21 protein-coding genes and 3 pseudogenes are annotated in these 43,575 nt (G+C 63.9%); 7 read left to right on the top strand and 17 right to left on the bottom strand.

Going from position 1 to position 43,575, the window contains the following annotated elements; all coding sequences use genetic code 11:
• A pseudogene (locus tag Q362_RS24560) lies at positions 1 to 233 on the top strand (hypothetical protein); the annotation flags it as partial.
• Positions 234 to 322: 89 nt separating this feature from the next.
• On the opposite strand, the pseudogene Q362_RS25010 reads toward Q362_RS24560, so the two are convergent.
• The 13 genes and pseudogenes from Q362_RS25010 to Q362_RS23710 form a co-directional block, all read right to left on the bottom strand.
• Positions 323 to 742, bottom strand: a pseudogene (locus tag Q362_RS25010) (methyltransferase family protein); the annotation flags it as partial.
• 109 nt (positions 743 to 851) lie between these two features.
• Entirely contained in the window at positions 852 to 3,245 is a 2,394-nt protein-coding gene (locus Q362_RS20805; protein ID WP_169737434.1) for a type I polyketide synthase, read from the bottom strand.
• A gap of 47 nt (positions 3,246 to 3,292) precedes the next feature.
• A complete protein-coding gene (locus tag Q362_RS0114045; protein ID WP_211248502.1) occupies positions 3,293 to 4,030 on the bottom strand; it encodes a class I SAM-dependent methyltransferase in 738 nt (245 codons plus the stop codon).
• Positions 4,031 to 4,055: 25 nt separating this feature from the next.
• Positions 4,056 to 19,601, bottom strand: coding sequence for a non-ribosomal peptide synthetase (locus Q362_RS20800; protein ID WP_035216844.1), 15,546 nt, complete (start codon positions 19,599 to 19,601; stop codon positions 4,056 to 4,058).
• A 113-nt stretch (positions 19,602 to 19,714) separates the two neighbouring features.
• Positions 19,715 to 20,344 carry an NAD(P)-dependent oxidoreductase gene (locus tag Q362_RS0114035; RefSeq protein WP_028319206.1) on the bottom strand — a complete coding sequence of 210 codons (630 nt, stop codon included), beginning with the start codon at positions 20,342 to 20,344 and terminating at the stop codon, positions 19,715 to 19,717.
• A gap of 53 nt (positions 20,345 to 20,397) precedes the next feature.
• Entirely contained in the window at positions 20,398 to 21,783 is a 1,386-nt protein-coding gene (locus Q362_RS23720) for a salicylate synthase (protein ID WP_169737433.1), read from the bottom strand.
• Positions 21,784 to 21,827: 44 nt separating this feature from the next.
• Positions 21,828 to 23,435, bottom strand: coding sequence for a (2,3-dihydroxybenzoyl)adenylate synthase (locus Q362_RS23715; RefSeq protein ID WP_157470157.1), 1,608 nt, complete (start codon positions 23,433 to 23,435; stop codon positions 21,828 to 21,830).
• A gap of 152 nt (positions 23,436 to 23,587) precedes the next feature.
• Complete coding sequence (locus Q362_RS22935; RefSeq protein ID WP_169737432.1) at positions 23,588 to 24,208, bottom strand: energy transducer TonB; 621 nt, start codon at positions 24,206 to 24,208, stop codon at positions 23,588 to 23,590.
• 100 nt (positions 24,209 to 24,308) lie between these two features.
• Positions 24,309 to 24,827, bottom strand: coding sequence for a protein TolR (gene tolR, locus Q362_RS20785; protein ID WP_245590235.1), 519 nt, complete (start codon positions 24,825 to 24,827; stop codon positions 24,309 to 24,311).
• Positions 24,824 to 25,519, bottom strand: coding sequence for a MotA/TolQ/ExbB proton channel family protein (locus tag Q362_RS0114015; protein WP_028319205.1), 696 nt, complete (start codon positions 25,517 to 25,519; stop codon positions 24,824 to 24,826). The genes tolR and Q362_RS0114015 overlap by 4 nt, the downstream gene beginning before the upstream one ends.
• A gap of 44 nt (positions 25,520 to 25,563) precedes the next feature.
• The gene (locus tag Q362_RS0114010; RefSeq protein WP_028319204.1) at positions 25,564 to 27,624 is read right to left on the bottom strand and encodes a TonB-dependent receptor; all 2,061 of its coding nucleotides are present in this window, start codon (positions 27,622 to 27,624) and stop codon (positions 25,564 to 25,566) included.
• 171 nt (positions 27,625 to 27,795) lie between these two features.
• Positions 27,796 to 29,535, bottom strand: coding sequence for an ABC transporter ATP-binding protein (locus Q362_RS0114005; protein WP_028319203.1), 1,740 nt, complete (start codon positions 29,533 to 29,535; stop codon positions 27,796 to 27,798).
• A complete protein-coding gene (locus Q362_RS23710) occupies positions 29,532 to 31,361 on the bottom strand; it encodes an ABC transporter ATP-binding protein (protein ID WP_028319202.1) in 1,830 nt (609 codons plus the stop codon). Before Q362_RS23710 ends, Q362_RS0114005 begins: the two co-directional genes overlap by 4 nt.
• Positions 31,362 to 31,780: 419 nt before the next feature.
• On the opposite strand from Q362_RS23710, the gene Q362_RS20780 reads away from it, so the two are divergent.
• The 5 genes and pseudogenes from Q362_RS20780 to Q362_RS23700 all read left to right on the top strand — a co-directional run bounded on the left by Q362_RS20780 (position 31,781) and on the right by Q362_RS23700 (position 36,818).
• Positions 31,781 to 32,764, top strand: coding sequence for an HlyD family secretion protein (locus Q362_RS20780; RefSeq protein WP_211248501.1), 984 nt, complete (start codon positions 31,781 to 31,783; stop codon positions 32,762 to 32,764).
• Positions 32,761 to 33,285: pseudogene (locus Q362_RS24870) on the top strand (ABC transporter ATP-binding protein); the annotation flags it as partial. The gene Q362_RS20780 and the pseudogene Q362_RS24870, both read left to right, overlap by 4 nt.
• 507 nt (positions 33,286 to 33,792) lie before the next feature.
• Positions 33,793 to 34,893 (top strand): ABC transporter permease, encoded by a 1,101-nt coding sequence (locus Q362_RS24865; RefSeq protein ID WP_051554346.1) that lies wholly within the window; start codon positions 33,793 to 33,795, stop codon positions 34,891 to 34,893.
• Positions 34,869 to 36,434, top strand: a complete 1,566-nt coding sequence (locus Q362_RS20770; RefSeq protein ID WP_084312744.1) for an efflux transporter outer membrane subunit — start codon at positions 34,869 to 34,871, stop codon at positions 36,432 to 36,434. Before Q362_RS24865 ends, Q362_RS20770 begins: the two co-directional genes overlap by 25 nt.
• Before the next feature lie 219 nt (positions 36,435 to 36,653).
• Positions 36,654 to 36,818 (top strand): hypothetical protein, encoded by a 165-nt coding sequence (locus tag Q362_RS23700; RefSeq protein ID WP_157470151.1) that lies wholly within the window; start codon positions 36,654 to 36,656, stop codon positions 36,816 to 36,818.
• A 95-nt stretch (positions 36,819 to 36,913) separates the two neighbouring features.
• Here Q362_RS23700 and Q362_RS0113975 read toward each other — a convergent pair whose 3' ends face one another.
• The 4 genes from Q362_RS0113975 to Q362_RS0113960 all read right to left on the bottom strand — a co-directional run bounded on the left by Q362_RS0113975 (position 36,914) and on the right by Q362_RS0113960 (position 42,922).
• Positions 36,914 to 38,206, bottom strand: coding sequence for a GMC family oxidoreductase N-terminal domain-containing protein (locus Q362_RS0113975; protein WP_028319200.1), 1,293 nt, complete (start codon positions 38,204 to 38,206; stop codon positions 36,914 to 36,916).
• Positions 38,207 to 38,493: 287 nt separating this feature from the next.
• Complete coding sequence (locus Q362_RS20765) at positions 38,494 to 39,393, bottom strand: class I SAM-dependent methyltransferase (RefSeq protein ID WP_084312742.1); 900 nt, start codon at positions 39,391 to 39,393, stop codon at positions 38,494 to 38,496.
• Positions 39,394 to 39,425: 32 nt separating this feature from the next.
• Positions 39,426 to 41,210: an ABC transporter ATP-binding protein gene (locus Q362_RS0113965; protein ID WP_028319199.1), complete on the bottom strand. Its 1,785-nt coding sequence runs from the start codon at positions 41,208 to 41,210 to the stop codon at positions 39,426 to 39,428.
• Entirely contained in the window at positions 41,207 to 42,922 is a 1,716-nt protein-coding gene (locus Q362_RS0113960) for an ABC transporter ATP-binding protein (RefSeq protein WP_211248500.1), read from the bottom strand. Before Q362_RS0113960 ends, Q362_RS0113965 begins: the two co-directional genes overlap by 4 nt.
• A 416-nt stretch (positions 42,923 to 43,338) precedes the next feature.
• On the opposite strand from Q362_RS0113960, the gene Q362_RS0113955 reads away from it, so the two are divergent.
• The coding region (locus tag Q362_RS0113955) for a transposase family protein (RefSeq protein WP_035216751.1) at positions 43,339 to 43,575 on the top strand (237 nt) is incomplete at its 3' end.

Genomic DNA, 43,575 nt, shown 5'->3' with positions numbered 1-43,575 from the left:
CACTTCGCGGTATGGACAATGTTGCCAAACGCTACCTGATGCATGCCGCTGGCTACAATCTTGGTCTGGTGATGCGTCATCTGTACCGGCACGGCACTCCCAGAGAGATGGCCGGCCTGGTTGTTCGTCTGTTTTGGCCTGTAGGGAGCCTTGTATTGCTCCTCGTAACCGGATTTCGCGCTACGGATAAAATTCCTCCAGGGCATGTTTTGACCGGTGCCGGTTTGTCTTGATCGGCTTGGCGTGCCGTACCGAGTGCATGCTCCCGGAAACATGGCTTTTTCAACGGGCTGTTATATCGTGTGTATTCTTCCTTAAATATTTTCTCCAGCTCACTTTCCTCAAAATACGAAGTACAAATCCATAATAGCACAGTGCATACCGAAATTATTAAAGTGATGAGCACGCCGAATAAAAAAGAAATGCCCATATTCAACATAATCATACTGAGATAAATTGGATGCCTTATCTTTGCATATATTCCCTCTGTCACGATCATTTTTATATATTCTGTTTTGTCGTGAGATTGCTTATGATATTTTTCTGCATACCAATGAAAGGCAATTGCAGAACATATCAATATTCCGCCAAATATATTAGAATATGGGAAAATAGAATAATTGTACCATGAAAATTTCAATCCAATTATTCCAGTCGCTCCCAGGATAATCCATTCAACAAGCCCTCTTTTCCTGGGGTTGCCCAAAAAAAATCGTGATAGCGCGTGCTTATTTTTCAACATTGTCATTTTGCCCTCTTTCCTGTTGCCCCTTTCCCATGGCATTTTCATGAAATATCCGTTACCCGTGCCAGCGGGGACAACCAGTTGGTCCAATCCGAACGATTCTGCATCAACATGCCGTGCCAACAGGAACCGTCCGGTCCTCTACACCGAACCAGCAGATTTTCTTGGCAAAGGGATAGGTCGGCAGGGAGATGCGGTGGCCGCCGCTGCCGGCGGCATACGCGGCCCAGTCGATATGAGCGCCGGCCTCGTAGACTCTGGCCAGGGCCCGGACGAGCCGGTCGTGCGGTTCCTCGCCCGGTTCGGGCGCGGTCAGCCACAGTCCCGGCCGCGCCCAGGTCGACGTTCTCCAGGCGGCAAAACACGGGGAGGCCGCGCCGATCTCCACGAAGCAGTCGCCCGGTCCGCTCGCGCCCGGGGGAGGTGCGGTGACAGGCTGTGCCGCGTTCAATTCCCGGTACCGAAGCGCCTGCTCCGGCCGGGGGGCTTCGGCACGGCCGTTGTCCGGCCGCACAAACACGATGCCGGTCTCCTGGACATTGACAGGCTCCTGGGCAACCGGCTCCCGTGCCAGCAGGGCCAGCCCCTGGTCGACAGCGATCCCGGCGGCGATGCAGGCGGCCGTGTATCCGCCGATGCCGCATCCGGAAACGCCGACCGGTCGCACGCCCCAGGACAGCCACAGGGCGGCCAGGCCGCGGTGCACCACATAGGCGAGGCACTGTTGCGCGTGCTCGCCCTGCACCTCGGTCTCGCCGAACAGGGCGGCGTTGAGGGAGCAGCCGGTCATGCGGGCGAACGTGGCCGCACAGGCATCGATGACCGCACCAAACCCCGGATGCCGTTCGTGGAGGAGGCGATATGTGCCGGGGAGGACGTAATCGGTAAAAAGAAAGAATATGTTGCGGTTCGGCCGTGACGACGGTGCGTTCTCTGGCAGGGGCAACGGGCCGGCGGCGGCGAGGGCCGCATCCAGGCTCTTTCTGTCCGCCGCTGCCAACGCCAGGCGGTGGGGGTAATGTGGCCTGCCCACATTGCTGGTCCGGCAGATATCCGCGAGCCGCGCTTCCGGACGGGCGGCCAGAAAGGCGCGGTATTTGCCGATCAGGGCCCGGAGGGCCGTGGCGTTCTTCGCCGACAGTGTCAGCAGATGGCAACCGGCGGCGGCCGTTTGCTCCGGCTGTCCGTCAAGCGACGGCGATTCTTCCAGAACGACGTGGGCATTGGTGCCGCCGATGGCGAAGGCGTTCACTCCGGCCCGACGCGGATGTTCCGCGCACTCCGGCCAGTCCTGCAATCTGCCCACCACGTACAGGGGACTGCCCTTGAGTTGCGGATTGGGGGTTTCGTAATGGAGGCTGGGCGGCAGTTCCCTGTGTTTGAGGGCGAGAACGGTCTTGATCAGCCCGGCGATGCCGGCGGCCTGGGTCAGGTGGCCGATATTGGTCTTGACCGAGCCGAGGCCGCAGAAAGGCGTCTCGCTTTTGCCGCCGAAGGCCCTGGTCAGGGATTCGATTTCGATGGAGTCGCCGATGAAGGTGCCCGTGCCGTTGGCCTCCACATAGGAGACGGTCCGGGCCTCGACCCCGGCCATGGCCAGCGCCTCGCGGATCACCGCGGCCTGTCCCTCGAGGCTCGGCGAACGGTAGTCGATCCGGGCCGCGCCGCTGTTGTTCACGGCGGTTCCCCGGATCAGCGCATGGATCTGATCCCGGTTCGTCAGTGCGTCGCCCAGGCGCTTCAGCACCACCACGCCGGCACCGCTGCCCGGCACCACCCCGCCGGCCCTGAGATCGAAGGCCCGGCAACGGCCGTCCGGCGAGAGCAGCGCTCCCTCCTCGTACAGATAGCCGTGATTCTGCGGCACGAACAGGGCGGCGGCGCCGGCCAGGGCCATGTCGCATTCACCGCTCTGCAGACTCTCGCAGGCGAGGTGCACGGCCACCAGCGACGACGAGCAGGCGCTCTGCACGTTGATGCAGGGACCGGTCAGGTCGAGGCAATGGGCGATGCGCATGCTGCCCTGGTCGACCGCGTTGCCCAGGATCGCCTGCAAACTTTTCACCGTCCCCTGGGGAAAAAGGACAGGGGCCAGCACGCCGGTGTAGGTGCTGGTGCGCAGGCTCGTGAACACGCCGGTGGTCAGGCCCGCGGCCGTCGCCATCGTCTGGCCGGCATCCTCCATGGCCTCGTAGGCACAGGCCAGCAGCAGGCGCTGCTGCGGATCGATGAACACCGCCTCCTCGTCGCTGTAGCCGAAAAATTCCGCGTCAAAGGTGTCGTAATCGGCGATCGTGCCCCGTTTGCAGACATAATTGGGGTGCCGGTAAAGCTGTTCCGGGATACCGGTGGCCCGCAACTGGTCCTCCGTGAACACGGTCAGTGTTTCGACACCGTCGCGCAACTGTGTCCAGAAGGCTGCGGGCGTGTCCGCCTCGGGAAAGCGACAGCCCATGCCGATGATTGCTATGGGCTCGCGGTCACTACACAATTCCATCATATTATGCATTTGAAAAAGAGTGGCGCCTCAGACCATTCGGAACGGTTTCAGGAAAACAGGATGCCGGATTCCGGCGTCAGGCGTTTGAGTTGCAGGCCCGTTTCCTGCGCCAGGTCCTCCAGGCTGAAGGCGTGCCAGAAATTGGTGTTCTCGATCACGCACGGCGGGGCGCCGCCGCCGCTTATCTGCCATCGGGCCTTGATGCGCAGAAGATCCCCCTTCTCGGCCTTGCCGGAAAACACGGCCTCGTAGCTGCGCCGGCCGATCTGCTCGCCCTGCACCAGTTTTTGCTCGAAATCCACGGGTTTGCCGATGGGAAGCAGTTCAACGAACACAGGGGCGCCCGCCGCCAGTTTCGGCATCAGTTGCCGCCAGAGATGCTGCCGTTCCGGCCGGTCGAAATGGCCGAGCACGCCGTACGCCACGATTGCGCCCAGTTTTTCCGGCAACGGCACGGCCTGGATCGGGTCGCTGAAGATGGTGACCCGTCTGCGCAGATCCTCGTCCTGCATGACCCGATGCATCAGCACCGCCCGCATGGTTGTGGAGGGTTCGACCGCGATGATTTCGACCTCGGGCAGCGATTCGGCGATGGCCAGGACCGTTCTTCCGGTCCCGGAACCGATGTCGAGAACAGGATGGGTGATCGCGGAGAACCGGCTGAGTTCCTGCCGGAACATCTGTTCGCTCTGCGTGAATCCCCGGACGCTCAGGGGATAGAATTCCGCCACCTTTGTGTAGTTTTTGTACGAGTCCTTTTTGGTCGGCATTTCCGCTGGTGCCATGCGCGTATCTCCTATCGGTAAAGAATTATTGATGGGCCGCATCGCGTTCGCCCATTCCGGCCGACTTTCTCCGCACGGCCGTACCGCGTCGTTTCATCCGGCCCGCAACCTGGGCCGCCGGCATCGCTCCCCCGCCCGTGGCCGGTTCCGTCAGCGCCAGCGCCAGCCGCTCGACCGAGGGATGGGTGAAGAAATCCACCACGCTCACCTCGCGCCCGAGCAGGCGGCTCAGTTTGTTCTGCATGCGCACGATATCGAGCGAGTTGGCGCCCAGGGCAAAGAACTGCACGGCGGGATCGACCTCGCCGATACCGAGCACCTCGGCCACCACGCCGGCTATCCGCTGCTCCGTTTCGGTCAACGGCCGCGCCGACCTGTCGCTGCCAGAGGCCTCCGCCGCCATGGCACCGGGCCGCGGCAGGGCCCGGCGATCCACCTTGCCGTTGTCGCTGAGCGGCAGAGCGGCAAGGAACAGCATCTCGGCGGGGATCATGTAGTCGGGCAGGAGGGTCCGCAGAAAGGAGGCGAGTTCCCTGGGTGCGGGCGACTGGCCATTCTCCGTTCCCACCAGGTAGGCGACCAGGTGTTTTTCATCGTTCCGGCCGGTATCGAACGCCAGCACAAGGGCTTCCTCCACCTGGGGATGGCGTTTCAACGCCGCCTCGATTTCGCCCGGTTCGATCCGGTAGCCGTTGATCTTGAGCTGGAAGTCCTTTCTGCCCAGAAACTCGATGGCGCCGTCGGGCAGATACCGGCCCAGATCGCCGGTGCGGTACAGGCGCCGGCCGCTTTCCGGGTGCACGATGAAACTGGCCGCCGTCTTGTCGGAATCCCGCCAGTACCCCTGCGCCAAGCCGATGCCGCCGATGTGGAGTTCGCCGGCGACCCAGTCCGGGCAGGCCCGCAGTTCTTCATCCAGGACATGAAACTCCTGATTCGCCATGGGAAAACCGTAGGGGATGCTCTGCCAGCCCGTGGTGTCGTGATCCACGGCACAGCAGATCGACCAGATCGAAGCCTCGGTGGCCCCGCCCAGGCTGACGATCCGGGCCTGGGGTGCCAGGGTGCGGATATCGGTGGGCAGATCCGTGGGCAGCCAGTCGCCGCTGAGCAGGGCCAGGCGCAGATCCGGCAGCACGACCCCTTCCCTGCCCTGGACAAAAGCGACCAGCATGCGCATCAGGGCCGGCACGGAATTCCAGATCGTCACCTTTTCGTTGCGCATGAGATCGAGCCAGTGGGCGGGGTCCTTGCCATGGGCGGGATGGGGCAGAACCAAGGTGGCGCCGGCTGCCAGGGTGCCGAAGATATCGTAGACCGACAGGTCGAAATTCAGGTGGGACAGCCCCAGAACCCGGTCACGGCCACCGATCGCCCACCGCCTGTTGACATCGACCACGGTGTTGACCGCGCCCCGGTGATCGATCATGACCCCCTTGGGTCGCCCGGTGGACCCGGAGGTGTAGATGACATAGGCCAGATCGTCCTGGCTCTGTCCCGACCGGGGCAGAGCGGTCAGGCCGGCATCGGCGAGATCCTGCTCCTGCACGGCCAGAGGCGTGACCGCGGCCGGCCACGGCAGAGCGGCCAGCAGCCGGGGCTGGGTCAGCGCATACCTGACCTGACCGTCTTCTAACAGCAGGGCCAGGCGTTCCGGCGGAACATCGGCGGCGATGGGCAGGTACGCGGCCCCGGCGATCAGCGTGCCGAGCACGGCGGCCACCTGTTCCCAGCCCTTTTCCATAACCACGGCCACCAGTTCGTTGCGCCGCACCCCTTTCCGGACAAGGGTGGCGGCCAACTGTCCGGCGCAGGCCGCCAGTTCGCCGTAGCCGAGGGTACGGCGGTGGTCGATGACCGCCGTTGCGGCCGGATGGCGATGCGCCTGCCGGAGGAACAGCTCGTGGAGCAACTCCGGCGGCGCTGCTGTTGCAGTGGCGTTGACCCTGATGCGCCGCTCCTGCTGCTCTGTCGGCAGCCCGGTCGGCAAGGGGCTGTTCCAGGCGTTCTCCTCCTCGGCCAGATGCTCCAGGAGACGGCCGTAGGCGGCGAACATGTCCTCGATCAGGCCATCCGGAAACAGCTCGGCGACGAAATCCCAATGCACGGCCAGCTCGCCCTCGAAGATGCCGACCTGGTTGTCGAGCACGACCTGGGGCGTCTGGCTGACATTGTGGATCATCCGGCCCAACAGACCGATAGCCTGCTGGTCGTCCCCGTCGCTCTGCTCCATGCCGAGGAAGCTGGTGAACACCACCGGCATGATGGCCGCCTGCGGCGTGCCGCGCTGCCGGGCCAGTTCGCGCAGGACGCGCACCCCGCTGAACGAGCGGTGGTCGAGGCCCTGCCAGAGTTCCTGCTGGACCGCGCCGGCCTGCCGGGAGAAATCCTCGCCCGCCGACCTGCGGACCGGCAGCAGTTGCACCGAGGTGAAATCGCCCACAATATCCATGACCTGCGGATGCAGGGGCAAGCGGTTGAAGAAGGACACGTTGACGGTGAAGGCGCTGCTGCCGCTCCAGGTGGCCAGGATGTGCGCATAGGCGGTGACCAGCACGCCGGCCATGGTCAGGTTGCGCTGGGCGGCCCTGGCCTGCAGGCAATCCTTGAGGGCCTTGGGAAACCGGCGGCTCAGGCGCCGGAAGCGCGGCCGGTCGATACGGGCCGGGGACATCGCCAGGGGCAGGACCGGTGCAGGCGGCAGCTCGGCAAGCCGCGCCGTCTGGTACGCCTGGTCGCGTTTGTACTGCTGCGTTTTTCTGAAGGCGATTTCCGCCAGCACGTACTCCCGGTAGGAAAAGGCCAGCGGCGGCAGGACCGCGTCGGGTTCCCGGTAAAAATGGCTCCAGTCGCGGAAGATAATCCCCATGCTCCAGCCGTCCAGGATCAGGGCGTCGAAACTGAGGTGCAGGCGATTGGTCGCCTCGTCGATCCGGCTGACCCGGATTTCGAAAAGCGGCCAGGTGTCGACCGGGTGCATCAGATGCTCCATGTCCCGGCGCACCGCCAGCAGGGCCTCCTGGCGAACATCATCGGCAAGCGCCCTGAAATCCTCGGTCCGGAACGCATAGTCCGGCACGACGGCGAGGATGCGCTGGCGGCCGTCCGGCAGCAGGACGGCCCGCAGCATTTCGTGGCGGGCCACCACCTTGTGCCAGGCGCGTTCGAGCCGCCCGAGATCCATGTCCTTGCTTTCGATCTCAAAATAGGTGTGCGTGGCCACATTGCCCAATTCATAGACGGCGCTACGTCCCAGCCAGTAGGCCTGCTGGACATCGGTGAGCGGGAACGGCTCGTGCCGCTCGTCCGGGGCGGGACGCACCTGGGGCAAGGCTTCCGGCTCCCGTTCCCGGTCGCCGTCCCCGGCGGCCGTGGCCGCGGCCAGGGCCTTGGCCATGCCGGCGACGGTCGGCACCTGGAACAGTTCGGTCAGCGACAGCTCCACCTGGAAGGCTTTGAAAAAGGCGTTGGTCAGTTCGACCGCGTTGAGGGAATCGCCGCCCGCTTCGAAGAAATTGGCATGCAGATCGGTCTGCGGCCGCTTGAGCACCTGCCGCCAGATCGCCGCCACCGCCTCTTCCTGCCCGGTCGCCGCTTCCTCCCCCGCCTTTTCCGGCGTCGGCGCGGCCTGTTCCGGCACGGTCAGGGCCTTGCGGTCGACCTTGCCGTTCGCGGTCAGCGGCAGTTGCGGCAGGAACACGAACACCGACGGGATCATGTACGCGGGCAGGATGGCGCGCAAGGCCGTGTCGAGCGCCGCGGTGTCCGGAACGCCGCCATCGTCGTCGGCACGGACCAGCCAGGCGGCGAGCACCGGGTTTTCCTGTGCGTCGACGATGCGTTGCACCACCGCGTCCCGGAGATCCGGCAGGGATTTCAGTACCGCCTCGATCTCGCCCAGTTCGATCCGGTGGCCCCGGATCTTGACCTGGCTATCGTCGCGGCCCAGAAATTCGATGGTGCCGTCCGGCAGGTATCGTCCCCGGTCGCCCGTGGCATACAGCCATTCCCCGGTGCGCGGATGGATGAAGAACGAGGCCCTGGTCTTCCCGGCATCGGTCCAGTAGCCCCGCGCCAGGCCCGCACCGCCGATATAGAGCGCGCCGCGGACCCAGTCCGGGCACTCCTTCAGCGCATGGTCGAGCACGTAAAACCGCTGGTTCGCCATGGGCCGGCCATAGGGAACGGGCATGTTCCGGGGGTGTGTCGCTGGCACGGGCTGGCAGATGGACCAGATGGACGCCTCGGTGGCGCCGCCTAGGCCGACCACCTCGGCCCGCGGATAGAGCGCCCTGATCGCAGCGGGCAGTTCCGGCGCGATCCAGTCGCCGCTCAGGAGCGCGAGCCGCAATGAGGAATCGACCTCGGCGGGCCGCAACTCGGCGTACTGCACCAGCATCTGCATGAGGGCCGGCACGGAATTCCAGACGGTGACCCCATGGTCCCGCAGGCAGCGCAGCCAGTGCGCCGGGTCCTTCAAACCGGCCGGGTCCGGCAGAACCAGCGTGGCCCCGGCGGCCAGCGCGCCGAACAGATCGTAGACCGAGAGGTCGAAATGCAGGGACGAGATGCCGAAGATGCGGTCGTCCGGCCCCACGTCGAAGCGCTCGTTCACGTCCTTGACGGTGTTGACCGCGCCGCGGTGATCGATCATCACTCCCTTGGGCCGGCCGGTGGACCCGGAGGTGTAGATGACATAGGCCAGATCCGTGGGCTGCTGCACGGAAACCGGCGGGGGCGCCGTCGGGTCCGTCCCGGCCGGTTCGCCGACGACAACCAGTTCGATGCCGTCGGGCCAGGGATGCGCCTGGCAAAGATGCTCCTGGATGCAGACCAGCCGCACCTGCCCGTCGGCGAGCACGTGTTTGAGCCGTTCGGGAGGGATGTCCGAGGCAATGGGAAGATAGGCGGCACCGGCCATGAGGATGCCCAGGGCGGCGGCGACCTGTTCCCAGCCCTTGTCCATGACAATGGCGACCAGGGTGTTGGGTTCGGCGCCGGCGGCGCGGAGCTGGTGGCCGATGGCGCCGGCATGGGCCGCCAGTTGCCCATAGCCGATGCTCGTCTGCCCGGCGAGGATGGCGGTCCGGTCCGGCCGCAGGGCCGCCTGTTCGAGGAAGAGTTCATGGAGCAGTTGCGGGCCGGAAAACACCTTGGCGGTGGCATTCATGGCGCGGTGCCGGGCCTGCTGTTCCGCCGGCAGACGCAGAACTTCGTCCTGCTGCCAGAGGTCCGCCTCCGTTGCCAGGCCGGTCAGCAGGTGCAGGTAGGCCGCGAACATGTCCTCGATCAGACCGTCCGGAAAAAAGTCCCTGGCCGTATCCCAGACCAGCAGGAGCCGGCCCGATAGCTCGAAGGCCTGATGATCGAGCAGGACCTGCGGTGTCTGCGAGATGCCGTAGACAAAATCCCCCAGGCTGCTGCCGGCAATGGCGTCCTCGTCGCTGCGGCTCAGGCCGAGCGCGCTGGTGAAGACGATGGGCATGCCATTGCCCGTGCCGCCCTGGGCGAGTCCCATCTCCCGCAACAGTTCGACACCGCTGTAGCAGGGATGGTCCAGATCCTCCCAGAGCTGGCGCTGCACGTTCCTGGCGCGCTCGGCAAACGAACGTCCCTGGGCGTTGTCCACGGCCAGCAGGGTGAGCGAGGTGAAATCGCCGACGATCTCCTCGATCTGCGCATGCAGCGGCAGGCGATTGAACATGGTCAGGTTGATGGTGAACCGCGCCTGGCCGGACCAGGCCGCCAGCACCTCGGCATAGGCCGCCAGCAGGAGGCCGGACGGACTGATGCCCATGGCCTGGGCCCGCTCCTTCAGGTTCGCCCAGTTGGCGGGCGACAGCTCCTGCTGCAACCGGTGGAACCGGTATCGGTCGCCGGCCAGGGGCTGGCGCAGGAGCGGCAGTTGCGGCGCCGGCGGCAACCGGTCCATCCGGTCGAGCCAATAACTCCTGTCGCGCTGATAGGCGGCGCTCTCCCTGATCCTGGCCTCGTTGAGCACATAGTCGCGGAAGGACAGCTGCGGCGCGGTCAGGACGGTATCGGGCTCCGCGTAGAGCCGGGACCAGCCGTTCAGGACATGGAACATGCTCCAGCCGTCCAGGATCAGGTTGTCCAGGCTGATATGGATGCGGGCGTGGTTCTGGTCGTACAGGGACACCCGCAGATCGAACAGGGGCCACCGGTCAATGGGCAGCACCTGGTGCGACATCTCCTCCCGCACGTCCGAAAGGGCCGCTGCTGCCGCCTCGGGCGACAATGCCTTGAAATTGTGGCATGTCAGGCGGTACGCCGGCACATCGGCCAGAATCTGCTGGCTGGTGCCGTTGTCAAGAAAAACGGCGCGCAGCATGCCGTGGTGGGCGATCAGCCGCTGCCAGGCCGCCTCGGCCCTGGCCAGGTCCAGATCGATGGTGTCGTACTCGAAGTAGCAATGCGCCGCAACCCGGCCCAGGGGATAGAGGCCGCTGCGGCCGACCACGTAGGCATGCTGCACGGCGGAGAGCGGAAAGGGCTGGTTTTCCCCGGCCGGATCAGCGACGATCTCGGGCAGGTCCGTTCGCGGCGCCCGGTGCCGCTCCGCTTCGTCGGCCACGGTTTGCAGGCAGGCGGCCAGTTCGCGGACGGTCGGGTGGGCAAACAGGGTGCGCAGGGGCAGGTCCGTACCGAACCGCTCCCGCACCCTGGCCGCGATCCGGGTGGCCAGGAGCGAATCCCCGCCCAGTTCGAAGAAGTTGGCCAGCACGCTGACCTGCTCCAGTTGCAGGATCTCCGCCCATATCGCGGCCAGCCCTTGTTCCGCGGCCGTATCGGCGGCGGCAAAATCGCGCCTGTCGCCGCGTTCCGCCCTGTGGGGCGCGGCCAGGGCCTTCCGGTCGATCTTGCCGTTGTCGGTCAGGGGGATGGCGGCCAGTTCCACATAGTCGGCCGGCCGCATGTAGTCCGGAAGTGTGCGGGAAACGAAATCGTGGAGCAACTCGGGGGCAAAGGCCCGGACCGTGGCCGGGGCCTGCGCCAGGAGCAGGGTCTGGCCCAGTGTCGCCGACAGCTCGCCGAGCGGCACGGCAACACGGGAAAATCCGGCCTGCCGCAACGCGGTCGCCCACCCATCATAGGTCAGGAAGGGATGCCTGGTTGCTGCCCGCTCATCGGTGAAGCGGAGAAAACCCTCCTCGAGAAAGGCGGCGCTGAGGTGCTGCAAATGGCTGCTGCCGGTCCCTTCCCGCATCAGCAGCATGCCGCCGGGGGCGAGCAAGGTGCGGATGCGGGCGAGCGCCGCGTGGATATTGCCGGCGCGGTGCACGGCATGGTCCGCGACGATCAGATCGAAGGCATGCGGCTGCCACCCCTGCAGGGCCGGTTCCCGGTCGATGTCGAGCCGGCGGCTGTCGACAAAGGGCATCCCGGCGAACGCCGTCTGCAACTGCTCGACGAAAAACAGCGACTGCTCGCTGAAGGTGCAGCGGACAGGGGTTGCGGCCATCCGCTCCAGCCAGGCGCGCGCAGCCTCGGGGCTGCGCGCGCCGAGAAAGAGGATACTGGGCGGCTCTTCCCCGGATGCTTGCCGGCAGAGGGCATCGACAACGGCATGATGCAACTCGTCGGTCGGAGCGGAGCCCGGCAGCAGACCGGCCAGCGATTCCGGCGTCAGGTGGTTGTCCTCGGCGAAAAAGACCTCCAGGGCCTGGCATTCGCCCCGGAACAGCGGCAGGCAATGCCGTGCCACGCGCTGCAACCAGGCATGAATGGCTCTGACCGCCTGGTCAGCGCCCGGCTCCGCGTCCGCCTCGGGCCAGACAGCGGGCACGGCGGCAAAGGCGCCGTCCGCCTCCCGCACCGCGCCCTCGTGCACCAGCACGGCCAACCACTGCCGGAACACCTCCTGGTAGCGGGCCGCGATCTTCGCCTGCCGCAGCAAATCCTCGAAGCGGCACGGGGCGTCAGCCGACGCGAACAGGCCCAGATCGTTCAGGGTGCGGCACATGGTGCGGACGGCCATCCGTTCGACCGCACCGTGCAGAGCCGCGAGGGCTGCCGGATCGGTCTGCGCAGCGATCCGCAGCATCTGCCGGTTCGCGCTGGCGGCCGCGATGCGCCAACGCTCTTCCGCTGCCCGCGCATCGCTCTTCCGGTCGGCATACAGCCCCTCCTCCTGCGAAGCCAGCGTGAGGTACGCGGTCAGCCGGTTGTCCGCCGCCAGACTGACCACCGCTTCGCCGACCGCGGGATGGCTCTTGATGGTGGCCTCGATCTCGCCGAGTTCCACCCGGTAGCCGTTGATCTTGACCTGGTGATCCTCCCTGCCGAGAAACTCGATGTCGCCCGAGGGCAGATAGCGGCCGAGGTCGCCGGTTTTGTACAGCCGTTCCCCGGAAAGCGGGTGCCGCAGAAACGCGGCTTCGGTTTTGCCGGCATCCCGCCAGTAGCCCCGGGCCAGGCCGATGCCGCCGATGTAGAGTTGCCCGCTCGTCCAATCGGGCCTGGTCTGCATGGCGGCATCGAGCACATGGAGCCGCTGGTTGGTCAGCGGCCGGCCATAGGGGATGCTGTTCCAGTCCGCGGGGACAGGCCCGTCGACCACATGGCAGTTCGACCAGATCGACGCCTCGGTGGCGCCGCCCAGGGCGATCACCCTGCCCCCTCCGGTCAAGGTCCGGACCCTGGCGGGCAGGTCCACGGGAATCCAGTCGCCGCTCAACAGAATCAGCCGCAGGGACGGATACGGCGCGCCGGCGGCCTGCGTATGCTCCACCAGCATACCCATCATGGCGGGCACGGAGTTCCACACGCTGACCCCATGCCGCCGGATGAGTTCCGCCCAATGCGCCGGCTCCTTGATGGCGCCGCTCTCCGGCAGGACGATGGTGGCGCCGGCGGCCAGGGCGCCGAACAGGTCGTAGACGGAAAGATCAAAGCCCAGGTTGGCCAGGGCCAGGACCCGGTCGTCCGGCCCGACGCCGAAACGGCGGTTGATATCGACAACGGTGTTGACCGCGCCCCGGTGGTCGATCATCACTCCCTTGGGCAGGCCCGTGGAACCGGAGGTGTAGATGACATAGGCCAGGTCGTCCGGTTTCTGGACCGTTGGCAGGGGCGGGATAACCTGGTCGCCCGCGTCGACCCGGTCGACGGCGATCAGGTCCATCCCGTCGGGCCAGTCCAGGGCCGGCAGCAGCCATGACTGGGTGAGCACCGTGCGGACGGCGCCCTCGGCGAGCAGGCGGCGCAACCGTTCGCCCGGTTGGGCCGGATCGATGGGCAGATAGGCCCCGCCGGCAATCAGGACGGCCAGTGCCGCCACCACCTGCTCCCAGCCCTTTTCCATGACCACGGCGGTCAGGCTGTTCGCCTCGATGCCCCGGTCGCGGAGCAGCAGGGCCAGCCGCCGGGATTGTTGGGCCAGTTGCCCGTAACTCAGGCTGCATCCGGGGGCGATGACCGCAGGATGCTCGGGCCGCTGTTTGGCCTGGATATCGAAAAGCGTGTGCAGCAACTCGGGGCACACGGGCGCCTGCGTCTGGTTGAGTTCGTCCCGGCGCTGTTGTTGGGCCTGCGGCAGCAGGTCGAACCGCCGCCGCTGCCAGACGCCTTCCCCGGCGGCCAACTGCCGCAGGATGCGGCCATAGGCGGCAAACATGTCCTCCAGCATCCCGGCCGGAAACAGGCCGGCCACGGCATCCCAGATGAGCACGAGTTCGCCGCCCTGCTCGAAGACTTGGTGGTCCAGCCACACCTGGGGCGTCTGGCTGATATTGTAGACCAGCCGGCCCAGCCAGTTGTTCTCGGCGGTGTTGTCCTTGAGCTGATCGACGCCCAGGGCGCTGGTAAAGACGATGGGCATGGCGCCGCCGCCGTATTCCCTGCGTTGCCGGGCCAGTTCGCGCTGGATCTGCACGCCGCCCACCAGGGGATGATCCAGATCCCGCCACAACTGCCGTTGCAGGGCGCGCGCCCGGTCGATGAAACGTTCGCCGGCGGCGTTGTCCACCGCCAGCAGGGTGAGCGAGGTGAAATCGCCGACCAGCTCCTGCACTTGGGCATGGAGCGGCAACCTGTCGAACTGGGTCAGGTTGAGGGTGAAACGCGGGTTCTTGCTCCAGAAGGCGAGCACCTCGGCATAGGCGGCCAGCAAGGCCCCGGAAGGCGTGATGCCGGCGGTCCTGGCCTTGTCCTGCAGCGTGCCCCAGGTGGCCGCGTCCAGGCGGTCCGCCAGGCGGGTGAAGCGGTGTTCCGTCAATTCGCCGGGGTTGCGGGCCAGCGGCAGGTCCGGCGCCGGCGGCAGGTCCGGAATCCGGGCGAGCCAGTATTCCCGGTCCCTGCGGTCGTGCTCCGAATCGCGTAGCGCCTCGCGGGCCAGAACATAATCCCTGAAGGAAAGCGCCAGTTCCGGCAGCACGGCCCGGGGCTCGTGGTAGAGCCGCCGCCATTCGCTGAGCAGGTGAAACATGCTCCAGCCGTCGAAGATGAGATTGTCGAAGCCGATGTGCAGCCGCACTCCGCCGCCGGGCAGCAGGCTGGCGCGGACGTCGAACAGCGGCCATCGGTCGCTGGGCAGCACCTGATGCGACATGGCCTCTCGCAACCGCGCCAGTTCGCCTTCGGCATGCGCCGCGTCGCTGTCGCGCAGATCGAGCACCCGCAGGCGGTACGGTTCCACCTGCGCCAAAATGCGCTGCCGTCCGTCCGCCAGCATCACGGCCCGCATCATCCCGTGCTGTTCGATCAGCCGCTGCCAGGCGCTATTGACCCGGTCCAGGTCGAGTTCGTCGGCATCCAGTTCGAAGTAGCAATGCGAGGCGACCCGCCCCAGGACATAGTCGCCGCTGCGGCCGATCAGGTAGGCCTGCTGGATCTCGGTGAGCGGAAAGGGTTCGTGCCGGTTCAGGGGGTCCGGGATGAGCGGCGGCACGACCGGGGCTGGGGCGGCCTCCGACGCGGGCCGGTTCTCCTCGCGCTCCAGGGCTGCGGCGAGTTCGGCCAGGGTCGGGTTGCCGAAAAAATGCTCCAGGGACAGCGTCAGTCCCAGCTCCTTCTTGATCCGGGTGACGATCCGGATCGCCAGCAGGGAGTCGCCGCCCAACTCGAAGAAATTGTCGTGCCGGCCGGGCCGGACCGCCAACACCTCCTGCCAGACAGCGGCCAGGCTCGTTTCCACCGTTCCTTGCGGACGGGCATCGTCATCGCTCGCCCGCTCCTCCTCGACAACGACCTGCGGCAGGGCGGCCCGGTCCAGCTTGCCGTTGGCGGTCAGCGGCAGGGTCTCCAGCAGGGTATAGATCGCCGGTACCATGTAGGTCGGCACCCGCTCCCCGAGAAAGGCGCTGAGCCGGTCCGGCCGGAACCGCCGCGCCCGTAGCGGCGACCGGGCCACCAGCACATGCTGCTCGAAAAAGGCGGCACCGAGTTCGTTGCGTTCGGGAAAGACGGCCAGGGGTTCCAGGTCGCTGTCCCGGAGCAGCGCCTGCCATCTGTCCACGGCAATCAGGGGCAGGTTGTCCTTGAGCCGTTCATCGGCGAAATGGCTGAGCCCTTCGATGAAGCCGATGCTGAGCATTTGCAGGCGGATGTTCCTGGTCCCCTCGAGGACGACGAGATGGCCTCCGGGCGCCAGCAGCCTGCCGAGCGCGGTCAGGGTGGTTTTCAGGTGGCGGGCGTCGTGCAGCACGTTGGCGGCCAGGATCACGTCGAAGCTGTGCGGCGCGAATCCCTGCTGGCCTGGGTCGCGGTCGATATCCAGCTGCCGGAAATGCACAAAGGGATAGGCCTTGAACTTCTCCCCGGCCCCGTCCGCGAAAAAGGTGGTGATGTCGGTATAGGTGTAGCGGGTGCGGCCGGCCGGCAGGAGCGGCAGGACCGAGGCGGTGGTGCCGCCGGTGCCGGCGCCGATCTCCAGGACCCGCACCGTGCGTTCCGGGGGCAGGGCCGCGGCGATGGCAGCCAGGACCTGGCCAACGATGCTGTTGTAATAGTGCGCCAGGGGGTTGTGCTGATACAGCGCCTCGGTGACATGCCAGGACCCGTCGGGAAAGAAGAGCTGCAGGGGGTTGATTTCCCCCCGCAACAGGGCGGGATGGCTGGCGCAGCACTGCTGCAGGTAGTCGAGCAGGACGGTGGCGTGCGGGTCGCGACGGGCGGCGGCGGCAATCTCCTCCCACAGCGCCGCCAGTCGTTCGGGCGGGGTCGCCGTTGCCAATGCCTGCGTGCTGACCCAGGTCTGCGCATCTTCCTGACAAAGCAGGCCCTCCTCGGTCAGGATTGCCAGCCACTGGCCGAGCAGGCGGCGATACTCCTCCTTGATGCGGCATCGCCTGAGCAGCAGGTCGAGGGTGGAGCGCTCGCCGGCTTTGATGAAGGCGCCCATGGCGTTCAGGCTCTGGCAGATGATCGGCACCGCGAAGGTTTCCATGCCCTGCCAGAACGAGGTGTAGGTCTGCCTGGTCGCCGCATCGGGCAGCAGTTCGGCCTGGTGTCGGCCGGCCTGCACCAGGGCTCGGGCGATGCGTTCCGCCTCGGCCTGTTCCTGTCCCTCCTCGGTAAAAAGCGAGGGGTCGGCCGGGTCGGCCACGACGTACGCGGCCAGGTGCCTGCTCTTGCCCGGTGTGCCGACTGCGGTGACCACGGCCTCCCGCACGCCGGGATGCCGGCGGAGCATGGTCTCGATTTCGCCGGTCTCGATACGATGCCCTCGGATCTTGACCTGGAAATCCTTGCGGCCGAGGAATTCCAGGTTGCCGTCCGCCAGGTAGCGCCCCAGGTCGCCGGTCGCATACCAGCGCAGGCCGTCACGCACAACGAACCGCTCCGCGGTCAGTTCCGGGGCGCCCCGGTATCCTTTGGCCAGGCCCGCGCCGCCGATCCACAACTCGCCGGGCACGTGATCCGGGCAGTCGCGGCCCAGGGCGTCGATCACCCGGTAGGCCTGATTCCGCAGGGGCCGGCCGTAAGGAATCGATTTCCACTGGGGCGGCAGCGGCAGGGACACGTCGAAGACATTGGACCAGATCGCCGCCTCGGTGGCGCCGCCGAGGGCGGCCATCTGGCAGTCCGGAGCCGTGGCCTTGAGCCTGCCGGGCAGATCGAGCCCGATCCAGTCGCCGGAGAGCAGGGCCAGCCGCAACGGCAAGGGCTCGGGCGGCTCGGCTTCCGCCGCATGGAGCAGCATGTCCAGGAGAATGGGCACGGAATTCCACAGGGTCACCCGGTGCCGGGACAGGAGTTCCAGCCATTGCATTGCGTCGCGCCGGTGTTCCTCGCCCACCAGCACCAGGGCCCCGCCCCGGCTCAGCAGGCCGAAGATATCGTAGACGGACAGGTCGAAATCAAGGGCGGAAACGGCCAGGACCCGGTCGGTTGCCGCCACCGCATAGCGGCTGTTGATGTCGTCGACCGTATTCCAGGCGGCCCGGTGGCTGACCTCCACGCCCTTGGGTTCGCCGGTGGAGCCCGAGGTGAAGATGATATAGGCCGACTGGTCCGGCGCCACCTCCACCGGTTGCGTCAGCGCCGCCACGTTTGCGGCCGCGGCGATGTCGAGCGCGAGGCACTCCTGCGGCCAGGCAAGGCTGTGCAGATGTTCGCCGTCGGTGACAACATGGGCGATGCCGGCCCGTCTGTGGACGGACTGACGGCGGGCGGCGGGCTGGTCGATGCCCACCGGCACATAGGTGGCGCCCAGAGCCAAGATGCCGAGCACGGCCGCAATCTGGCCCGCTCCCCTGGGCAGGGTGACGGCCACCGCATCGTTGCTGCGCACGCCCTGACCGTTCAGCAGGGCGGCCACCCGGAGCGCCTGATCGGCCAGTTGGCCGTAGCGTATCGGCCCGCGATACGGATCGATCAGGGCGATTCGCTGCGGGTCTGCGGCGGCGTGGCGAAAAAAGTCCTGATGCAGGCAGTGCTCCGCCACCGGCGTGCGGTACGGCAGCGCCCGCCGCCACCGGTTGGTCTGCGGGGAATCGGCCAGCGGGTCGCAGCTCGCCTGCCAATGGGCCCGATCGACCAGCAGAAAGTCGAGCAGCCGGGCGTAGGCGGCGAACATCTGCTCGATCAGGCCGTCGGGAAAGAGCGCATCCACCGCGTCCCAGGCCAGGAGCAGGCCGTCCTCGTCCTCGTAGATCTGAAAATCGAGCCAGACCTGCGGCGTCTGGCTGATCATCCAGTGCAGGCGGCCGAGGCGTTCCCTGCACTCCGGACCGATCAGAGGGGTGCCCAGGTTCGAGGCGAAGACCACCGGCGCCGCAATCCGTTCCCCGGCCCGCAGCCGGGCGAGATCGCGCTGCACCTGCACGCCGGAGTAGCGCGCATGGGCCACGTCCTTGTGGAATTGCGCCTGGATGTCGTGCGCTCTTTGGACAAAGGTCTGGTTCTGGCTGCAATCGACCGCCAGCAGGAGCAGGTTGGTGAAATCGGCGACGACATGGGCCAGGTCCTCGCCCTGCTCCTGCCGATCGAACAGCGGGATGTTGATGAGGAAGCGCGAGGTGGCGCTCCAGCGGTCGAGCACCTCCGCATAGGCGGTCAACAGGACCATGGCCGGGGTCAGCCGGTGGTCCGCGGCCAGGCGCTGCAACCGCTGCCAGGCCGGCAGCGGCAGGCGGTGCAGGCGTCGCCGGAATGCCGGGGCGCGCATCTTTTCCGGCTGCATGACCAGCGGCAGGCCGGGCGCGCCGGGAAGATCGGGCAACCGTTCCTGCCAATAGCGGCGCGCGGCCTCCCGGTCCTGTTCCCGGCCGGCGGCCGCCCGCCGGAGATAGGCGGCGAAGCTCCAGTCGGCGGGCGCAGCCAGAGGCAGGTCCTCATAGGCGATGGCCAGGTCGCGGAGGATGATGTGCAGACTGTGCACGTCGGCGACTAGCAGGTCGAGGTCGAAATGGATTCTGGTCCGCCCCAGCGGCAGCAAACTCAGTTCCAGGCCGGCGACCTCGCCCTCCTCCACGCGCAGCAGGCGGTGCGACAACCGCGCCCTCGTTTCGGCAAGGGCCTCGTCGCGGTGCTCCTGGGAGCGGGCGCGGAGATCGTGCACCGTTATTTCCGGGGAAAACGGCGTGGCCTGAATCTCCTGTTCGCCCTGCTCGAGGAATCGGGCCCGCAGCATGGGGTGATGCCGCTGGACACGGTGCCATGCGGCCCGCAAACGCTCGGGGTCGACATCCACGCCGTCGATCTCGAGGTAGGCGTGGCAGGCAACCCCGCCCATGGGCTGGTCGTGGCGCCGGCCGATCCAATATGCGTACTGCACGTCGGTCAGCGCAAAGGGTTTGGTGTCGTCTTCCTCGGGCTCGACGGCAACGGCTTTGTCCGCCTCGCTTCGCTCCTGCTCCAGAAACCGCTCCCAGTCGCCCAGCCGGGGATGCTCCATCAGGGCGGCGAAGGTCACGTCCACGCCGGCCCGCCGCCATTTGTTGACCAGCCGCATGACCTGCATGGAATCCAGCCCCAGTTCGACGAGATTGTCCTCCATGCCGATGGCCACGGCTTCGGCAAGCATGGCCTGGACATCCGCCTTCATTGTTTCGGGGCTGATCGCGGCGCGGGAAAAGGTCTGTCTGGTCTTGATCGGTGCGTCAAACATGGGAGTCCCCCTTTTGGTCAAATGAAGGGATGGCAGCGGCTTTGCGCATGGGGCGCGAGATCTGTCGCTCCTGGCAATCGGGCGAACGTCTTCGCGATGCGTTCGGCCAACAATCAGTTCGTTATGAGTGGAGTCAGGTGCCGGCAGCTCATGGTCCGCATCTGGTCCAGCATGAAATGGGCGACGTCCGCCCGGGAGACCCTGCCGGCCCTGACCCCGGCGAGGTCGGTCACCACCTTGTAGATACCGGTCAGCGGGCCGTTGGTCAGAAATCCCGGCCGCGCGATCACCCAATCGCGGTCGGACGCGCGGATGGCGCGCTCCTGCCGGTCCTTGTCGTCGTACATGGTGCGCAGCAGCACGGGCCGGATGATCGCGTCGTACAAAAAACCGCCGTGCCCCCGGCTGTCCCCGGCGCCGATACCGGTGACGCACACCAGTTTTCTGACGCCGTGCCGCTGCATGGCGGCAAGGACATGGGCCGTGCCCGTCGAAAACAGGGATATGGCCGCGCAACTCGGGACGCAGCCTATGGCGAGCCCGACCGCATCCTGTCCGGCCATGACCCCGTCCACCGCTCCCTCGTCGCGGATGTCGCCCCGCACCACATCCAACTGGGCGTCCGTGCGTTTCATGGCGGCCGGATCGCGGACCAGCGCCGTGACGCGGTGCCCCCCGGCCAAGGCCTGTTCCACCACCCGCGCGCCTATGCCGCGACTGGCCCCGATAACGAGAATGTTCACCGCTTTGCTCCGTGACCCGTTCTTTGATGATCCGTTGTGCCCATGGCTTCCCGTCATGCATGCACCAGGTAGCGGGAAACGCTGCTGATCTTTTCGCAGGTTTCCTCTATTTCCCGCTCAGGGGTGGACTTCTCGACAATGCCCGCGCCCACCTGCATCCAGGCCCGGTTCCCTTGTTGGTAGACGCTGCGCAGCACGAGGGCCGCGTCGAGGGCGCCGGTATGGTCGGCCAGCATGACGCAGCCGGCGTACAGGCCGCGAGGGCCGGGTTCCATGCGGGCGATCGCTTCGATGGATTCCTTCTTGGGAATGCCGGTGGCCGTGACCGCAGGGAAAAGGGCGTCGAAGGCATGCCAGGCACTGTAGCCGTTGCGCAGGTGTCCCTTGAGGCGCGAGGCCAGGTGCTGCACGGAATTCCGCCGCGAGACCGACATGAAGTCATTGACGCAGACCGACCCCTGCCGGCAGACCCCGCCCAGCTCGGCAAAGGCCAGTTGCACGGAAACCGCGTGCTCGTGAACTTCCTTGGTATCGTTGAGCAAGTCGTCGCGCAGGCGGCGTTCTTCCTCCTGGCTGTCGCCGAGGGCACGGGTGCCGGCCAGGGGACGGGTGCTCACCCAGCCGTCCGCATCGGCCTCGAGCACCGTTTCCGGGCTGAAGCCGCAGGCCTCCAGGCCGTCCAATTTGAGCAAATAGGAACGGGCCGGCGTGTTCGCCCGCCGCCCGGCCACATAGGTGGCCACCATGTCGATGGGTCGGGGCAGCGGGATGGAGCGGGAAAGGATGACCTTCTTGTAGCGCCGGGCGGCTATTTCCCGCACCGCCTCGGTCACGGCCCGGCCATACGCCCCGGTATTGCAGGTCCGCATATCCGGGACGGCGAGCCGGCGGTCGCGGATGCGTTCCTCAAGGTGTGCCAGCCGTTGCGCTCGTCCGGATTCCCGCAGGATCTCCTGCTGAATATCCTGAAACAACGTGGCGAGCTGGAGAAAGGGGACGCCATCCATCGCCCGCAAGGTTGCCCAGTTGTCCTGGAGATGCACTTCAAAGGCCGGCACGAACAGGTGCAGCAGATCCTGCGCGGGCGTGGCGGGCGCCAGCCGATAGGTATGGCGCGCCAGTTCGAAATGGGCGATGCCGTATGCCCGCCATTTTTCCATCGGCAGGAACTGCAAGGCCTGGTGGACGGAATCCGCGGCAGGACCGCTTTTCCAGGAAAAAGACTGTCCTCCGGCCTGCAAGGTGGTCGTCTCCGCGTTGAACCGCAGCAGGGCGGCAACGCCAAAGCCGAGAAACCATTCCCCGCCCTTCTCGTAGACGAGGTATTCATCCGCCAGTCCGGAATCGGCGAACAATGCGGCACAGAGCAGGGGATCACCCTGAAACGGAATCTTTTTTTCGCACAACGGCAGTTGCAGACAGTTCATGACATTTTTCATTGCAGCCTCCCCCTCATCATGTCCGGATTGCATCGGTTCGCCGGTCAGCCCGCCGCCATGGCAACGAGCTTTCGCTTGTCGATCTTGCCCGCGCCGGTCAGTGGCCAAAAATCGATGATCTCCAACTGATCCGGAACCTTGTGGCGGGCAACTCCCCGCGCCAGCAAAAAGGAACGGACAGCCGGCAGGTCCAGGGTGGCGCCGGCCGTCATCACAAAAACGCAACTGCGCTCGCCCAGGTGCTCGTCCGGGAGCGGCACCAGGGCGGCATCCTGGATATCGGGATGCGCCTTGAGCAGGGTCTCGATCTCCGGCGCGGCTATCTTTTCCCCGGCCCGGTTGATGATGTCCTTGATCCGGCCCTCGACGACGAAATTGCCCTCGGGGGTGAGGCGTACCCAGTCGCCGGAGCGGTAATAGCCCTCCTCGGTGAAGGACGCCCGGTTCTGCTCCTCGGCGCGGTAATAGCCCCGGATCGTGTAGGGACCGCGCACCAGGAGTTCGCCCGCCTCGCCGGCCGGGACATCCCGGCCGTTTCCGTCGACGAGGCGGACCTCGTCATCGATGCAGAGCGGCCGGCCCTGGGTGTGGAGGATGACCTCCTCCGGGTCGTCCAGCCGGGTATAGCAGAGCAGGCCTTCGGCCATGCCGAACACCTGTTGCAACCGGCAGCCGAGCGTCGGCCGGACGCGGGCCGCCAGTTTGGGGTCCAGGGCGGAACCGCCCACCTGGAGAAGCGCCAGGGAAGACAGATCGGGTCGTTCCCATTCACAGGCGTTCAGCCAGAGCGTGACCAGAGGGGGCACCAGGGCGGTATGGGTCACCCGTTCCCGCTCGATCAGGGGAAAGGCCTCTTCGTAGGCCGGCGATCGCGCCAGCACCACTGTCCCGCCGGCGGAAAAGGTACCGATGACGCCCGGACAGGCCAGGGGGAAATTGTGGGCGACGGGGAGCGCCGCCAAATAGACGGTCTCGGCATCGAAGCCGCAGAGTTGTGCCGAGGCGCGGGCATTGAAGGCGTAATCCGCGTGGGTGCGCGGAATGAGCTTCGACGTTCCCGTCGTGCCGCCGGACAGCAGGAGTACGGCCGTGTCCGTGGCGTCCGGCTGCGCATCGGCGGCAAAGGCCCTGTCCGTGCAGCTGACCTGACGGGGAACGCCCCGGTCATCGGTGCAGGTGCCGTCGATCAGGACATATCGCAGGCAGGCGTGCCGCTTCTGGGCCTTTTCCGCCAGGGAACGATGATGAAAGCCCAAGAATGTTGCCGTGGTAATATAGGCGACCGGCTCGGCCAGCGCACAGAAGGCATCGATGTCCTTCTCGCGGTTCGCCATCATCATCATCACCGGGATGACGCCGAGCCGGAACAGCGCAAAGGCGGTGACGACAAAAGCCACGCTGTTGGGCAGTTGCAGCAATACCCGGTCGCCGCACCGCAATCCCAGGCGATGCAGCCCGGCGGCCATCGCATCGACGCGCTGGTCCAGTTCGTTGTAGGAGAAGCGCTGCTCCCCCTCGACAAGGGCGATCCGGTCGCCGTGGCGCTGCGTCCATTGCCGCAACTGTTCACCGAGATGCAACGGCTGCCAGTAGCCTTTTTCCCGATACCGCTTTGCCGCCTGTTGGTGCCACTCTTTAATTTGGTCAGACATAATGAATTAGTTCTGTCTAATTTTAGAGATCAAAAAAATTTTTGCCGGGACAGTACAGCCACCCGAATTGCCGAGGTTTCCACGTTTGTCACGGCGTAGGAAAACGGAGCCAAAGCGGCAGACCCGATCCGTTGCAGCACACCACCCGCCCCTCATCGCAAACGGAAGGTGAAGGGCAAAACGATCATGGTGTTCACCGGCTGCCCTTGTATCTTGCCGGGAATGAACCGCATCCTGGCCGCGGCGGCAAGGGCTGCGTCCTCGAAATACCCCGCCGGCACGGCGGAAAGAACGGAACAGACCTGCGGATGTCCCGCCTTGTCCACGACCAACTGGATCATGACTTCGCCCTCGACCTCCATCCGCTTGGCCTTGACAGGGTATTCCGGCTCCACCCGGCGGGCGATCGAGGGACGCTGGTCCACATGATCCGATCTGTAGGCCGCCAACGCACCCACCTGCTGGGGTTGCGGCCCCATGTGTTGGTGCGTCGGGGCCGGAGGTTGCGGCGCCGCAGGAGCGGGTTGCGGTGCCGGCGGGACGGGTTGCGGCCGTTCGGCCTTGGGCGCATCGTTTTTCTTTTTGACGCTGATCTTCTTGCTCTTCGGCTGCTCAACCGCTTTCGGCTCGGGTGCTGGTGCCGGCGGAGCGGACTCCGGCTTCGGCGGAACGGGTGGAGGTGGAGGTGGAGGTGGTTGTTCCACCGGCTCGGCAACGGGCGTCTCAGGGGGAGCCAGTTCCGCCAGGACAACGCGGTACACCTGCTCTTCCATCACGGTTTCGTGGCCTGCGAAGAAAAAAAGCGCTCCCACGGCGGTTCCATGCACGCAGAAGGAAAAAAGCAGGAACAGCAGGCGCCGAACAACCAACGCCCTATCCCTGTGGTCGTGTTGCAACATCGTTGAAAACCGACGAAGTGCCCGTCCCGGCGGCACCGCCGGCTCCGGCGTCGTCGCTGCTGCCGGCATCCGGTTTCGCGCCACCCCGCGCCGGAGTGGAGACGGTGACCAATCCCACATTCGTGATGCCCGCGCCGCGGATCGTGCCCATCACCTCCATCACCACGCCATAGTTGACCTTGGTATCGGCCCGGATAAAAAGCTGCCGGCCGGGATTGCGGACATTCGTCGTCAACACGGCAACCAGGTCCGCGGGCGCCACCTCGTACGTGTCCAGGAAAAGCGCGCCGTTCTCCTTGACGGTCAGGATGACGTGATCGTCGTCCGTGGGCAGCGTTTCGGAGTGTTCCACCTTGGGCAACTGCACATCCAGCCCTTCGGTCATCATCGGGGCCGTCACCATGAAGATGATGAGCAGCACCAGCATGACATCGACAAACGGCGTCACGTTGATATCGGCGACAAAATCGTCGCGATCGGAGGTGGTGGTCACGGCTGCCGTTCTCCTGCAAAAGAAAGCCCGGCCTCGTGTACCGCGACCTCGTGCTGCATGCGGTTGAGCAACTGCCCGGCATAGGTGATGCACACTCCTTCGATGGAGGTCAGCTTGGAACGAAAAATATTGTAGCCGCAGGTGGCGGGAATGGCGACGAACAGTCCCACCGCGGTGGCGATGAGGGCCTCGGCGATGCCCGGCGCCACGGTGGCCAGCGACACGTTTTTCATCTGGGCGATGGCTTGGAAGGAATGCATGATGCCCCAGACCGTGCCGAACAGCCCGATGAAAGGGGCGGTGTTGGCGGTGGTCGCCAGGAGGGCGAGCGAGGATTTCAAACGGGCCATCTCCTCGGCGATGCCGAAATGCAGCGCCCGGCGCACATTGTCGTTGAGCAGTTTTTCCGCGTCGCCGGTCGTGTTGATGCGGTTGAACTCCCGCACCGCCCGGCGGGTGATGCCGAACAGGGGGGAGGCCGTATCCCTTTCCAGCCCGGTGAGGGCGGCGTTCAGCGACCCGGCGCTGTCAAAGGCGGCCAGCCCCCTGCCCGTGCGTTTCTGGGCGGAAAGCAGGGTGACCCACTTGCCGCCCATGTATGCCCAGCTCATCACGGACATGAAGAGCAAAAAGGCAAGAACGCATTTTGAAACGAATGTCGCCTCCAGGACGGCGTTCAGCATGGACTCCATACGACTTCCCTACCCCTCCGAAAAACCTTGTGAACAACAGAGCCTCAGAACTTGTACGCCACCAGCAGGCCGAAGGAACACGGCTCGCCTTGTTGGATCAAGGTTCCGCCCATCCAGCTCATGCTCCGCTCTTCATAGTCCTCGTCAAAGATGTTGCGGGCCCAGAGCATGACGTCGAATCGTTCGCCCTCGTATCCCGCCCTGGCGTTGATCAGGGTGCGGCCATCGAGCTTGCGGTCGTTTTCCGCGTTGGCATAGTAGGAACTCAGGCCCACGACATCGGCACCGACGAAGAATCCGCTTTCCCAGCGGTAGATGGCCCCGGCGGCATAGGAAAACTCGGGCGCTCCCGGCGTCTTGTTGCCGCTGTAGTCCCAGGCGTTGTATCCCTCCGTGGTCCAATCCTTGATCTCGCTCTCCAGATAGCCCAGCGACCCGGTCAGGGTCAGGCCGGGCAGGGGTTTGTACTGCACATCCAACTCGACACCGTAGGATTCGGCCTTGGCGGCATTGACGAAATACCGCTCATACGGCGAGACGTACTCGGCGACCTGCTTGTCCTCGACATCGATGTAAAACGCCGCCAGGTTGACCATGAGCCGGTTGTCCAGCATCTTGCTCTTGATGCCCACCTCATAGTTCCAACTGTACTCGGGATCGTAGGAGAACAACTCTTCCGTCATGGCGAAATAGCTGTCGAAGCCGCCGGAAAGATAGCCCCTGCTGACCTTGCCGTAGGTCATCACCTCCGGGGTCAGGTCGTAGGAGATGCTGGCGCTCGGCAGGAACACCGTGTCGTCGACCGTGTCCGCCATGGTCGTCACGCCCATCCCCATCATGGCCGCGTTGACGGTTTTCTCTCCTTCGAGGCGCGCATATTCGACGCGGCCGCCCAGATTGAAATGCCATCTTTCCCACATGTGCAGGGTTCCCTGGGCGAACAGCGCCGCACCCCAGTTATCCTGATCCGTGACATGATCCGTCATGCTGTAGTTTCCCGTCTGGATATCCTCGCCGTACAGGTACACCCCGGTGAGCCAGTCGAAGCGCCGGTTCTTGCCGGGCTTCGAGGCGATGCGGAATTCCTCGCTCCAGACCTCCACGTCATAATCGGCCGTGAACACCGGGAACATCGAGTACAGGTTCATGGGCGTCATGTCGACGTCGTACTCATAGTCCTGACTGTAGCTGTGCCGTCCGGTCACCGAGGTGATGTCGACATCCGTGCCGTGATATTCGGCTTTTAAGATCTGCGCGTTCGCGTCGACGGAGTTCTTGTTGGGGCCGTCCCACGCTATTTCGTTGCGGCCGGTGGCGTAGGGGCCGTCAATGAACCTGTAGACGCCGATCCCGTCCGTCTCATCCTGTCCCTGCAAAATCAGGGAGATATCCCAGGCATCGCTGGGCGTCCATCTGGTGGTGGCGCGGCCGTTGAAATGCCGGACCCGGGTGGCGTCATCCTGACTACTGGGGCCGATGTTTTCCATCCAGCCGTCCGTGGTGTAATTCTGCACCGCCACTTTCATGGCCAGGGTATCCTCCACCAGCGGCAGGTTGACGATGCCGCCCTCCTTGTAGATGGGCACGCCGCCGCGGGAATCCCACATGCCGATCTCGCCGAACACCTTGCCGCCGAACTCGTTGGAGGGGCTGCTGGTGATCACGTTGATGACGCCGGCTTCGGAGTTCCGGCCGTACAGGGTGCCCTGCGGTCCCTTCAGGACCTCGACCCGCTCGATATCGATGAAGTCCAGATTCTGCATCTGATGGATGGGGTAGTTGACGCCATCCACGTATAAGCCGGTGGCCGAAAAAAGAGAACCCTGCATCGGCGAGATGCCGCGAATGGAAATGATGTTCTCCGTGCTGTTCTTCTTGACGAAGACGTTGGGAACGTAGTCCGTCAGCTCATACAGTTTCTCGACATGCCGTTCCTCGACCACGCTTTTCGTGTAGGCGCTGACGCTGCCGGGAATGCGCTGGACATCCTGTGCCGTCTTCTCCGCAGTCACCACGATCGGTTCCAGATAGAACAATTCATCCTTTTTCTCCTCTGCAGCGCAGACCCCGACCGACAGCAACTGCGGCACAAGGACAACCGTCATGCACACGCTCCAACGAATTCTCATTCTTCCCTCCTCTCTTCAGCAGACTTGCATATTGGATGGTTAAATATTTTTAAGGTCAGCTAACACCATACCGTGTTTTTGCATTCCGTTCTGTCATTCCTGGAATATTTTTTTGTCTTTTATGCGCGCCTTGACTCTTCGCGCCGGTCAGGCCGCCCGCATGCTCCAGCCGGCGGCCTGTTGTTGCAGGGTCCACAGATGACGGTACAGGCCACCCTCGGCAAGGAGCCCGTCATGTGTTCCCTGCTCGACCACCCGGCCGCTGTCCAGTACCACGATCCAGTCGGCCTTGCGGACGGTCCGCAGCCGGTGGGCGATGATCAGCACGGTCTTGTTCGCGACCAGGGCATTGATGCCCTGCTGCACGGAGATTTCGTTTTCCGGGTCCAGGGAGGCGGTGGCCTCGTCAAGGAGAATGACGGGCGCGTCCTTCAGCAATGCCCGGGCAATGGAGATGCGCTGTTTCTCGCCACCGGACAGGGTGCAGCCGCCCTCGCCCACCGGTGTGTCGTAGCCCTGGGGCAAGGCAACGATGAAATCGTGGCAGCACGCCTTTCTGGCCGCCTCTTCCACGTCCTGGTCCGTGGCGCCCTGCCTGCCGACGGCGATGTTGTTCCTGATGGTGTCCTTGAAGAGGTACACGTCCTGGAACACCATGGAAATACGGGACAAAATGCTCTCGGGATCGCATGTTTTGATGTCATGCCCGTCGAAAAAAATCGCTCCCTGCCGCACCTCCCAGAACCGGGCGATCAGGCGGGTGACGGTGCTCTTGCCGCTTCCCGACGGCCCGACCAGGGCGGTAACGCTGCCGGCCGGCGCAAGAAAACTGACATCGTGCAGCACATCCGTGTCCTGATAAGCAAAGCTGACACGGTCAAAGCGGATGTCGCCGCCGCGGGGGGCCTCCCCGGTTCCGGGCAGCGGCCGCTCCCGGCGGATTGCCATGATGCGTTCGGCGCTCAGGGCGGTGTAGCGCAGCTCCGCATAATGGACCAGGGCCACGGAAAGCGGTTCCACCACCCGCATCCCCAGCAGCAGGAACAGCAGGAAAATCGGCAGGGAGAGCTCGCCACCGACCAGGAGGAACGTTCCCACCAGCAGCATCAGGGTCAGGCCGGAACGCAGGGCGGCGATGGCGATGAGCACGATGGGCACGACGATGATCTCCATGCGCAGCGATTCGCGCTTCAGGCGGGCAAAGGCCTCGCGCAGGGCTTCGAACCGCTCGCCGCCCAGGTTGTGGGATTTGATGTCCCGCATGCCAAGCAGGTATTCCTGCAGGCGGCCGGCGCTGTCCTCCCGCGCCTTGACATGCCGCCCGCTTATCTTCTTCTGCAATCCCGACGACAGCCACATGATGGCGAAACAGACCGGCAGGGGCAGGAACATGGCCAGGGCCATCTGCGGGCTGAACAGCAGCATGATGAAAAAGACGATTATGGGCAGGATGACCGCGCTGACCAGTTGGGGCACGTAAAAGGAGACCGTGGTTTCGACGTTGTTGTAATCGCCCAGCAGCATGGTGGTGAGCGCGGCCGGATCGCGGCTGCCGAAAAAACCGAGCGGTAGCGTGCGCAGGTGTTCCGCCAGCGCGACCCTGCCGACCGCCGAGAGATCGTAGGCCACCATCGCGGTTTTTTCGTGCGCCCGGGCCCGGGCCGCGTATTCCACCGCGATCCATGCCACCAGCAGGCCGCAGATGCCCCACAGTTTCGCCATATTCATCGCTTCTCCCCGGGCATAGGCGAGATACATCGTGTCGAAAACCGCAAAGACCAGCAGACTGGGGACGATCTGGCAAAAGCCGGTGCAGAGGGAAACAAGGCAGGGCGCGAGCAGGGCCCTGGGATTGCCGCCCGTGATGTTGTCCACAAAACGTTTCATGCCGCCTCCTGTATCGCTCCGGTCCGCCCCGCCGGCAGATGCCATGTTTCCGCTTCCGTGTAGGCGTCCCACATGCGCCGGTACAACCCTTCAGCGTGGAGCAGTTCCTCGTGCCGGCCGCGTTCCACGATCCGCCCCTTATCCACCACCAGGATCTGATCCGCCTCGCGGATCGAGGTGAGCCGGTGCGCGATGACCAGCACGGTCTTGCCCCTGATCAGCGAACTGATGCCCTGCTGGATCTGCGCCTCGTTCTCCGGATCGGCGAAGGCGGTGGCTTCGTCCAGCACCAGGATGGGCGCGTTCTTCAGCAGCGCGCGGGCAATGGCCAGGCGCTGCCCCTCGCCGCCCGAAAGATAGGTGCCCCCTTCCCCGATCCGGGTGGCATATCCCTCCGGCAGGGCCGAGATGAAATCGTGGCACCGGGCCGCCCTGGCCGCGGCCACGACCTGCTCGTGGCTGATATTCCGGCCCATGCGGATGTTCTCCTCGATGGTGTCGCGGAACAGATGGACGTCCTGAAACACGAAGGAAACCGTGTCCATCAGGTGCGCGGTGCCCATGTCGCGGATATCCACGCCGCCGATGCGCACCGCGCCCGAGGTCACGTCCCAGAAACGGGGGATGAGGTTAGCGATGGTGGACTTGCCGCCGCCCGACGGCCCGACCAGGGCCGTCAGGGTGTTTTCCCCGGCAACGAACGACACCCCGGCCAGGGCTTCCGGCGCCTCTTCCGTGCCGTCCGTGCCGGCATAGGTGAAATGCACGTCGTCAAAGGTTATGTCGTGCGTCCGCGGTTTTTGGGGCCGTGCCGGTTCGGCCACCGGCGCCAGATCGAGCAGGGCGTCGATCCGCTCCACACCCTCGGCAATCATCCGCAGGTTGCCACCAATGTTCAGGAGCTTGAGGACGGGCATCGGCAGGCCCGGCGCCATCACCAAAAAGAGCAGCAGGGTGACGGCGAACGCCTGCGGGTCCGGCTCGCGGCCGAGCAGGTACAGGCCCACGGGCAGGACAAAGGCCAGAATCGAGGACAGGATCACAAAAAACAGGGTGTACGGATGCTTGTACGTCCTGCTGATCTGCACGGCCTGCTCCTGGTAGCTCTGAATGGCGGCATGAAACCCCAAAAAGGAACGGACGGTGATGCCGAAGACCTTGACCGCGGGCATGCCGCGCACGTACTCGACACCCGCCGCATTCATCTTTTCTAGGGCGTCGTGATACAGCCGGGTGTGTTCCTGGGCCGTTTTCCCCTGGAACACCATGCCCTGCATGACGAACGCCGCCACGATGGGCACGGCGCAGGCCAGGGCCAGCCGCCAGTCGAGCACAAACATGGCCGCCAGCATGAGGAGCGGCAGCGCGATCGCGCCGGCGAGGTCGGGAAGCTGATGGGCGATGAACGACTCGATCTTTTCGACATTGACTTCAAGGGTCTTTCTGGTCGTGCCCGTGGATTCCCGCGTATGGAACCCCATGGGCAGCGTCGCCAGATGCTCCGCCAGCCGTATGCGCAGGGTGTACAGAATGCTGAACGCGGCATAGTGGGAGGCGATGGCGCTCGCGTACAGGAAGACCAGGGCGGCAAGAAGGGCAACGAATGCCGCGATCGCCCAGTAGAGCAGCAGATCCACGTCATTGCCGGACGGGTCCGCCGCATTGCGGAGCAGTTCCTGCAAAATATGGTAGGCGGAAAGAAAGGGGGTCAGCATCAGCAGCGAGCTGATGACGGACAAGAATCCGGAAAGGAGGAGCATCCCCCGCTGTGCCCCCGCGATTGCCAGTAACCGGGGAATGCCTGTCTTTTTTTTTGCCATCCGCATGGGTGCCGTCCTGTCGACTCTGGTTCATGGATGGCGGTTAGTAAAATGAATTCGCGGAAGATGCCGTCATGTCGCGAATAAATTATTGCCCTTGCGGAATCTTTCCGGAGGATCCCCGCGCAGGGGGCAATTTCGGTGACAGAAAAAATTCCGCAAATGAAAGAGCGACGGCGGCCTTCATTGTATGGTGCGGTCCTTGCGTTCACAGCGGACGAGGCCGTCCGGAAGCGATACCGGCACACGGCGGCCGGGAGAGCATCGAATCGCCCCGGTCTTCGTCCACCCCAGCCCGACAAGTGGTGCCCCCATGGGCACGCAACCGCTGACACCACATGAAGAAACACCCGTTACATCATCATGGTCTCCGAAACGGCAGCCGTTCGCGGCTGGCTCTTTTGCTGTGCGCGCTCGTGTGCGCCATGGCGTTCGGAGGATGCAAAAACACGCCCGGCAACACCTTTCAGGGGTATGTGGAAGGAGAGTATGTGTATGTGGCCTCGCCGTACGGCGGCCGGCTGCTCACGCTCATGGTGCGGCGCGGCCAGACCGTGCCGCCCGACGCCGGCCTGTTCGGTCTGGAGGCCGTGGAGGAAAACGAGGCGGTCGCCCGGGCGGAACAGGAGCTGGCCGCCCAAAAAGCCGTTCTGGCGGATCTGCGCCTGGGCAAGCGGCCCCAGGAGCTGGATGTGATCCGCGCCCAACTGGCCCAGGCCAAGGCGACGGAGGAACGTTCCGCCAAGCAGCGCCGGCGCGACGAGGCCCAGATCACATCCGGCGCCATCTCCAGGGCGGATCTGGAGGCCAGCCAGGCCCAGCACACCGCCGATGCGCAGAAGGTCCGGGAACTTGCCGCGCAGCTCGCCGTGGCGGAACTGTCGGCCCGCGCGCACCAGATCGACAACCAGGCGGCCCTGGTCAAAAGCGCGGAAGCCACCCTGGCCGAAGCCCGCTGGCGACTGGCGCAGAAAACGCCGGCCGCGCCGGCCGCCGCCTTTGCCCGCTATCTGGTGGTGGACACCCTGTTTCGGCAAGGGGAGTGGATCTCCTCCGGCACGCCGGTGGTCAAGCTGCTGCCGCCGGACAAGGTCAAGGTCCGTTTCTTCGTGCCGGAACAGGCGGTCTCCCGCCTGACCCTGGGGCAACGGGTCCTGGTGCGGATGGATGGCTGGCAGGAGCCGGTCAACTGCCGCATTTCGTTTGTGGGGCCGGAGGCGGAGTACACCCCGCCGGTCATCTACAGCAACGATACCCGACAGAAACTGATCTTTCCGGTGGAGGCCCATCCGGACCCGCCCCCTGATTTCTCCGAAGCGACCGCCGCGACAAACCCCGATGCCGCCGCGCCCGTGCCGGCACGGCCTCCGCTGCATCCGGGCCTGCCCGTGACCGTGGAAGTGCCATGAGCGCCGTGTCCGCTCCGGCCATCGATGTCCGGGGATTGAACAAATTCTTTGCCGAACGGCATGTGGTGAAGGATCTGTCGCTCACCGTGGCGCCGGGGGAAATCTTCGGTTTCCTCGGTCCCAACGGCAGCGGCAAAACCACCTCCATCCGTATGCTCTGCGGTCTGCTGACGCCGGATTCGGGTACCGGCACATGCCTTGGCTTCGATATCCGCAGCCAAAGCACAGCCATCCGCCGCCATGTCGGCTACATGACCCAGCGCTTTTCCTTCTGGGAAGACCTGACCATCCGGGAAAATCTCGCCTTCACGGCCCGGGTCTACGACATCCCCGAGCGCCGCGCGGCGGTGGAGCGCGTGCTCGCCGAACTGCACCTCGAAGATCGGGCCGGTCAACTGGCCGGCAACCTGTCCGGCGGCTGGAAGCAACGGCTGGCGCTCGCCGCCTGCATGCTGCACAGCCCGCGCCTCCTGCTGCTGGACGAACCCACCGCCGGCGTGGACCCCAAGGCGCGGCGGGATTTCTGGGACAACATCCACCATCTCGCCGCCGGCGGCATCTCCGTGCTGGTCAGCACTCACTACATGGATGAAGCGGAGCGCTGCCACAAACTGGCCTATATCGCCGACGGCGTGCTGCTGGCCCAGGGCACGGCGGAGGAAATGGTCCGCAGGGAGGCGTTGACCACCTTTGTCGTCAGCGGTGCGGAACCGGCGGCCATGAGCCGGATCCTGGACGCCCTGCCCGGCGTGGACCAAACCGTGGCCTTCGGCACCTCCCTGCACGTCACCGGTCGGGACGGCGCCACCCTGGCCGCCACCTTGGACCGGGTGGCCCACGACCATGACGCCATCCGGGTGACCGCCGCCGCCACCGGCCTGGAAGAGGTGTTCATCCATCTCATGAACCGGCCCGATGCCGCCGCGCCTCCCGAACAGCCCGCCGACGAACCGGCGCCGCCGCCATCCCCTCCCGCTTCTTCTCCCGCCGCTGCCGGCAATCCCTTTTCCTTTGTCCGCTGGTGGGGGATTATCCTCAAGGAGTTTCTGCAACTGCGGCGGGATCGCATGACCTTCGGCATGACCATCGGCCTGCCCATCGTCCAGGTCATGCTGTTCGGCTTCGCCATCAACATGGATCCCAAGCACATGGACACCGGTGTGCTGGTGGGGGAACACAGCGAGTTCTCCCGTTCCTTTCTCTCGGCCATGAACAACAGCGGCTATTTCTCTTTTGTGGAGGAACTGCCGGATGAAAGGTCCGGCCGCCGGGCCCTGGAACAGGGCCGGGTCCAGTTTGTCCTGACCATCCCTCCGGATTTTTCCCGGCGCTTGGTGCGCGGCGACCGCCCCGCCCTGCTGCTGGAGGCGGATGCCACCGATCCGGCGGCCTCTTCCCGGGCGGTCGCGTCCATGCGGCAACTGGTCGATTCCGTGGCCACCCGGGATTTTCAGGGACCCCTGGGCACCCTCCGCACCCCGCAGCCGGCCTTTGAAGTGCGGGTGCACAATCTGTACAATCCGGAAGGGAGCACGCCGTACAACATCATCCCCGGCCTCATCGGCACGGTGCTCAACATGAGCATGGTGATGATGACCGGCCTGGCCGTGACCCGCGAACGCGAGCGCGGCACCATGGAAAACCTGCTGGCCGCTCCGGTCAAGCCGCTGGAAGTGGTCAGCGGCAAGATCGTTCCCTACGTGTTCATCGGCCTGACGCAGGTCACGCTCATTCTGCTGGCGGCCCGTTTTCTCTTCCACGTGCCCTGCCTCGGCAGCCTGGCGGCCGTGTATACCTCCGCCCTGCTCTTCCTCACCGCCTGCCTGGCCATGGGCATCACCTTCTCGTCCCTGGCCCGCAACCAGATGCAGGCCATGCAGCTCACCTTTTTCTATTTCCTGCCGGGCGTGCTCATCTCCGGTTTCATGTTCCCGTTTTCCGGCATGCCGTCGTGGGCCCAGCATCTCGGCAACATTCTGCCCATCACCCACTTCCTGCGGCTCATCCGGGGCATCATGCTCAAGGGGGTGGAACTCTGGCAGATGTGGATGCATATCTGGCCCATCGCCCTTTTCACCGTCATCGTCATTGGGGTAGCCGTCAAATGCTACAAAAAAACACTGGATTAGGATTAATCTGCCTTCTGGCGTCCATCCTGCTGTTCTCCGGATGCACGGTGGGGCCGGATTTCACGCCGCTCGAACCGCCCGCAGCCAAGCGGTTTACGGAACAGCAATCGCCGGCGGCCACCGCGGGCATCGCGACGGAGGCATCGCACGGCACGGCTGCGCATGCCCAGACGTTCGTGCCGGGCCTGCCGCCGGAACGCTGGTGGGAGCAGTTGGGCAATGCCGAGATGACCGCCCTGGTGGAACGAGCCCTTGCCCAGAGCCCGGATCTGGCGCGGGCCAGGGCCGTACTGAAGCAGGCCGGGGAGGCGTGGCGGGCCGAAGCGGGAGAGGTGTGGTTTCCGGCTCTGGATTTTGACGCTTCAGCCACGCCCCAGCAGGTCAACATGACCCAAATGGGGTCCTCCGATTCGTTTCCCGCCAGCATGTCCTCCTTTTCACCCGATCCTTATACCCTGTACACGGCGAAGGTCAGCCTCAGGTATACCCTGGATGTGCTCGGTCAGGGCAGGCGGCGTCTGGAAGCGCTGGGCGCGCAGATTGCCCAGAAAGAATACGCCCTGGAGGCGGCGCGGCTTTCCCTGGCCGGCACCGTTGCGGTGGCGGCCATCCGCGATGCCGAAACCAGGGAATTGATCGAAACCGTCCGGACCATGCTGCACGTCCGCCGGCAGCAGGTCGCGATTGCACAGGCCAAAGCCGAAACGGGCGGCGCCTCGTCGATTGACGTGAGCACGGCCAAAAACGACCTGGCGCAGCTCGAGGCCACCCTGCCCCCGCTGGAACGAACCTTGGCCGCGAACCGGCATCAACTGGCCATTCTTCTGGGCAGCCCGCCTGCGGAAGCCGGGTTGCCCGAGTTTTCCCTGGAGGATTTTTCCCTGCCCACCCGCCTGCCCCTTGTCCTGCCCGGCGAGGTGGTCCGCAGCCGGCCGGATGTCAGGGAAGCCGAAGCACTCGTCCATCAAGCCACTGCCGAGGTCGGCACTGCCACCGCCGACCTCTATCCCAGCATCACCCTGGTCGGCAGCGCGGGATACAGCGCTGCCCGGCCCATCAAGGACACCCCGGAACTCTTTATCGATCATGCCGGCGTGTGGAGCATGGGCGCCTCCCTGTTCCAGCCCCTGTTTCGAGGCGGCGCGCTCCAGGCCCGCAAGCGCGCCAAGGAGGCCAGTGCCGAGGAAGCGCATGCCGCCTGGCGGCACGTGGTGCTACAGGCGTATGCGGATGTGGCGGATTGCCTGAGCGCCCTGGAAACAGGAGCCCGCACCCTGACCGCCGCCGCCGAAGCCGCAAGCGAGGCACGCACGCGATACGTGCTGGCGCAGGGTCGGTATGCACTGGGCGCGATCAGCCTCGCGGACCTGTTGGCTGCCGAACTCACGTACCGACAGATGGCCCAGGAAGAGATCCAGGCCCGTACCAACCGTTTCGTCCATACCCTGGCCCTGTTGCAGGCGACAGCCGCAACCCCGGCAAGCGACCGCGAGCAGCGGCTTTCGCTCTCGTCCGGGATGCACAGGCGTGACGCGATGTAACACCCCTCCTTCGGACTGTGCAGGCGGAAGAATCCGCATCAGCCCAAACACCGTGGCATCTTAGCCCATCAGGAAGAGTCAGATTTTTTCTGCGTTTCAGTCATGCGACCCGACAAGATAACCATCGAGATAACGCCGGATGTTCGCACGATCCGGATACTGGCCGGTGATCAGGTGATAACGACCATGGCAATGGCGCGCGATCCCAGAACCGGATACATGTTTCGGACGCCTGATTCGGCTGGATGGGAAGATCAGTTGCTGGATCTGGTCGAGAACTGCCCGCAAGTGGTCGTCCTGCACGACCTGCTCTGCTCCGGCGAGCAGGATTTGCTGCCCGAGTTGCAGGACACCCTGCAATGGATCGACGAGGAGGGAAAATGAACGGCGGTCAGCGGGAACAGGGAAATATCACCTGGAGGATATTCCCCTGTTCCCGATGCATGAGACAAGAGGTTGCGCCTTGTTGTGTCAGCGTTTCATTGGGACGATAGATGGCGCGCCAGCCTCTTCCCCAAACAAAGAATCGACATGACAGGAGGGATTGCCATTGATTCCGGCAGGACACTTGCATCGCAGACATAAAGATTCTCAATACATGTCGAGAGGTTGGCATCGACCACGGTGCCAATTTTACACGCCCCTCCCGGATGCACCCCCGCGATTTTGGAAAACCAGATATCTTTCGCGCCGGCAGCTTCAAGAATGCTCGTTGCTATCTCCTTTCCTTTGTCGAGCTTTGCCAAGTCATTGACCGACAAGGTCTTTTTTATTTTTCCGGCGGAATCGATCCCGCCGCTGATATCGTCATCTATTTCCACGAGCAGGGAAAGGCATTTGTTCCGGCTAAACATTTTGTTGATTTTTTTGTTGCTCACAATCAGTTTCATATATGCTTGCGGCGGCAACGAAGCGTCCCCGAAAGCGACACCATCGTCGTGCAGCAGTATTCCGGCTTGTCTCGTCACTTCCGCTCCTGTTACGGCACGATCGAGATATCCCACGGCCACCACATACGGATCGACAAAGATGCCTTCTCCGGCTTTCACTCCGGAATGATTCAGGATGACCGGAGAACCAATGCCTCCGGCGGCGACAACAACGACATCGGCGAAAAATTCCTTTTTTGTTCCTTGCGCGGTTATTGTCTGGATTCCGATCACCTTCCCGGATTTGATGATCAATTTCTCGCAATAATGTTCATTGTATACGACAGCGCCACGGTTGATCGCTCTTTTGATCCATACCCTGGCATCCCACCTCGCCCCTGTCCTGTCTCCAAAAAGATATGATGATTGCCTGAATTTTTCCGGGTCCAGGAAGAAACGATCGATATTCTGCCAGTTCAATCCAACCCGTATGGCGGCGTCTCGTATTCTTTTTCCCGCAGCGCCCATTTCGGAAGGGGCAAGCGGCCTGATGATTATTTCATTTTTTACGCTATCGAGTTCATTTTTTATGTCTACACCATATTTTTCGAATAATTTGAGTGGCGGGTCCCACGAAACACCTCCATACACCAGAGTGGACCCACCGGTTGTAATGGCGCGGACAATTTCTATCTGAGGCTCGCCCTCTGTTTTCAGAAAAGCATGCGCTCTCTTTTTCCTGCCTCCAAAAAATCTCAGGGGATGGGCAAATGGTCCCCCCTTGGGGGGATTATCCCTTCCCCATTCAACAATCGAGACACGGTAGCCTCTCTCTGCCATCTCCTTTGCAACCGTTGCGCCTCCGGCACCTGATCCCACGACAATAATGTCTTGCTTTTGCATGGACACACTCCTTTGCTCTCCTGCGGGGTTCCCTGAAAAATTGAGGGTTGTCCGTCATGCGCCTGTTGATGCATCTCGGCGCAGTCGTCCCAGGCGTGGAACACCGAGGCTGCCATGTCGAGCCCGGAGAGGGAGGCCGACACCTTGCAGGCAACCTCGGTGTTTTTCAGCGGGAAATCGGGTGCAACCGTCACTCACGGTGAAGGACGAACCCGATGGCAGCGACTGCGCAGCCGGCGAACAGCACCGGTTGGCGGAACTGCCGCCTTGCAGGGCGGGGGTCAGGATCAATTCGGAATCGATGGGCGATCCGGGCAGGCTGCACCTGACCGCATCCACCGGCATGCGGATCCTCCAGACGGATCGTCCTCACCACCAGCGGTCCTGACATGGACGATGCAGGGCAGCATGTTCCTCAGGAGCGGGATATGGGTGCTGCACCGCCGCAATAGGCCGTACAACCCACGGCAGTAGCCGTAGGAAACAAGATGAACCTCAGTCACCCGGCTGCTCCAGGAACGGAGCGTCGGCCTGATTTCATTCTGATTGATACCCCACGGCATGGGAGGGGCGATATAGTGCTTTGTTTTGCCAAAGCCTTTGAGCGTTTTTCGGGCAAACCAGCGCGGGATGGTATCGAATATGAGTTCCACTCCAGGAAAGGAATCCATTATTTCCGCGAGCACCTGCCGGACCGCTCGTTCGTCGAAATACATCAACAGACCTTGGGCAGTGACAAACACCGGCGATTTTTTGTCGACCTCATGCATCCATGCCCGATCAAGGGCGCTTCGGGAAATATGGCGGCAGCGGGCCGAAGGGGCGAGAAATCGTTCCCGCACGGCGATGGCTTCCGGGAGGTCGACGCACAGCCAGCGGACCTTGCCGTCATCGCACCGCTGAAACTGGGTTTCCAGCCCGCAGCCGAGTTCGACCACGGTCGCGCCTGCATGGGCCTGCATCCAGGAACGAACGACGTCGTCGCAAACCTTCGACCGCATGGGATGCGACCCGTCGGGTTTGCCGAAACTGCGCCCGTAGTCGTAGTCAATTGACCTGTATATGCGCAGGCATTCGGGATCGTGCAGAAAACTGTCGCGGCGCATCACCTCGTTCGCCCGGTTGTGCAGCGTCCACAGCATGGTTTCCGGGACACCGGTCAGATTGACGCACCGTGCATCCCTCATGGTTCTGCCCTCTCTCGCTGCACGCGCAGTCATCACGGCCCCGTCTTGTGCAGGGACCACTGTTTGACCCGCTGCTGGACGTTCCACATCTGGTGATACCGGCCCTGCCCTGCCAACAGTTCCGCATGCGTTCCCCGCTCGACCAGACGACCGTCGACAATGACCAGAATAGTGTCCGCTCCCACGACGGTGGAGAGCCGATGGGCGATGACAATCACCGTCCGGTTGCGCACCAGCGCGTCAATGGCGCGTTGGACCGCCACTTCGCTCTCGGTGTCCAGGGCGGCGGTGGGTTCGTCGAGGATGACGATGGGGGCGTTTTTCAGAATGGCGCGGGCAATGCTGATCCGCTGGCGCTCGCCACCGGAAAGGCTGCCGCCGATATCGCCGATCCGGGTCTGGTAGCCCTGCGGCAATCGTTGGATGAACTCATGGCAATACGCGGAGCGCGCGGCCGCCTCGACCTCGCTGTCGCTGGCCTCCGGCCGCCCCATGCGGATATTGTTGAAAATAGTGTCGTCGAACAGATAGACATCCTGAAAGACGACCGAAAGGCAACGCATCAACTCTTCCTGCCGCAGGGTACGGATATCGTTTGCGCCTATCCGGATCAGGCCGGACTGGGGATCGGCATACCGCATGATCAGTTTGGCGATGGTCGTTTTGCCCGATCCCGAGGGGCCGACGAGCGCGGTCAGCGAGCATGGCGGCAGTGAAAAGCTGATCTGTTCGAGGGCCTTGGTCTCCTGATCCTTATAGGAGAAATCGACTCGCTCAAAGGCGATGGAATACCCGTTAGGCTGCTCGGCCTCGGGGTGGACGGGCAGGTCCCTGATGGCGAGCAGTTCCTGGATGCGCTCGAAAGAGGTTTCGACGATATCCAGCACAGGCGTGACATTGACGAAAATCGACAATGGTTCGGATAAACGGCTGACCATCACCAGGAGGGCGGCGAGAACCGGAATGGTACAGCTGCCGCCCAAGACCCAATACGTTCCCATCGCCAAAACCACCAGCAGACCGATCTCCACCAGGGTGGACATCAACAGCGCCGGCAGGGTGGCCTCGATCAGGCCATTGGCCTGCGCGGTTCTCAGTGTTGCGATCGAGGATTGCATCCTCGCCGATTTTTTTCCGACCTGGTTGACGGCCCGGAGCACCGGCAGGCCCTGGATATATTCGACGCTATCCGACTCGACATCGGCATAGGCTTGTGCCACGTCCCTTTTCTCCTGACGCGAGGATCGCCGTCGCCACCGGTAAATGGGTACAGCCAGCGGAAAGAGGAGCAAGAGAGCCAGGGCCAGCCGCCAATCGGCCCACAAGGTCCCTGCGATCACGACTATCGGCACGATGAGGGTTTGGAGGATCAGCGAGGAAATCACCCCCATGTGCAGCACGGCGTTATCCACGCAGATGGAGAGGGTCGCGCTCAGATCCCCGGTCCTGTGGCTGTACAAATGTTCCAGGGGCATGCGCCGCAACCGGTCGCCCAGTTTTTCCCGCAGCTGGTGGGTGACATCGACAATGGCGCCGGTGTAATCGAAATTATGGGCCAGCCAGCGGCAGAACAGATCCAGGCAGCCCAGCGCCGCCATCGCCACCACCCACCATCCGGCTGTCTGCAGATCGGGCGGCGTGGCGAAAAGCGCTTTCAGCAGGGGATAGAAGCAGGTGTACGCACAGCCTTGGGCAAAGAAGGAAAGCGCAAACAGCAGGAGGCTGCGCTTGAGCAGGCCGGCCTGTTCATCGGCGATAACCAGGGCCAGCCTGTACGCTTCGCGCAGGGTAAGCAGTTGTTTTCCATCACTGTTCATTCGCTCACCTCGCCATGTTTGATATCCCATTGCTGCGCGGTCTCGAAATTCAGCCACAAACGGCTGTAGACACCATCCCGGTCGACGAGCTGCTCGTGGGAACCGATTTCCGCGACCTTGCCGTTGTCGAAGACCACTATCTGATCCGCATCCTTGATGGTGGCCAGGCGATGGGCAATGATGAGGACTGTTCGATTGCGCATCAGGTTGGCCAGCGCCTGGATAATCTCATCCTCGTTTTCCGGATCGGCAAAGGCTGTCGCTTCATCGAGAACCACCACCGGCGCATCGCGGAGAATGGCCCGTGCTATGGTGATGCGCTGCCGCTGACCGCCCGACAGCCGGGTCCCCCTGTCACCGGCCTGGGTCTGGTAGCCATCCGGAAGCCCGATGATGAAATCGTGAATCCTGGCGGCCTGGGCGGCGGCAACGATCTGCTCGAAAGAGGCCTCGGGCCTGGCCATGCGGATATTCGCCTCGATGGTGTCCTGGAACAGGAAGGTATCTTGAAAAACGAAAGATACCGCAGCCATCAGCGTTTCGGGGAGCATGTCGCGGACATCCGCGCCACCGACCAGAATCCGACCGGCGGTGGCATCCCAGAACCGGGGGATCAGTTTGGCCACCGTGCTTTTGCCCGCCCCTGACGGCCCGACCAGAGCGGTCACGGTCCCCGCCGGAGCCGTAAAGCTGACATCTTGCAGGGCGTCCTCCTGCCTGTTCTCGTACCTGAACCAAACCTGGTCAAATTGGACCGATGCATCCCTGGGTTGTTGGGGAGCGCTGGTCTTCGGCAGAACGGGTACACTCAGGATTTCTTGAATGCGCAATGCGCTGGCCTGGGATTTTTTGATGAAATTATTCAGCCACATCAAGGGCATCATCGCATCGGCCATGCCGGTGCTGAGCAGGAGGCCGGCAATCAACGAGGGAAAGTCCAGCCACCCTTTGGCCATCAAGAGGACGCCCACGGCAGAGACAGCAACCAGGGTGGGCATGGGGCTGAGAATCAACATGCCCAGCCGGGCCGAAACACCGGTGGCGGCAATCCACTTCTTGAGCGCGACCCGATAGCTGGCAAGCGCCTCCTGAAAACGGCGGAAAGACCCCGATCCATCGTCGAAAGTCCGCACCACGGGCATGGCCTGAACGAACTCGATCACCGCCGTGTTGATCCGTTCCTGGCTTTGGGCGTAGTCCTTGCGGAGCGAGACGGAATCCCGCATGACAACATACATCAGCACCCCACCAAGGCAGAGCAGCGCTATGCTGGTCAGGGCCAGCCGCCAGTCCACGATCATGAGCATAATCAGGGAGGCCACCGGCGCCACCACGCTGCGGCCGATAAAAGGCGTGCTGTCGGCGACAAAGGCGTGCAGGTTCCTGACGTCGTCCAGCAGCACCTTTTTCAGGGCTCCGGAACCCGTGGTCACGATAAAACCGAGGGGAACCTCGGCCAAGTGAGCGGAAATCCTGGTCCGCAGTATCTGTTCGAGCCTGAAAGCGCCCATATGCGATGTTCTGAAGGCGGCATTCCGGCAGACAAAAGAGAGCGCGGTACAGAGCGCCAGCAGGGATACCGTGGCGACCGGGGACAAACTGATCCCCACCACCCCTGTGGAACTGTTCATCAACGCCGAGACAGCTGAAGCGAGAAGAACCAGCGCAACAACATTCGCCAAAGCGGCGAACCCCGCGAGAATCATCGCCATCCTCGTTTCACCCGAAACCGGAGCCATGACCGCCCAAAGCCCCTGTTTTTGTCGTTTCTTTTGCCGTGTCATCGCTTTGTCATCGTCTCCCCGGGGACGCACGATCTCACCCAACTCGCTTTTTTCGATTCAGCACCCTTTTCTCGGCGCCTCACGAACAGCGAAGAGCGGATCGGCATCATGTAGAGCATTGTGAAGTCACGATCCTGGTCGACGAACCATCTTCATCTCCCAGCACCATTAGCAAATATTGCCAACCGGTATTTTTTAGCGTCAATTAAAAGAATTTGCTAACGCTGCGCGAATTATTCTTGACGGTGAATGAATTTCGGCAGGTGAAAAAGAGGGCTCCTCGTCATTTGGTGTGGATTTGCTGTATATAGGGATCAAAGCCACACCAAATGACGAGGGATACCATGAACGGCAACGATATCATTGCGTTAGGCCTTGGGCTGCTGGCGCCTTGGGAGATTACCGGGCAAATGCTCGACACATCCAAGAGTCCTCACGAACTTCGATTAACGATAGCGGCTCAACGCGGCACGCTTTTCCCGTGCCCTGAGTGCGGGAAGCTCTGCCACGCCCATGATTTTAAGGAGATGACTTGGCGCCATCTCAATTTTTTTCAGCACCATTGCTACATTACCGCGTCG

The sequence above is a fragment of the Desulfobulbus elongatus DSM 2908 genome (assembly GCF_000621145.1).
Lineage (GTDB): Bacteria > Desulfobacterota > Desulfobulbia > Desulfobulbales > Desulfobulbaceae > Desulfobulbus > Desulfobulbus elongatus.
Note: the sequence above shows the minus strand (reverse complement) of the source record. Positions and strands in the feature narration are given on the sequence as shown.

What these genes read in the sequence shown, in the direction of transcription:
- Q362_RS20770 (WP_084312744.1), top strand. Translation starts at nt 34,869, where the DNA reads ATGCTACAAAAAAACACTGGATTAGGATTAATCTGCCTTCTGGCGTCC.
- Q362_RS0113965 (WP_028319199.1), bottom strand. Translation starts at nt 41,210, where the DNA reads ATGAACAGTGATGGAAAACAACTGCTTACCCTGCGCGAAGCGTACAGG.
- Q362_RS0113975 (WP_028319200.1), bottom strand. Translation starts at nt 38,206, where the DNA reads ATGCAAAAGCAAGACATTATTGTCGTGGGATCAGGTGCCGGAGGCGCA.
- Q362_RS23720 (WP_169737433.1), bottom strand. Translation starts at nt 21,783, where the DNA reads ATGAAAAATGTCATGAACTGTCTGCAACTGCCGTTGTGCGAAAAAAAG.
- Q362_RS0113960 (WP_211248500.1), bottom strand. Translation starts at nt 42,922, where the DNA reads ATGGCGATGATTCTCGCGGGGTTCGCCGCTTTGGCGAATGTTGTTGCG.
- Q362_RS23715 (WP_157470157.1), bottom strand. Translation starts at nt 23,435, where the DNA reads ATGTCTGACCAAATTAAAGAGTGGCACCAACAGGCGGCAAAGCGGTAT.
- Q362_RS0114015 (WP_028319205.1), bottom strand. Translation starts at nt 25,519, where the DNA reads ATGGAGTCCATGCTGAACGCCGTCCTGGAGGCGACATTCGTTTCAAAA.
- Q362_RS0114010 (WP_028319204.1), bottom strand. Translation starts at nt 27,624, where the DNA reads ATGACGGTTGTCCTTGTGCCGCAGTTGCTGTCGGTCGGGGTCTGCGCT.
- Q362_RS22935 (WP_169737432.1), bottom strand. Translation starts at nt 24,208, where the DNA reads ATGGAAGAGCAGGTGTACCGCGTTGTCCTGGCGGAACTGGCTCCCCCT.
- Q362_RS20780 (WP_211248501.1), top strand. Translation starts at nt 31,781, where the DNA reads ATGGCGTTCGGAGGATGCAAAAACACGCCCGGCAACACCTTTCAGGGG.
- Q362_RS0114045 (WP_211248502.1), bottom strand. Translation starts at nt 4,030, where the DNA reads ATGGCACCAGCGGAAATGCCGACCAAAAAGGACTCGTACAAAAACTAC.
- Q362_RS20765 (WP_084312742.1), bottom strand. Translation starts at nt 39,393, where the DNA reads ATGAGGGATGCACGGTGCGTCAATCTGACCGGTGTCCCGGAAACCATG.
- Q362_RS23710 (WP_028319202.1), bottom strand. Translation starts at nt 31,361, where the DNA reads ATGCGGATGGCAAAAAAAAAGACAGGCATTCCCCGGTTACTGGCAATC.
- Q362_RS0114005 (WP_028319203.1), bottom strand. Translation starts at nt 29,535, where the DNA reads ATGAAACGTTTTGTGGACAACATCACGGGCGGCAATCCCAGGGCCCTG.
- Q362_RS20805 (WP_169737434.1), bottom strand. Translation starts at nt 3,245, where the DNA reads ATGATGGAATTGTGTAGTGACCGCGAGCCCATAGCAATCATCGGCATG.
- Q362_RS20800 (WP_035216844.1), bottom strand. Translation starts at nt 19,601, where the DNA reads ATGTTTGACGCACCGATCAAGACCAGACAGACCTTTTCCCGCGCCGCG.
- Q362_RS23700 (WP_157470151.1), top strand. Translation starts at nt 36,654, where the DNA reads ATGTTTCGGACGCCTGATTCGGCTGGATGGGAAGATCAGTTGCTGGAT.